Below are 57,671 nucleotides of genomic sequence, written 5' to 3'. Positions count from 1 at the left end.
GTCGACGGCGGCTGGATCCAGCTCGCGGCCTGGGACCCGCACTCGCCGCGGACCTGGCTCCATGTCGACGGCCGCTTCGAACCACACCAGCCGGAGAGCCTGCGCCTCCCGATGGTCGCCCGGTCGGAGCACTACTACGCCGGACAGCGCGATCACCTGCCGCCCGCACACGTGCTCGCGGCGTGTGAGCCAGCGCGGGTGGACATCCCGGCGCAGGCGCCGTCGCCGCAGCTGTCGTCGGAGCGGCAGTCGTCGGAGCAGTGGGCGGACATCCCGGAGCAGCCGCGACTGCCGTCACGGTGGCTCGACGCCCCCTTCCCGGACAGGCCGGACGGACCATGAGCGGCGGTTTCGGAACCGGGCTCCTGCCCGCGACCCTGGTCCTGGCGGTTGCCGTGCCCGGGGTGGCCGTCGTCCTTCTCGGCAGCCTGATGTGGTTCGGACGGATCCGCTCCGAACGGGTGACCACCACCGTTGTCGCCACCTCGTTCAGCGTGGTGACCTTCGCCTGCCTGGTGCTCGCCGCTGCGGTGGCGGTCAGTGGCGGCGAGGCCGTGGACGCGGCCGTCGGCCCCTGGTTCGGTACACCCGACCACAGCTTCACCTGGCATCTGAGCGCGGACCCGCTGTCCGCACCCTTCGCGCTCGTCGCGGCCGCCCTCGTCGGCCTGACCGGCGCGGTATCCGCCCGCTACCTGCATCGGGAGCCCGGCTTCACCCGCTTCCACCTGCTGCTGCTCCTGTTCGGCGGCGCGGTGGAACTCGTGGTCCTGGCCGGTGACCCGCCGACGCTGTACTTCGGCTGGGAACTGGTCGGACTCACCTCCGCCCTGCTCATCGCCTTCTTCGCCGAACGGCCTGCGCCGGTGCGCCACGGGCTGCGAGCCTTCCTGACCTACCGGGCCTGTGACGCCGGGCTGCTCGTCGCGGTGGTCTGGCTCGGGCACCTCGCGAGCGGCACCGCGAGTGGCGCGAGCGGTGTCGGCGGCGCGGGCGGTGGCGGCGGGCCGCAGCACCACACCCACGGCTGGGACGGTGTGCTGGCAGCCCCGGCGGTGCTCGCGCACGCGCCGGCCCTGGCCTTTCTGCTGCTCCTGGCCGTGCTGGGCAAGTCCGCGCTCGTGCCCGTCGGCGGCTGGCTCCCGCGCGCTATGGAAGGGCCGACGCCGTCCAGCGCGGTCTTCTACGGGGCGGTGTCAGTCCACCTGGGCCCCTATCTCCTGCTGCGCGCCGACCCGCTGCTCGATCACACCCCGCTCGCGCGGCTGGCACTGGTCGTCGTCGGCGCGCTCACCGCCCTGCACGCCGCGGTTGTCAGCCGGGCCCAGAGCGACGTCAAGAGTGCGCTGGCCTACGGGTCGATGACCCAGGTCGGGCTGATCGTCGCCGAGATCGGACTGGGCCTGCACACCCTTGCCCTGACGCACACCCTCGTCCACGCGACGCTGCGCTGTGCTCAGATCCTTCGTTCACCCAGCGCGCTGCGTGACAGCCAGCGCCTGGAGCAGGCACAGCGTGGTGCCCCTACATCCGCTTCCGGGCCGGGACGAAACATGGCGATCGTGCCCGCACGATGGCAGCCCCGGCTCTACCGGTACGCGTTCGAGAGGGGAGACGCAGACGTGGTGCTTCGCCAGGTCGGAGGTGCGGCCGCGCGTGCGCTGACAGCGATAGACCGCTGGCAGCGGCAGGCCGTGGAGGTGATCGGCGGAAGGTCCGAGGCCGTGGCACAACCGGGGACCGGAGCCGGGCCGGGCGCCGGCTCCGGATTCGGCCCCGCTTCCGGGTTCGTGCCTGCCGCGGCGGGCCCGCCTCGCGGCGGAGCGTCGTGGGTGCCGGCCGCGTCGACGGAGCCAGTCCACGGCGACTGGTGGCCCTGGGCGACGATGGAAACCCTGCCGACTGTCGCTACAGCCGGTGTGAACGAGGCCAGGCTCGGCCCCGAGCCCGAGCCCGAGCCCGAGCCCGAGCCCGAGCCCGAGCCCGAGCCCGACGGCGAGGCCGAGGTCAGGCTTCGTCCGGAGGCGAAGGGGGGCCCGGCTCCTGGTTCCGGCTCCGCTCCTGTTGCTGATGCGGACGCGGGTTCGGTGGACGGGGCCGACGCGGACCATCCCACGGCACCGCGGCGCACCGGCCAGCGGGCTCAGGACGGATCAGGCCCCTACGGCGCGGACACCTACGCCCCCGACCTGCCCGACCTGCCCGGCCTGACCGCGCTGCCTCGACGGATTCCCAGCCAGGCAGGTCCGGCGGCGGTCTCCCGGCCCGGGGAGCCGTTGGCCGTCCCTGAAACGACCCGGCCGTCCACACCGCCGCGGCTGCCGGTGCCGCGGCCCGCTGCCGAGGACCTCGCCCGCCAGCTTCCGAGCCCGGCCAGTTCCGCACCGGGCACCACGCCGCAGGATCACATCACCCAGGACAGCATCGACGACGGCACCGTGGACGCGGATACCGCGGAGATGCCCCTGACGTCCCTCGGCGCGGCCGGCAGGCCGACCGACGCCGGCGTCATCGAGCCCACGGATGACATCGAGCCCACGGATGACATCGAGCGCGCGGATGGCATCGCGCCCACGGATGACATCGAGGCCGGCGGTGTCGCCGAGCCGGTGGACGTCGTCGGCGAGGACCGTCCCGCGTCGCACGGCGCGCTCGCGGAGCCTGCGCTGGCAGAGCCCGCATCGGCGGATCCCGCGGCGACGGACCGTGCGGCGACGGACCGTGCAGGTGGGCCGGCGTCCGACAGCACCGGCGGTCGTGGGCCGGGCCTGCGGCCCCGGTGGCCCGACGGCCAGTCGTCGCGTCGCCTGACGGCCCGCAACGACGGGCCCGGTGGCGGTACTCGGCCGGCGCGCCACCTGGACGAGCCGCCACGGTTTCCCACCGACGTCCGTCCTGTCCGTCCCCGCTCCGGAGGGCCGTGGTGATCCTGGCGGTCACGCCGCTTCTGGTCGCGATCGGCCTGCTCGGTGGCTCGGTCGCGGTGCGCCGGAGCGCTGATCCGCGGGCTGCCCGGGCCACCGCGACCTGGTGCGTCGCCGTCGCGCTGGGCGTCATCGCCGTGGCGATGCTGGCCGAGCGGCTGGGCGCCTGGCCGGGTGGAGCCGGTGGAGTCGTGCTGCTCGCGCCGGGGAGCGGGCGGTGGATGCCGTTCGTCACCTGCCTCGCCGGGCTCGCCGCCACCGCCCTCGCTACGGTGACGTCCGACTCGCCGTGGACGTCACACTCACCGCGCACCTTCGCCCGGACGCTGCTCGTCCTGGCCTGCGGCACCGCCGCGACCGCGTCCGACGGGCCCGGCACGGCGCTTGCCTCGTGGGCGCTGTCCGCCGTGGTCGTGTGGCGTGAGCTGGTCGATGCGGCCGATCCGTCCGGGGCCGGGCCGGCGCGGGTGTTCGGGCTGCACCATCTGCTCGGGGTTGGCGCGTGTGCCGTGGGGCTGCTGCTGCCCGGGCCGCTCGGGCCGACCGCCGCGGCTGTGCTGGTCACGTTCGGCGTCGGTGTCCGGCAATGCCTGGTGCCGTTGCATCTGTGGCACGGCTGCCTCGTCGGACCCGGCTCTCCCAAAGGTTCTGGCGCGGCCGCAGGGCCTGGCTCTGCCGCACGGCGTAGCTCCGCCGCAGGGCCTGGCTCTCGCGCTCGGTACGGCTCGCCGGTCGGGTACGGCGCTCCCGCGGGTTCGGTGCCGCCCGGTCTCCTCGTCGCGTTCACGGCTGGTCCGTCCGGTCTGCTGTTGCTGCCGGAGGTCGCGCGGCTGCTGCACGGGCAGGCCTGGGCCGGCTGGGTCGTCGCCGCAAGTGGGGTGACCGCCCTGCTGGGGGCGGGTCTCGGCCTGGTGGCACACGACGTCCGTACCGCGCTCGCCCAGGTTGGGCTGGCGCTGAGCGGAGTGGTCAGCTGCGGGGCGCTGGCCGGTTCGGTGTTCGGGACGGCGGGGCACGGGCCGGCGGGTGATCCCGGTGTCGCCCTGGTGGGGGCGGTGCTGGCCTGGCAGGTCGGCGCGGTCGCGACCGGCGGCGCGGTCATGATCGCGGCCGCGACGGAGGCGCGGCGCGGCCCGATGGCGCTGATCGGCCCAGGGGGCTGTTTCGCACGGACGCCCCGGCTCGCTGTGGCCTTCCTGCTGTTCGGCCTCACCGCGGTCGGCTACCCGGCGACCGTCGGCTTCGTCTGGGAGGACCTGGTCCTCGACGGCGTCGGCACCTGGTTCGTGCTGCTCGCGGCGGTGCTCGTGCTCGCGGTCGCGGGTTCCGGCGCGACCGTCATGAAGTGGTATTTCGCGGGCTATACGGGGCGGCGAGATCATGTGGGTGAGCACGACCTGACCGTGCGCGAGTTCCGTGCGGTCACCGTCCTGCTGGTGCTGCTCCTGCTCGCTCAGATCCACCCGGCGGGGCTGCTGCCCGTGCTCTGAGCCGAGCCGGCGTACCGGGTCGCCGGCGTCCAGGCCGCGAGCATCCAGGCCGCGAGCATCCAGGTCACGGGTGCCCGGGCCCGAGTCGTTCGTGCTGGGGCGTGGGCGCGTCGCTGGGGGTGCGGGGGCGTTGCTGCGGGTTCGGGGGGTGCGGGGGTTCGGGCTGGGAGGGGCTGGGAACAGGGAAAAGGTGGATCTGAGCGCGGCACGGCGGGGTGGCCGGGTTGGCCGGCGCTGACCGGCGTCGCGGGGCGCTCCGGCGTCGTGGCGCGGTCGCGGTGAGCCCGTCCTCCTCGTCCAGGGGCAGCGACCGGCCCGCGGCCCGGTGGGCGATGCGGCTGGCGCCGCTGCTGATGCTCGTGGCGGTCGTCGTTCTGCAGCTGGCCAGCGACGGCTGGACGATCCTGGAGCTGACCGTGCTCTCCCCGTTGCTCGCGGCGACGATTTCCGGCCCGTTCCTCACCACGGTCTACGCGGCCCTGGCCTTGGCCGCCAGCGTGCTGATCGGCATCCACGACGAGTTGTTCACCGTCAACGAGGGCGGTCTGGCCGCGCAGATGGTGCGCCTGACCGGCATCGCGGTCGGCGGTGTGATGGCCGTCTTCGTCAGCCGGTACAACACGCAGCGCGAGGTGAAGCTGCAGAACGTGACCCGGGTGGCCGAGGTGGCTCAGCGGGCGGTGCTGCCCATGGCGCCGACCGCGTCAGGTGATCTGCAGCTCGCCGTCCGTTACGAGAGTGCCGCCGCCGAGGCGATGGTGGGGGGCGACCTGTACGAGGTCGTCGACAGCCCCTGGGGTACCCGGCTGCTGGTCGGGGATGTCCGCGGCAAAGGCCTGGACGCGGTGCGGATCGCCAGCCGCGTGCTGGGCTGCTTCCGGCTCGTCGCCAAGCACCGGCCCGACATCGAAACCGTGCTGACCGATCTGGACGAGGAAGTCGCCGACGTCAGCGGCTTCGACGACTTCGTCACCGCCGTCGTGCTGCAGATCCGCGACGGCCAGCTGGATCTGGTCAACGCCGGGCATCCCGACCCGTTCCTGGTACGCGGTGAGACCACGACGACGCTGACCCCGGTCGGCCGGCGATCACCGCTGGGCCTGCTGGCCGGCGACGTCGCGCTGACGTCGTTCGCGCTGGAAGCAGGCGACCGCCTGCTGCTCTACACCGACGGGATCGCCGAGGCCCGCAACGTCGAGTCGCGGGAGTTCTTCCCGCTCCCGTCGGCTGTGGGGCAGACACTGGGCCAGCACCGTCCGCTCGAGGACTGTCTCGACGACCTGGTTCGGCAGGTCCAGAACTGGACGCGCTCCGCCCTCAGCGACGACGTCGCGCTGCTCGCGGTGGAGCTGCCGGCCGCCGCGGGCCGATCCCCGGCGGATCAGCCGACCGCGGCCTGAGCCGTGGCTACTCCGGGCTGCCTCTTCGGCCTGCCTGCTTGCTCTCTTGGGCCTGCCTGCCCGCCTACCTACCTACCTGCTTGCTGCGAGCAAGAGGTGATGAATTTGGTCGTTCCGGCGACCACGATCCTCAACTCTTGCGTGGTCGCAACGGCCTCCCGAGGTGAGGCCCGACATCACCGCTCGAAGATCATGGGACTTTGGCCGTCTCGACGACCACGATCCTCAACTCTTGTCCGACAGCAAAGGCTGCAGCCCGGGGCAGGTACGCCGGGCTAGCGTGTGGTGGGCTTGCCGTCGCAGCTGTAGACGACGACCTTCGCGTCGTCGTTGTCGTCGGCGTAGGTGATCTTCATCGTGTCCGCACGGATCCAGCCGGACGTCTCGGTTCCGTCGAGCCGTGCCCACCACCAGACCTCGTTGGACTTCGTCACGACGTTGCACCACAGCCAGAACTTCCGGCCGCGGACGAAGGTGCCGAGGCTGTCGCAGCTCCCGGCCGGGCCCTCGCGAAGGTCGCCGACCTTGGTCAGGACGCCGAATCCATCACTGTTCACCCTGGTGACGGGCTTGGCGGGGCATCCAAGCGGCTGGACGGCGGGCGGTGACGTCCGCACCGCCCGGACCGGTCCGGCGCCAGCGTCGGCCGAGGTCCGCGGGTCCGGTGTCTCCTCCGGGTCTGACGTTTCCTCGGGGTCCGATGGATCCTCGGCGTCCCGGGTGGCTGCGGAGGTCGCCGGGGATACCCGGGTTTCGTCGGCCGCCGCGTTCTCCCGTGATGGTGTGACCACCAGGGCCACGGGCTCGCCGCCGCCCATGGGCTTCGACAGCACCCAGACGAACACCGCGCTGACGACGAGGAGCACGGCCATCAGGAAGGTGATGAGCCGGCGCCGACGCCGTCGCCGGAGCCGCCGGGACACCCCTGCGTCGGCGTCGGCCTCGGCGTCGCCCTCGCTTCCTCCGGCTCCGTGGTTCGAGACGTGCCCTGAGCCTCCGGAGCTGCCCGAGCCTCCGGAGTTGCCTGAACTGCCCGAGCTGCTGTCGTCCGAGCGGCCTGAGTGGCCCGAGCTGTTCGAGCTGTCCGAGTCGCCGGTGCTGCTGGCCGGACGTACCGACCGGGCCGATGCGGTCGACGCCGCCGATGGCGGCATGGCCGCGGATCCGCTCGGCCCCGCTCCCGCCCCCGCCTTTGCTCCCGCGCCGAACGCGGCGGCCGTACTCGCGGCTGCCGCTGGCCCTGGCAGGTGGGCGGGAACCCGTGCGGTCGCCGCGGCCACGTTGGTGGCGCTGTCGGGGTCCTGGGAGCTGAAGACGTCCGGCGGAGCCTGGGAACCCGCGGTGAGAGCCGCGGGGGCGCTCGCGGCCTCCAGCGCCCTGGGCACCCGAGGCGCGCACAGGGCCCGTGGCACCGGCGCCGCGTTGAGCGCCCGCGGCGCGCCGGCCGAGCCGAGGGCGCGTGGCGAGTGATGGGGCCGCGCGGTCGCTGGCACCGGAGCCGCCGGTGCGGCGGCGGAACCGGCGGGGAGGGGCGCGGAGGCGGGGTGCGGTCCCGCGATCAGATCGGTGGGGGAGGGCTCACTGGGGAACGGCGTGCCCAGGGCATCCATGGCGTCCGGAGCACCGGTCGGCGCCGACTGGAACATCGACGGAGGCGTCGCGAGCATGGTCGTCGACGGCGACGGCACCGTGGAGATCCGGTAGCGGGTGACCTCGGCCGCCACCGTCGGCGGCAGCCAGCCACCCCCGGTCTGGAGGTACAGGTCGTCGGTGATCGCCGACCGGCACAGCTCGATAACCTGGGTGGACGTCGGCCGCTCCGCGGGATCCTTGGCCAGGCAGCGGGAGAGGACCTCGCGCACGTTGTCCGGGCAGTGCTCCCAGTCGGGCTGCTGGTTCTCGATGCGGTGAAAAACTGCGGCGTCGGATCCGAACGGCGGTCGCCCCGTCAGCGCGTAATAGGCGGTCGAACCAAGCGCGAACACGTCGCCGGCGGCGTCGATCTGCTTTCCGCGAACCTGTTCCGGTGACATGAATGCGGGTGTTCCTATGCGTACACCCGTTTGGGTCATAGCGGCGGTCGAGGTTTCGATGGCCCGCGCGACACCAAAATCAATTACCCGTGGGCCGTCGTCGGCGAGGATGACGTTGCCGGGTTTCAGGTCACGGTGGATCACACCGGACCGGTGGATGGACTGCAGCGCCTCGGCCACGCCGGCGATCAGCATGAGAACGGTCGCCGAGGGCAGCGCGCCCTGCCGGACGACGGCGACCGCCAGCGACGGCGCGGCGACATAGGCGGTGGCGATCCACGGGCGCAGGGCCTCGGGATCGGCGTCGATGACGGGAACCGTGTAGGGGCCCTGCACCCGGCGTGCGATCGCGACCTCTTTCGCGAACCGGCTGCGGAAGTCGGGATCGGCCGCCAGCTCCGGGCGCGCGACCTTGAGCGCGATCGGGCGCCCCCCCGGGGTGTACGACAGGTACACCGCGCCCATGCCGCCCTCGCCGATCCTGGCCCGCAGCAGATAGCGGCTCACGCTGTGCGGATCATGCGGTGTCAGCGGGGTAAACACCGCATCGCGCACGGGTTCGATCCGACTGGCGTGCCCTGCCGGCTCGCCTGGACCCATCCCGATCGCGCTTGGCGGTGTGTTGTTCATCGTCCCCCTTCCGGGGCCGCGCCCAAATCGATACATCACATCGTCGTCGGGAACGACCAGGTCATCCGGTCATCGACAACGGCATGTCATCAGAAATGGGTTTAAAGCAGTCATCCGCATCTTATGGGCGCCTACCGGGCCAACCGCCTGTTCGTGCGGGTGGCGTAGCTCCGGTTCCACCTGCACCCACCCCCCGTCGGGGCGCCGAACCGAGCCGGTGACGGCGGGCCCGGCCGGCCAGCCACAGGCCCACGACCTGCGGGGAGTGCAGGTGTCGGGCAGCGGACAGCGGGGCCGGGGTGATCGGCCCCGGCCTGGTCAGCGGATGGGGCTTCGCGACGTCCGCCACCCCGACAGGTCGCCCGGAAGGGTGGGGCGGGGAGCAACGGCCCGGCCGGGTCAGGCGATCGGCACTGGTCCTCCGGTCAGCACTGGTCGTCTGATCGGAACCGGTCGTCTGATCGGAACCGGCCGTCGATCCTCCGGTGCCGGCGCCACCCGGATTGATCAGATCCGCGCGCGGGTGCGGCGGGCATCACGCAGGGCGGTGCCCCACCAGCTGAGCTCATCGAGCAGAACCTTCGCGGCGGCTTCCGGCTCCCGCGGGTTGATCAGTGTGCCCGAACTGTCGAACAGCTCGTAGTACCGGGGAAACGAGACGTGGTCGCGCAGCGTGTGCGCGTGCAGTTCGCCGAGCACCTGCCGCAGATGCTCGATCGCCAGCAGCCCGCCGCTGGCACCGCTGTAGCCGACGAATCCGACCGCCTTGGCCTGCCACTGCTCGTAGTACCAGTCGATCGCCGCCTTGATCGACGCGGGGTAGCTGCGGTTGTAGTCCGGCGTCACGATGACGTAGGCGTCGGCCGCGTCGAGGCGGCGGGTCAGCTCCGCCATGGCCGGCGGGCGGGTGAGGTTCGGTTGAAGAGCCGGTGGCGTCGCGGGCAGCGCGAGTGGAAGCGGGAAGTCGGCGAGGTCGATCAGATCGACGTTGTAGCTGCCATGCCGCTCCACCTGCTCCACGAACCACCGCGCCACGACGGGGCCGAACCGCCCCTCCCGCACGCTTCCGATGATCACGGCAAGATCCAGGGTCTCTTCGGACATCTGCCCGGCTCCTTCGACGAAGGCCTGTTGATCGGACGCCGGTCACGCTGCCAGCGGCCCGCCAGCGCCGGAAGGCCGCGCCGAGACTGGTACTGCCCGAGACTGGTACTGCCCGAGGCTGGCCGAGACTGGTAGTGGCAGAGCCACGATCAGCTCACCGTCTCCGGGTTACCGTTCGGATCGTGGACGGAAACGAGCTGGGCACGTTCCTGCGCGCCCGGCGGGAGGCGGTGTCCCCGGCCGAGCTCGGGCTGCCGGTCGGCCCGCGGCGCCGTACCCCCGGGCTGCGTCGTTCCGAGGTGGCCACCCTCGCCGGGGTCAGCGTCGAATACGTGACCCGGCTCGAGCAGGGGCGCGACCGGCATCCGTCCCCGGCGGTGCTGTCCACGCTGGCCGACGTCCTCGGGCTCACCCCGCGCGAGCGCGTCCATCTCTACCGGCTGAGCAAGGGCACCACGGCGGGCTTCACCTGCCGGGGCGGCGCGGCACCGACCTCCGCGCTCCGGCCGGCCCTGCGGGCGTTGCTGGAACGCCTGGAGCCCACCGTCGCCGTGGTGCTGAACCGGGTGACCGACGTTGTGGCCTGCACTGTGGCGTTCGAGCGGCTGGCCCGCCCGACCGGTCTGCTGGACGGCTGGCGCAGTCCTGGCGACCGCGAGGGTGCGGGTGCGGGTGCGGCCAGTGGTGCGGTCGCGGTCAGCGGCGTGGGTGAAGTGGGTGATGTGGGCGAGGTGCCGAACGTGGCGCGCTTCGTCTTCACCGACAGCCGGGCCCGTTCCGTGCTGCCCGACTGGAGCCGCGCCGCCGACGAGATGGTGGCAGCGATCAAGCAGGGCCCGTTCCGCGCGGACAGGTACGTAGCGGCGCTCGCCGACGAGCTCACCCTCACCGCCGGCGCCGCGTTCGGTGCCCGGATCACCGCGCTGACCGGCCTTCCCGCGGCCAGCGGCGTCGTCCGCCTGTCGCATCCCACGGCCGGCCCGCTGAACCTCGCCGTCGAGACGCTGGAGCTGCCCGCCGACGATGACCTGCGCATCCTCGTCGGCCTGCCGGCGGACGCCGTCACGGCCGCCGCGCTGGACGGGCGACCCGAGCCGTTGCGAGTGATATCTGGCGGTGCGGGGCGAAAAGTCCGTCCGGCCTGATCGGAACGATCACCGGCGGGTACGTCGTGATGCCTCGTGCGTCGGCAGGCCCATCTGTGGGTGACTGGAATGGCGCTGGCAGCATGCGTGGTTGAAATCTCCGCGCCGCGCGACGAACCGGCGTCCGATGTGATCGTAGGGTGGACCTATGGCAGCGCACTTTGATCTGGTTGTCCTCGGTGGCGGGCCCGGCGGCTACGTCGCCGCGATCCGGGCGGCGCAGCTCGGGATGTCGGTCGCCGTTGTCGAGGAGAAGTACTGGGGCGGCGTGTGCCTCAACGTCGGCTGCATCCCCTCCAAGGCGCTGCTGCGCAACGCCGAGCTGGCCCACCTCTTCGCCCACGAGGCCAAGACCTTCGGTATCTCCGGGGAGGTGAGCTTCGACTTCGGCGCCGCGTTCGACCGCAGCCGCCAGGTGGCGGAGGGCCGGGTCAAGGGCGTGCACTTCCTGATGAAGAAGAACAAGATCACGGAGTACACCGGCCGTGGCACCTTCCGCGACCCGAACACCCTTGACGTGGCGCTCTCCGGCGGCGGCAGCGACCAGGTGACCTTCGACAGCGTGATCATCGCGACCGGCTCGCGGGTGCGCCTGCTGCCCGGCGTGGAGCTGTCCGACAACGTCGTCACCTACGAGACGCAGATTCTCACCCGCGAACTCCCGCGTTCGATGGCGATCGTCGGTGCTGGGGCGATCGGTATGGAGTTCGCCTACGTCCTGCGCAACTACGGTGTCGACGTCACCATCATCGAGTTCCTCGACCGCCCGCTGCCCAACGAGGACGCCGACGTCTCCAAGGAGATCCTGCGCCAGTACAAGAAGCTGGGCGTGCCGATCCTGACGTCGACCAAGGTCGAGACGGTCAAGGACAACGGCTCGTCGGTGACGGTGGAGTACACCGGCAAGGACGGTGCCCGGGGCTCGCTCGAGGTCGACAAGGTCCTCATGTCCATCGGGTTCGCGCCGAACGTCGAGGGCTTCGGCCTGGAGAACACCGGCGTCGCCCTGACGGACCGTGGCGCGATCGCGATCGACGACCACATGCGCACCAACGTCGAGCACATCTACGCGATCGGTGACGTGACGGCGAAGCTGATGCTGGCCCACGTGGCCGAGGCGCAGGGTGTCGTCGCCGCGGAGGCCATCGGTGGCGCCGAGACCAAGACGCTCGGCGACTACCGGATGATGCCGCGCGCCACGTTCTGCCAGCCCCAGGTCGCGAGCTTCGGCCTGACCGAGGCGCAGGCGCGGGAGGAGGGGCACGACATCAAGGTCGCGAAGTTCCCCTTCACCGCGAACGGGAAGGCGCACGGTCTCGGTGACGCCAGCGGATTCGTCAAGCTCATCTCCGACACGAAGTACGGGGAGCTGCTCGGCGGCCACCTGATCGGCCCGGATGTCTCCGAACTGCTGCCGGAGCTCACGCTCGCACAGAAGTGGGATCTCACCGCGTTCGAGCTCGCGCGCAACGTGCACACCCACCCGACCCTCAGCGAGGCCCTGCAGGAGGCGATCCACGGCCTCGCCGGCCACATGATCAACCTCTGACGGTCGCGGTTGAACCGCTGGCGGGCCGGCAGGCCTGCCGGCGGTCGTCTGTCGTTGGTGCCCGGTGCCCGGTGCCCGGTGCTGGCGACGGCGGTGCCGGGGCGGGATCCGGTGTTCCGCCGCGGTGGACTACTCCGTCGTGAGCGACATCGTGTGTTCGACGAGATCGCGCAGAACCTGCGCGGTCGAGCCGGAGTCCCTGGCGTCACAGGTGACGAGCGGGACCTCCGGCCGCAGGCCCAGCGCCTCCCGGACGTCGGGAACCTCGTGCCACAGCTTGCCGTCGAAGCGGTTGATCGCGACGATGAACGGCAGCTCGGAGTCGTTCTCGAAGTAGTTCAGCGCGGTGAAGGACTCGTCCAGGCGGCGACTGTCGACGAGGATGATGGCGCCCAGCGCGCCGCGGGACAGGTCGTCCCACAGGAACCAGAAGCGTGGCTGCCCCGGCGTGCCGAAGAGATAGAGAATCAGATCCGGGTACAGCGAGATGCGGCCGAAGTCCATGGTCACGGTCGTGGTGCTCTTGGCCTCGCTCCACGACAGGTCGTCGATGTCCTCGCTGGCCTCGGTCAACCACGCCTCCGTGCTCAGCGGCGGAATCTGGGAGACCGAGCGGACGAGCGTGGTCTTGCCGGCTCCGAATCCACCGGCGATCACGATCTTGGCCGAGATGGCCGGCGGTTGGGACATGTCCTCCGGTGCAGGCGGCCTGGTGGTCGACGCCTCCGCAGGCGCAGCCGGCGGTGTGGTCGCGGGAGCCGGTGGACCTGCGGTGCCTAACCGGCCTACGGCCGGCGGTCGGTCAGGCGGGGAGCTCGCGCAGGCCACTGAGGATCCTCTCCAACACGGTGTGATCATGGTCGAAGGTGTCGGCGGTGGGATGGAGGAGGACCACTCCCTGCGCGGCGAGATCACCGACCAGGACGCGCACGACCCCCAGCGGGATCGAGAGCAGCGCGGACAGCTCGGCGATCGAGAGCCGACCCCGCGCCCGCTCGTAGAGCACCCGGGACTCGGGCATGAGGGACTCGCTGAGCGCCGGGTCGTACTGCGGAACGGAGACCATCGTCTCCATCAGCAGCGGGTGCTGCGTCCGGGTACGGCCGCCGGTGAGGGCGTACGGGCGGATCCGTCGGCTCCGCGAGCCCTGTTTCTTCTCCGGTCCCGGCGCGTTCCGCGCGCCGCCCGCGGAACTGGTCGTCATGTCGGGCGTTCCCGGCTCGTGACCTGCCCGGCTCAGCTCAGGCTCGGCATCTGGGGCGCCACCAGCACCCGACGCAGATCCGCGCGCCGCTCCGGGGTGAGCGCGTGGCCGGCGTGCAGCACGAACTGGGTCATCTCATAGGCGACCACCTTCATGTCGCAGTCCGGACCGGTCAGCACCGCGAGGCCGGCCCCGTCGTTGATGGCCATGAACAGGAAGTAGCCACCGGTCAGGCGGACGATGATCTGTTCGCAGGTGCCCTTCGAGAACAGCTGGGCGCTGTTGCGGGCAAGGCTGATCATGGCGCTGGCGATCGCCGCGAGCTGGTCGCGCTCCGCTGACGAGACGCCGTCGGAGGCGGTGAGGGACAGCCCGTCGGCGGAGAGGATCAGGGCATGGGTGACGCCATGGACCTTGCCCACGAAGTCATTGATCAACCAGCGGAAATCAAAGTCCGCCGGGCGGTGGATCTGATCCGTCACAGGTCCTTGTCCCCTCGCTGGTGCTTGTGCGCAGTCCGTTCGCCTTCGGTGAAGGCGTCGAGATCCGCGAGCAGTCTCGCGTGGTCGGCGGCCCTGCGTTCGGTGCGAGCCGCCGGTGAGTCAGAGTCGGAAGCCTTGGGCTCGTGGCCACGGGGTCCGCTGCCGTTGAGCTTGGTGCCATCGAGCTTCGTGCCGTTGAGCTTCGTGCCGTTGAGCTTGGTGCCGTTGAGCTTGGTGCCGTTGAGCCCGGTGCCGTTGATGCGGGTGTCGCCGGGTTCGTTGCCGTCCAGCTTGTTCTTGTCCGGATCGGATTCGTTCGAATCGTGCTCGTTCACGCCAGGTGCGTCTGCGCCGATCGGTAATCCGGTCGTTGTCGGGTCGGTCGTTGTCAGGTCTGTCGTCGCTGTGCCCGCATCCGCATCCGGGGGCTCGGCAGTGGTGGACTCGGCAGTGGTGGACTCGGCAGCTGTGGACTTCGCCGCCGTCCGCGGTGCTGGTGCGTCCGCTGCCGGCACGTCGGCCGCGGCGGGGAGCGCCGCGGCACCGGCCGGGGGGCTCGCCGGGTTTCGCAGGCTGCGGGATACGCGGCGAGGCAGACCGGTCGCGGTCGTCCCGTCCGTCAGAGCATGCGGGGGTGGCGGGCCGGCGGGCAGGCCTGCGCCGTCACCCGTGCTCGGGACGGGCCCGGCGGCCGTGGTGGCGTCCGAAGACGTCGGTTTCGCCGCCCCACCGAACAGCGTCGAGGGCGGTTGCCGTTGCTCCGTGCCCTGACTCGTGTTCCCTACCCCGGCTGCGCGGCGCAGGGCCGACAGTCGGAACGTGTTGCTGTGCGGTGCGGGCAGCGTGGCACCGGGAGGTTCGGGGCGACCGCGATCGGAATCGGCCTCCTCACGGCTGCGCACCGTCTGCGTGCCTGACCAGTTGCCCTCGGGGAGCTCACAGACCAGCCCGGACGGAATCAGCACCGAGGCGGTCGTACCGTGGGGCTGGCGGGAGTCCAGCCAGATCCGCAGGCCGTGCCGAATCGCCAGTCGGTGGACCACGGCCAGACCCATGTGCCGCACGGCGTCGTCATCCAGGACAGGCTCCTCGGCCAGCCGCGTGTTGAACTGTTCGAGCCGTTCCGGGGGCAGGCCGATGCCTTCGTCCTCGACCCGCAGCAGGGCGCTGCCGGTCTCGGTGAGATGGACCCCGACGCGCACCGGCGTGGTGGGCGGGGACGACTTGGTCGCGTTGTCCAACAGTTCGGCGACGACCCGCCCAAGGTCCTCGGCGGCGAACCCGATGATGCCGAGCGAGACCACCTTGCCGATCGTGACCCTGGAGAAATGGTCGATGGAGGACATCGCCGCGCGCACGACATCGACGAAAGCGGTGCTGTCGGCGGAGTCCTCGCTGGCATCGTGACCGGCGAGCACACGCAGGTTCTCGGCGTTGCGGCGCAGCCGGGCGGCGAGGTGGTCGAGTCGGTACAGCTCCGCCAGCCGGTCGGCGTCCTCCTCGGCGCTCTCCATCTCCTCGAGCTGGGAGAGCAGAAGATCGACGAGGTTGAGGTCACGAAGCGCGATGTCCGCGCAGATCGCGGAGAGCACCTCGGCGGTGGTGGACGGCTCGGATGCTGCGGGAGGCTGGGATGTCGTGGGTGGCTCGGGCGCGGAGGCCGTCGCGGCGAGTCCGGGGGAGACCGTTGTACTCGGGATCGCGCGCCGCTCGAGCCCGACAGCCCGGATCCCGGGCCGGGTCGGGGCCACCGCTGAGCCGGCGGTGGGCTCGCTGCGAGCCGCCTCGCGCGTGGGCGGGCTCGGCGCGTCCTCGAGGGCGGGCCGATCGGTGGTGCTGTCGCGGGATGCTCCCAGGAGCGCGCGTGATCGGTTGAGCAGATCTCGTGCCCGCGTCGTCATCGCGTCCCACAGCTCTCGTCGGGTCTGGGAACCAGCCGCCTCCGGTGGCCCCGTTGGGAGGCTATGCAACCAGAAAGTCTCGTTTATGTTCAACTGCGACTTTTGGCGATCATCTCCCTGATGCTCCGGTGTGTTTCCGATGTTTTCGGTTTGATTCGTCCGGGTACTCCGAAGGGTCGCGGTGCGTAAAGACGGACTCCGCCGATCCGTGTGTGCAGGTGCACGTGCAAAAGCCGTCCAGGATGGTGGGGCCCGAACGAACGGGCAGGCGAACGAGCAGGCGAACCGGTAGGCGGCCAGGTAGTGGCTGCGTCCGACGGCCTCGCATCCGACATCTCGCCTCCCGAGGTATCCGGCCCGCCGCGTGGCCCCCACGTCGCGGCACCGCGTCCGTGCCCGTCACCACCGTTGGGTGTGGTGTGGATGTCAGGTCCGACGGCCTCCTGGATACTCCGGGTGCGGATCAGGCAGGCGGACCATCTTCGCTATATCAACTCTCGAAGATGTCGAAATGCAACGGGACGATGCCGGCGAGTCCGACCGGGCGGCGGACCCCTGGGATATGAACTGTGACCACCGCGTCAACCTGGTATCGGCCGGCCGGGCGCCCCGGGTCCGCCAGGTGGATCGACGTCGCGGCTCCGGACACGGTGCCGCGGGCGCGAAGCGGTGACGGCATCTCCTGGCCGACGCTGATCTCGGCGCTGGAACACGCCGCACCAGAATGCGGCATGGATCTGGTCAGCGGGCTCACCCGGGCGACGGCCCGGAATTCGAGCTGGTCTGACCGGTGTGGCGACGGCCTTTCTCCAACGTGTAGAAAGAGCCGGACGTCAAAGGGAGATCCAGCCGTCGGCGAGCTCGGCCTGACCTCGGCAAGGAGATCCAGGTGGGTCGGTGTGATCTGGGGGATAGCGACCGTGGCGCCCGTCCGATCCTGGCTCATGGGCGGACGGGTGAGACCTGTCAGCTGGGATTCGACAAAGGTAACCAGCTCGGCGGGCCGCCAGGACGGCCAGCGTGCTTCGGCCTGCCCCCGCACCGCGCGGATGCTGGTGCTGCGGACCCCGTCCGCATCGACCAGGAGTCGAAGCACGAAACTTTCCTCACGCTGTCCCTCTCCGGTCGGCTCCCCGCCGCTTTCGGTCTGCGGTTGGGACGTCTGCGGACCCTCGGCGTGCTGTTCTCCTGCCGGGTCGTCCGTTGCGGGAAAACCGGTCTGAAGGGGGATCTCGCCTGTCCGGTTCCCCGTCGGATCGAGCTGTTCACCGGAATATCTCATGTCATTCTCGCTGACGTGTTCGGTGGGGTTGCGGGCAAAGACTCGACGCGCATTCAGGCGGGCCCTGTCGTGATATCGGAGATCGTCGGGGCCGGTAGGTGCCCGGCGTTCCCACCGCCAGACCCTGGATTTCGCGCCATCGGGGTCCTCGCGGGTTCACGCCCGCGTCCGCGCGGCACTTCGCCTCTTGTTCCGGTGTTCGCGCCGGCGGGGGCGGCCGGGAGACTGGCCGCGCAGTGGCGTGCTGTGGGCGTGTCCCGGCCGCCACCAAGGTGCTGTGGCGGCCGGGACGCGTGGTCTCCAGGCCGGTCACCGTCGCTACGGGTCGGCTACGGCTCGTAGATGTGGAGGTAGCGCGGCTCGGTGTCCGCCGCCAGCGGGAATCGACGCTCGGTGGCGACCGGGCTGACCAGGGTGAACTTGACGAACGCGCCGATCTGGTAGATGCCGGGCGGCAGGCTGCCGGCGGGTATCTCCCGCTCGGTCTCCGCCTGCGAATAGACGTGCCTCCCGAAGACCGTGGACTCCTTACGGGGCGCGATCACATACGGCGGGCGCGGTGCGTCGACTGCGTTCGCCCAGTATCGGACCTCGTAGCTGAGGAAATCCTCGAGCAGGTGGAGGTCGGGGGTCAACAACGAGAACTCGACCCACAGCTTGAACGGATCCCCCAGCTCGATGATGCTGGGCGGGCTGATTCCACTGTCATCGGCGATCTGGACGACATCGCTGATCTCGATCTTTCCCTGTGGTTCTCCGGATCGTGGCACCGCTCGATGTCCCCTCATGTCGGTTTGTCGCTCGCCGCCGGGCGAGCCGGGTATGGCACTCTGTCTAAACCGACCCAATTAATGATCTTGCTGGTCGGGCTTAAGGCTCGGCGCGTTCTGGTTAAGGGGCCGCGTCGGGGGTGCCGTCGGTCGATCACCGCTGGTCAGTGACCTGGAATCACCCGTGCCACTGCGTGGCGAGTTCTTCGTCGTCGCCGATGACGAGGTGCGCGAGGAACCAGGCAGCCTGGTCGCCGCAGGAAACAAACGGTCATCCCTGTGGCGCACCATGAGCGGCATAGGCGGCTGGACGGTTGCTCTCGTCGCCAGGCCGGCGAAAAGACCGAGTATTTCTGATCCGCAAGTGATAAAGATGTTGCCTGCTGCTCGACAGCGCTTCCGGGGGATGGGCAGCTGGGGGACGTATGCTTGCGGGCAAGATGCTGGAGCCCGTCGCGGGCCAGGACGTGGCCACACATTCGGTATTCACGGAGGCGGCGCGCGGCGGCGTTACCGTCCTTGTGGCCGCACCGGGAAGCCTGCTTACCGAGGGTTTGGCGACAGCCCTGACGGAAGTGGGGCGGCGGCCGGTCTGGCTGCGCCTCGGTGTCGAGGACCGCGACCCCGCGACCCTGCTCATGACGATGGTGGCCGCGGTGCGGCGCCAGCTACCCGGCTTCGGCGCCGCGCTGCTGGCACGGTCCGGTGCGTGGCCGGGGCCGATCTTCGGCTGGGACGGGCTCTACCAGGCCCTCGGAGCGGCGCTGGCCGACCAGCTCCCGTCGGACGCGGCGCTGGTCCTGGAGAACGCGGACCGCGTGGACCCGCACGGTCCGTCCCTGGAGCTGGCCTGCAGATATGTCCTCCCGGCACTGCCGGCGGCGACGCCGCGGGTCGTGATCGGGCACGCGACGCTGCCGGGCGCCGGTGTGCTGAAAGCCGACCGGGCGCCCACCGCTGCGCAGTTGGAGGCGCCTGATCCCGCGGTCGCCCTGCCCGCCGGTCTCGGCCGGTGGCGGTGGCGTGCCGCCACTCTGCTGCGCCGGTCCGCCGCCGTCCGCGCCGCGCTCGCCTTCGCCCAATCGTCGCTCACGGACAGCGAGATCATCCGCGTCTTGCGTGCCTCCTCGCTGCCCGAGGTACTGACAGCGGTGGCTCAGACAGCCCTGTCCCGCGTTGACGCGGGCTCGCGCCGCGCCCTGGCCCGGATCCTGCGGGTGGGCTATGCGGCGGTGGACGACCACGATCACGAACACGACCGCGTGTACGGGCAGATCCAGGGGCCCTGGTTCCAGCCACTCGTCGGCGGCTGGTCACGCATCCGGACCGTCTGGCAGGCGCCGCTGGCCGCCGCCCTCGCCGGCGATGGCCACCTGGACCGTGACACGGAGCGCGGGATCGCGCTTGGCCTGCTGCGGCGTGGTGCCGTCGAACGCGCGATTCCGATGCTTGCCGGCCTTGACGATCAACCGACCCTGGTGTGGGCACTGCGCCAGGTGGCTGACGACCTGATCGCCAGTGGTCAGTGGGGCACCCTCGGGCGTTGGCTGGACGGGCTTTCCGCCGATGCCCTGGAGGCCGAACCGGTCCTGCTGGACGCGGCCGCCCATGTCGCGTTCTCCCGAGGCCGGACAGATCTCGCCCGATGCTGGCTCGACATGACGGCAACGGCCGGGCAGCACCGGCAGAATGCACCGCACCGGCAGGAGGGGATACCCGGGCTGCCCGGGCCGTCGGGGCAGCACGGTCGTCACGGCCATCGCGGGGAGCACGGGCCGCCCGAGGCGGCCTCCCGGCGGCTCCTCGCCGCCAGCCGGCTCACCGCGATCACCGGTGATCTGGCTGGCGCGACCAGCCGTGCCGAACAGGCCGAGGCGCTCGCCCGGGTGTCCGGCGACGCGACGGTGGAGGCCGCCGCGGCCTGGCATCTGGGCGGGCTCCATGTGCTGGGCGGCGATCCGGAGACCGCGGCGGGATTCTTCCAAGCCGCCGTGAAGGCGGTGCCGACGGGCCTGGCCAGCGGATCGCCCATGGTGGCCGAGGCGGACCGGTTGGTTCGGCGGGTCGTCGACCTCCGCCGGGACAGGCGTGAGCATGCCGCGGCCGCGGCGGAGCTCGCCCGTTCGGAGGAGGCGACCATGGCGTTGCTGCGCGCGCACCTGTCCACGGCTTTCAGCGCGCCGAAGTTCGCGGAGGAACCGGGCCCGGCGGCCGGTGCCGCCGCGGCTGGCGAGGCAGGTGGCGATCCGACCGATGAGGGCGGTCAGACAGCGACCGAGTTGTCGGTGGACCTGACTGTCGTCACGCAGCGCCGTCCGGCCGACGCCGCGATGGACGGCTGCGCCCGGCCGGAGATGGTCGTCCATGTCCTGGGCCCGCTGTCGGTCGCGGTGAACGGGCGGCCGGTGGCGGGCTGGGGCTCACGGCAGCGTGCGCTGCTGGCCTACCTGGTGTTGCACCGCGCTGACACGCCTGTGCGTGAGGTCGTCATGGAGGTGTTGTGGCCGGGCGTGGATCCCGCCGCGGCACGCAACAGCCTCCAGGTCGCGGTCTCCGGCCTGCGCCGGGTGCTGCGGGAGACGACCCGAGGCCCGGTCGTGGTGTTCGAACGCGGCATCTACCGCCTTGCCCCCGACGTGGCGGTCTCGGTCGACGCGGACGTGTTCGAACACCATGTGCGGGCGGGACGGCGGCTCACCGACCTGGGACGGGGCGACGACGCGGTGGCCGAGTGGGAGGCGGCGGTCGCGCTCTACCGGGGCGACTTCCTGGCTGGCACGCGGACCGACGACTGGATGGTGCTGCCGCGGGAGCAGTTCCGCCTGACCTATCTCGAGGCCCTCGACCAGCTCAGCTCGCTGTACCTCGGTAACCGGCGTTACGCGATGTGCGCGTTGCTGTGCCGGCAGATCCTCGACCGTGACCCGTGCCGGGAGGACGCGCACCGCCGCCTGATGCGCTGCCACAGCCGGCAGGGCCAGCCCCATCTGGCGTTGCTGCAGTTCCGTACCTGCGCCGAGGTGCTGGCCCGCGAACTGCGGGTGGCCCCGGGCCCGGCGACGATCCGCCTGCAGGAGAAGATCCGCCGGCACGAGCCGATCTGAGCCGGTCTGAGCCGCGCCCGGCGGCGAGGTCAGGCCGGCTCCGGCTCGGTCACCTCCGGTTCGGCAGGGTCCGTCCCGCTGGGCTTCTCGGCCTCGGTGAGGGTGTCGAGGATCTGCTGCCCGAACTTGGCGAGCTTGTTCTCGCCGACACCACTGATGGCCGCGAGCTCCGTGAGCGAGGTCGGTGTTCGGGTGGCGATCTCGCGCAGGGTGGCGTCATGGAAGATCATGTAGGCGGGGATGCCCAGTTCCTTGGCGGTCGCCCCCCGCCAGGACCGCAGCCGTTCGAACACCGGCTGCGCCTGCGCGGAAAGCTCGACCGGCTCGGCGCGACGGGCCTTGGGCGCCGCGCCGCCTGCGCCGCCTCCGCCGGCCGCACGGGGCGCACGCTCGGGTTCGCGCCGCATCGACACGACCCGCTCCTTGCGCAGGACCTCCGCGCTCGTGTCGGTGAGCAGCAGCGTGCCGTGCTCGCCCTCCACCGCCAGCAGCCCCTGCGCCAACAGCTGGCGGACGACTCCGCGCCAGGCGGCCTCGCTGAGTTCGGTGCCGATACCGAACACGGTCAGAGTGTCGTGACTGTGCTGGCTGACCTTGGGGGTACGCCGGCCCAGCAGGATGTCGATGAGGTGGCCGGCACCGAACTTCTGCCGGCGTTCCCGCTGCAGCCGTAGCACCGCCGAAAGCAGCTTCTGCGCGGGCACGGTCGCGTCCCAGGTCTGCTGCGGGTGCAGGCAGGTGTCGCAGTTCCCGCACGGGGCCGACAACTGCTGCCCGAAGTACGACAGCAGCCCGATGCGGCGGCATTCGACCGTCTCGCACAGCGCGAGCATCGAGTCGAGGTGGTGGCTGAGGCGCCGGCGGTGCGCGGCGTCGCCCTCCGAGGCCTCGATGAGCCGCCGGAGCTGGACGACATCCTGCAGGCCGTAGGCGAGCCACGCGGTGGCGCGCTGACCATCCCGGCCCGCGCGCCCCGTCTCCTGGTAGTAGCCCTCGATCGACTTGGGCAGGTCGAGATGGGCGACGAACCGCACGTCCGGCTTGTCGATACCCATCCCGAAGGCGATGGTCGCGACCATCACCAGGCCGTCCTCCCGCAGGAACCGGGCCTGGTGCTCGGCACGGACCCGCGCGTCGAGACCGGCGTGGTAGGGCAGTGCGGTGATGCCGTTGGCGACCAGGTAGTCCGCCGTCTTCTCCACCGAGGAGCGGGACAGGCAGTAGACGATGCCCGCGTCCGCCGCGTGTTCGGTGCGCAGGAACTCCAGCAGCTGCGCCTTCGGCTCCCGCTTCGCCACCATGCGGTACTGGATGTTGGGGCGGTCGAAGTCCGCGACGAAGTGCTGGGCGTTCTCCAGCCCGAGCCGGGTGGTGATCTCCTTGTGGGTCGCCGGTGTGGCGGTGGCGGTCAGCGCGATGCGGGGCACCTCGGGCCAGCGCTGGCGCAGCTCGGACAGCAGCAGGTAGTCGGGACGGAAGTCGTGCCCCCACTGCGCGACACAGTGCGCCTCGTCGATCGCGAACAACGCGATCTCGCCCCGGTCGAGCAGCTCCGCGGTGGAACGCAGCCGTAGCCGCTCGGGGGCCAGGTAGAGCAGGTCGAGCTCCCCGTCGACGAACGCGGCCTCCACCTCGCGGCGGGCGCCGTCGTCCTGGGTGGAGTTGAGGAAGCCCGCCTGGACGCCCAGCGCGCGCAACGCGTCCACCTGGTCCTGCATGAGCGCGATCAGCGGTGAGACGACCACGCCGGTGCCCGGGCGCACCAGCGCCGGAATCTGGTAGCACAGTGACTTGCCGCCCCCCGTCGGCATCAGCACCAGCGCGTCACCACCGCCGACGACGTGCTCGATGATCTGGCGCTGACCGTCGCGGAAGGACTCGTAGCCGAAGACCCGGCGCAGCACATCGGTGGCGTCACGCGGGGTCCGAACGGATGGCAAGGTCACCGGGCCACTGTAGAAGGGGCGCCCGCGGCGGCGATGACGGGCGGGGCGTCTGTGGACAACGTGAAACGGTCTGGTCGCCCTGGTCGCCCTGGTCGCCGCACCGGTCGGCCCAGCAGGTCAGGCGGGGCAGTCAGGGATGCGCGCGCCGGGCACGGTTCCGTCCGGCGCGGGATCGGCGCTGGCGCGCCGCGGCGGGCAGGCCGCGTCGATGAGGTGGCGGGTGCGGGCGGCCGGCGGCGCACCTCGTACGGCCAGCTCGAAGACGCCCAGGCAGAAGACCGAGAGCACGACCAGGTCGACCCAGAACGGGATCACGCCCCGGCCGCCGAACTGACCGAGCCAGGAGATCAGGACCACTCCGCCGAGCCAGGGCGCGATCCACAGCGCGGCCCGCCACTCCAGCGCGGGCCACCGGTCGGCGGGCTGGGTCGCGCGGTACAGGGCGAAGACCACGAAACCGACGACGATCGCCGCCGCGAGCTTCCGGTCGTTCTCCCACCCCGACCAGTAGACGATCATGTTGGAGGCGACGAACGCCGCACGGGCCAGCACGTTCGCGGCCGGCAGCCGGTACGGCCGCGGCCGGTCCGGGTCGGTCCGGCGCAGCACGATCAGCGCGATGGGCACGAATCCGTACATGACGAACGTGGCCGAACTGATCAGCCTGACCAGCTGCTGCCAGCTCGGGAACGGCAGGAACATCAACAGGCCCACGACACAGGCGATCGCGATGGCGACGACAGGCGTCCCGTGGCGGTTCAGCCGGCGCAGGGCACTGGGCAGGGAGCCGGTCTCGCCGAGCGAATAGGCCAGCCGGGACGACGTGCCGACGTAGATGAGCGCCGTGCCGCCCGGCGAGACCACCGCGTCGATGTAGAGGAGCGCGGCCAGCCAGGTCAGGGTGAGCCCCTGCGCGAGGGTCGCGTACGGCCCGTAGTCTCCGGACCCGACCGGATGGGACCAGCCATGGAGGAGCTGCGCCGGGTCGAGCGCCCCGAGGAACGCGATCTGCAGCGCCAGGTACAGGCCGGTGCCGAGCAGGGTCGCGATGATGATGGCCCGCGGGATGTCCCGGGAGGGGTTGCGGGCCTCGCCGCCCATCTGCACCGCCTGCTCGAAGCCCTGCAACGCGAACACGACACCGGCGGGCAGCGCCGCGAAGATCCCATGCGCCCCGAACGGCGCGAAGCCCCCGCCGGCGTGGAAGTTTCCCGGCTGGAACGAGACCACGCACAGGGTCACCACGGTGAGCAGGGGAACCAGGAACTTCCAGACCACGGTGACCGCGTTCGTCGCGGCGAGGCGTCGCACCCCCAGGACGTTGATCGTGGTGAACACCAGCATGGATGCGGCGCCGATCGCGAGCCCGGTTCCGGTCAGGGTGCCGTCCTGCCTGATCAGGCCGGGAAACTCGTTGTTCAGGTACGACAGGGCGGCCTCGACCTCGATCGGAGCGAGCGCCACCGCCTGGATCCAGGCCAGCCAGCCGGCGGTGAACCCGGCGAGCGGTCCGAGGGCGAGATGGGTGTAGCGGGCGCTGCCGCCGGCCACCGGGTAGGTCGCCCCCAGCTCCGCGTGCACCAGCGCCAGGATCATCACCAGGACGCCGGCCATCATCCACGCGACGATCGCCGCGGGGCCGGCGGCCTGGGCGGCGGTGAGCGCGCCGAGCAGCCAGCCGGAGCCGATGATCGATCCGAGCGAGACGAAGGTCAGCGCGCTCAGACCCATGTGCGGGCGCAGCGCGGACGGTTCCGTGCTGCCGGATGCGGTGTTGGTCGGCGTGGTGCCGCCGGCTGGCGTGCCGGGTGCGCTGGTCCGGCCACCCGGGCTGGTCGGACGGCTCTCGTGAATGGACACCCGTCCTCCCGCCCGACGACGCCGCCGAATCGACCCGGCCTGGCTCAGACCGTGCGGTCTGGCCCGGGCCGATCACGGCTGCCCGCCGAGCGGCCCGGACCGCCAGTGTCAGCCGGATCCCGGCGGCGCGCCCGCCGGGCCTGGCTCGATCAGGGGTCCGGCCGCGCACTCTCCGCGGGCACGTCAGCCTCGACGGATGGTCACAGCGGGTATGGGGGACTGCTCCGGAACGTTGTCAGGGCGCTGGTTCCGGATGGGCGGCCAGCCAGGCCGCGGCCGCGGGGGAGAGTTCAGGACGGCTGCTCCCGGGCGGGTGCCAGATCAGCCCGCGGCGAGCCAGTGGCCGAGCGGCCACGGTGACATTCTCCGCACCGAGGGTGTAGCGATCCGAGTAGGGCCCGCGCCGCCAGCGGTACTCAACCTGACGCGCCGCCACCGCCCGCAGAATGACGGCCTCCTCCGAAGTGACCCTGACGGCCATCACTGCCTCCTCACACTCAGCTTGCCCTGACTATGCCCCCGGGCGCCGCGTTGTCAGATCGGCCTCGTCAGGTCGGTGTCGCCTCCGTCCGCTTCGTGCCACGGCGGAAGCCCGTCGCGGAGTCCCGAGCGTCGGGCTTCCGCTGGTGTTGCTGCTTCCTAGCAAGAAGTGAGGATATCGGCTGCTACAACAACCGAAACCCTCATTCCTTGCGGATTGTCAAGTGGCCAGGTGTCCCGTTTGCGGCTATTGGCGTGAATTGCTGAGCTGTGCGACGGTGCCGGATCCCAGGTGGGCCGCCGTGCGGTGGGTGATCACGGACGCCGGCGAAGCCCTGGAACAGCCGAAGGTCGGTCAGCGTGCCCATTCCTGGTGCCAGTGCGCACGCGCGGACGCGCGTTTCGTTCCTTTTCATGGCGAAGTGTGCCGGGTGGCCGGAGGGTCAGGCTGAGGAGCGGATGACCAGCTCGGTCGGGAGCACGACCGCGGACGGGTCCGCGCCGGCCCCGGAACCAGCCCCGGCGCCGTCGTTGATGCGCCGCAGCAGCAGGTGCACCATCTCCTCACCGAGCCGCTCCACTGGCTGGCGGATCGTCGTCAGCGGCGGGTCGGCGTACGGGGCGAGGGCGGTGTCGTCGAAGCCGACCACGGCGACGTCGGTGGGAATCCGTCGCCCGGCGGCCCGCAGGGCCTGCAACGCGCCCAGCGCCATCAGGTCGGAGGCCGCGAACACGGCGTCCAGCGTCGGATGCGCGGCGAGCAGCCGTTCCATGGCGGCCCGGCCACCAGCCTCGGTGAAGTCGCCGGTCGCGATCCAGTCGGCCGACCCGGGCAGGCCAGCCGCCTGCACCTCCTCGGTGTAGCCGCGCAGGCGGTCGACACCGACGCTCATGTCCTGCGGGCCGGCGATGGTCGCGATCTCGCGCCGCCCGGTCGTGACCAGGTGGCGCACCGCCCGCCGTGCGCCACCGACGTTGTCGGCGTCGACCGAGTCGACCCGGTCGTCGGTCAGCAGCCGGCCGGCCATCACCAGCGGGACCCCGGCCTTCGAGACCGAGGTGGCCAGCTCGTCGTCGCCGTGCAGCGAGATCAGCAGCACCCCGTCGACATGACCGTTGCCGACGTAGCGCAGGGCCCGGTCACGCTGCGGGTCGCCCTGGATCTGAATCAGCACCAGCTGGAGATCGGTGCTGGTCAGCGCGTGGTTCACGCCCCGCAGCATGCTGGCGAAGAACGGGTCGGCGAAGACGGTGTCCGACCGCTCGTGCATGATCAGCGCGATGGTGTCCGTCCGACGGGTGACGAGGCTGCGGGCGGCCCGGTTGGGCACGTAGCCGAGCTCGGCGATGGCGGCGTTGACGGCGTCGCGGGCCTCGGGGGAGACCCGCTCCGAATCGTTGACCACTCGGGACACCGTCGCCCGGGACACCCCGGCGAGTTCGGCGACTGCCTCCAGGGTCGGCGCCCGCCGCTGCTGCTGCACGGCGGCGGCGGGCGCGTCCGGGGCGGTGTGTTCAGCGGTCACGGATTCCCGTTCGTTTTTCCGTCGGTCGACCTGTTCGTCCCGCGGTGCTCCCGGATGAGCCGCGAGTACCACAGCCCGCTGGACTTCGGCGTACGGGTCAGCGTTTCGAAGTCGACGTGCACGACGCCGAACCGCATCCGGTACCCCTCCGCCCATTCGTAGTTGTCGAGCAGTGACCAGACGAAGTATCCCCGAACATCAACACCGTCCTGGGTCGCCTGCCGGACCACATCGAGATGACGCGCGAGATACCGCAGGCGTTCCGGGTCGTGCACGGTGCCGTCCGCCGCCACGGTGTCGGCGTATGCGGCGCCGTTCTCGTGGATGTAGAAGGGAACCCCGGGATAGTCGCCGCCGAGCCGGTGCAGCAGCGCCAGGAAGCTGCCCGGACGGACCGGCCAGCCCAGCTCGGTCACGTCGTCCGTGGTGACGACCCTGGTCACGTTGTCGGCACCGGCGAACGGTGTCGGCTTCGGCGACGGATCCGGCCCTGGCGTCACGATGTGCGGCGCGTAGTAGTTGACGCCGATCCAGTCCACCGGGGTGGAGATGCGGTCCAGGTCGCCGTCCTGGATGGGCAGCTCCGCGCCGGCGCGGGCGAAGTCCTCGATCACGTCGGTGGGGTAGGTGCCGTGCAGGATCGGGTCGAGCCAGAGGCGGATCTGCTGCCCGTCCACCAGCCGGACGGGGTCGTCCGCGCCGGCGATGTCCTCGAGGCCGGGCGGCGGCTCGGCCGGGATCAGGTTGAGGGTCACGCCGACGTCACCGGCGCCGCGCTCGCGCACCACGGCCGCACCCAGCCCGTGGGCGAGCAGCAGATGGTGCACCGAGCGGACGGCGGCGGTGGCGTCCTGGACGCCGGGCGCGTGCCGGCCGGTCAGATGGCCCTCGAACGCCGAGCACCACGGCTCGTTGAGCGTCGACCAGTGCCGGACCCGGTCCCCGAGCGCGCCGACGACATGCTCGGCGTAGTCGACGAAGCGCAGGGCCGTGTCCCGGTTCGGCCAGCCGCCGGCGTCCTGCAACGGCTGCGGCAGATCCCAGTGGTAGAGCGTCACCCACGGGTCGATGCCCGCGGCGAGCAGCTCGTCGACGAGCCGGTCGTAGAAGGCCAGCCCACGCGGGTTGACCGGGCCCGAACCGGTCGGGACGACCCGCGGCCACGCGACGGAGAACCGGTAGGCGCTCAGCCCCAGCCGGGCCATCAGCGCGACATCCTCGGGATACCGGTGGAAGTGGTCGGTGGCGACATCCCCGTTCTCGCCGCCCCGGACCTTGCCCGGGGTGCGGGCGAAGACGTCCCAGATCGACGGCCCCCGCCCGTCCTCGTCGTAGGCGCCCTCGATCTGGTACGAGGCCGTGGCGGCGCCCCAGACGAAGCCCGCCGGCAGGCCGGCGGCGATCCGCGTCGCCAGCTGGTCTGCGGTCGCCAGTTGGTCCGCCGTCGCCGGGTCTGCCGTCCGAACAGGGGTGTGGGTCATCGGATTTGCGCCGTGGATACTCCGACCTTCAGGCCGGAGAGGAAACGGCGCCCCACGCTGGAACGCATGAGCGAATCCCTTCTAGGAGTTGGAATCCCCCGCCTTCAGGCGGGGGAGGACGTCAACCCTTGACCGCGCCTTCCATGATTCCGCCGATGATCTGGCGGCCGAACAGGGCGAATATGACCAGTACGGGAATCGTGCCGAGGGCGGTGCCGGCCAGCACCAGGGTGTTGTCCCGGTAGTGACCGGACGCCAGCGTGCTCAGCGCGACCTGCACGGTCGGGTTCTCGGCGTTGAGCACGATCAGCGGCCACATGAAGTCGTTCCACGCCTGCATGAACGTGAGCAGGCCGAGAACGGCCATTGCCGGGCGCAGCGCCGGCAGCGCCACATGCCAGTAGAGCCGCAGCGTCCCGCAGCCGTCCATGCGGCCGGCTTCCAGCAGTTCGTCCGGCACCGCCTGGATGACGCTCTGCCGCATGAAGACGACCCCGAAAGCGGTCACCGCGGTGGGCAGGACGACGGAGATCAGCCGGTTCCCCCAGCCCAGTTCCTGCATCTCGATATAGAGCGGGATGATGCCGAGCTGGACCGGCACCATCATGGTGGAGACCACCACGAGCAGCAGAGCGTTGCGACCGCGGAAGTTCAGCTTGGCGAACGCGAAACCGGCCAGCGAACAGAACAGAAGAGTGCTCAGGGTGATGGACCCGGCGACGATGACCGAGTTCATCAGAGCCTTGCCGAAGTTGACCGTGTCGAAGACCCGGGCGGCGTTTTCGAAGAAGTGCCCGCCGGGTAGGAACGGCGGTGGCAGCTGGCCGACCACGTCGTTGGTCCGGGACGGGATCATGAAGGTCCAGTACACCGGGAACGCGGAGATGATGACGACCGCGAACAGGAGCGGATAGCGCAGCGGGCCGGAACCCTCGCCGGAACCGCGGGTGGAACGGCGGGTTGAAACGCGGGTGGGGCCGGTCACCGGGACCCCCCTGTCAGTCGGGACGTGCCACGGGTCACGAAGTAGGCGCCCGCGGCCAGCGCCATGGTCACCAGGAACATCACCCAGGCGATGGCGGAGCCGTAACCGAAGTTGTGCAGCCGGAAGCTCTCCTCGTAGAGCAGCAGCGCCAGGGTCTGGAACTGGTGGCTGTTGCCGCCGGAGACACTGCCCGGCGAGTTGTCGAACAACAGCGGCTCGGTGAACAGCTGTATCTGCCCGATCACGGAGATGAGTGCCGTGAACGCGATGGTCGGGCGCAGCGCCGGCAGGGTGATGTGCCACAGCTGGCGCCAGGTGCTGGCTCCGTCCATGGCGGCGGCTTCGAAATGCTCCTTGGGGATCGCCTGCATCGCGCCGAGGTAGATCAGCGCGTTGTAGCCGGTCCACCGCCAGATGACCATCGACGCGATGGCGATCTTGGACGTCCACTCGCCGGCCTGCCAGTTGATCGGGTCCAGGCCGACCGTGTCCAGCAGCCAGCTGATGAGGCCGAACTGGCGGCCGAAGATCTGGCTGAACACGATGGTCACCGCGACGATCGAGGTGATGTTCGGCAGCAGGACGCCCATCCGGAACAGCGTGCGTGCCCGCAGCCGGGTGTTCAGGATGTGCGCGAGGATCAGCGCGAACGCCAGCTGGGGAACCGACGACATCGCCATCAGCAGGAAGGTGTTGCCGACCGCGTTCCAGAAGAACTCGTCCGAGAACAGGTCGGTGTAGTTCCCCAGGCCGATGAACTTCGCGGCACCGGGGCGGAGCATGTCCCGGTCCGTGAGCGAGATCCACGCGGTGTAGAGCATCGGGAACAGCCCGAAGGCTGTGAAGATGACGAAGAACGGGGCGATGAGCCAGTAGGGGACCGTCGCGCGCCCGATGCGCCGGAACGTGGTGTGCGGCTTCCGCCGCCGCCGGGGCGTCTCCCGCGCGGCTGCCGCGGTTTCCGCCGCGGTCTCCGCCGGGTGCGCGGGGGTCGCGATCGTCATAGGGAGCTCCCTCCTTTCCGCTGACAGGACCCACGGGCTGTTCGCCGTCCCGAACGACACCGACTGGGACGGTGCCGTTCGGAACGGTGCTGTTAGAGGTGGTGCTGGTCGGGCTGACGGTCGGCGGGTTTCAGGTCTCAGCGGGCGGCGCGTTCCGCCTCGTCGACCGATTCGGAGAAGGCCTTGTCGGCGGCCTGGTTCTCCTGCTCGATGCGCTGGATTCCGTGTTCCATCGCCTGGCGGATGGCCCCGTGCTTCGAGCCCTGGTACTGCGGCTCCAGGCTGATCGCGGACTCGCCGAAGATCTTCCCGGTGGGGGCGTCATCGAAGAACGGGTTGGTGAAGGACTGCACCGCCGAGTCCTTGATCGAGGTGACGCTGGACGGGAAGTTGCCCGTCTCCTTGAAGATCCGGGTCTGCTGCTCGGGTGCGGTCAGGAAGGAGACCAGCTCGTAGGCCAGGTCCTTGTGGTCGCTCTGCGCCGGAATGGTCAGCCAGGAGCCGCCCCAGTTGCCGCTGCCCCCGGGAATCTCGGCGATGTTCCACTTCCCGGCCGTCTCCGGCGCGTTCTCCTTGATGTAGCCCTGCATCCAGGCCGGGCAGGTGATCGTCGCGAAGGTGCCTTCCTTCATCGCCGTGACCCACTCGTCCTCGAAGGCGACCAGGCCAGCGGACAGACCGTCCGAGATGGCCTTCGCGGTCGCGTCGAAAGCGGTCTTGACCTTGGGGTTCGACCCGACGATCACATCGGACGTCCCGGTGGCGTAGTAGCTTTCGTCGAGCTGGAAGATCTGCGCGTTGTAGATGTTGGTGCCGGCGTCGAAGAACTTCACCCCGGTGTTCTTCGCCGCGAAGTCACGGCCGGTCTTGAAGTAGGCGTCCCAGGTCGGCCAGAGCGCGCTGACCGCCGCCGGGTCGCTGGGCAGGCCGGCGGCCTCGAGCAGGTCGGTGCGATAGCACATCGCGAGCCCACCGACGTCGGTGCCGAGACCGATCTGGGTCCTGCCGTCAGCGGACAGCGACGCCGACCACTTGAACGCGGGGTAGTCGGACTCCCGATCACTCGCGCCCAGGTCGTTCAGGTTGACGAACTGCTCCGGCGTCGCCTTCAGCTGCGCGATGAACCCCTCGTCGACCGCCTCGACGTCGGCGGCGCCGGAGCCGGCCGCCAGGTGGTTCACCAGGTTGTTGTGATGGTCGTTGTACTCGCTGACGGTCTCGACGATCTCGACGTCGGGGTGGCTGGCCTCGAACTCCCTGTACAGGTCCGTGTACCCGAAGACGCCGAACGTGTTGATGGTGAGCTTGGTCTTCCCTCCGTCGTCGCCTCCGCAGGCGCTGGTGGTGGATAAGACCATGGCCAGGACGGCCGTCCCGGCCATGGCCATAAGGCGGCCCTGCCGTGCCCTCATGAAGCCCTCCCTCTGGCTTCACACTCACCGCACTGATCGCGTGTGAGCGCTCTCATGGCTTCGAAACTGTGGGCCCCGGTTACGTCGCTGTCAAGTATTGGTCACTGGTGGATGTACATAAAACTTTCTGTGTCCGCATGACTACTTGAAGGAGTTGGTGTCGAGTGTCGCCGAAGCTCTGGACGGGCCAGACCGCTCGTGCGAATCTGGGGCCTCGGTGCGTCGACAAGGGCGTCGGAACCTCCCTCTCCGAACGTCCACCACGGCCGGTCGCGCGCCGTGGCCGCGCTGCGTCCTGCGTCGGCCGTGCCCTGCGCGGGCTGTGTCCAGCGCGTGGGTTTGTGTCCTGTGCGGGCAGCGCTGAGCGTCAGCGTCCAAGGGAAGAGGGAGCCCCATGTCCACGATCGAGTTGCGTGACGTCACCCTGACCTACGACGACCGGCCGACCCTGGAATCGCTCAACCTCGTGGTCGAGGACGGGGAGTTCCTGGTCCTCATCGGTCCGTCCGGCAGCGGGAAGACGACCGCGTTGCGGATCGTCGCCGGTCTGCTCGCGCCGACCGCCGGTCAGGTCCTCGTCGGCGGTAGGGACGTCACCGACGTCCCGCCGGCGGACCGTGATCTCGCGATGGTCTTCCAGAACTACGCCCTCTACCCGAACATGACCGTGCGGCGGAACATGGAGTTCGCCCTGCGGCTGGCCAAGGTCGACCGCGCCGAACGCGACCGGCGGGTCACCGCCGCGGCCGAGATCCTCGGGCTCACCGACCTGCTCGACCGGCGTCCGAAGGCACTGTCCGGCGGCCAGCGCCAGCGCGTCGCGATGGGGCGCGCGATCGTCCGCCAGCCCCGCGCCTTCCTGATGGACGAACCGCTGTCGAACCTCGACGCCAAGCTGCGGGTACGCGTCCGCGGCGAGATCGCCCGCCTGCAGCGCTCACTGGGCACGACGACGCTCTACGTCACCCACGACCAGACCGAGGCGATGACGATGGCGGACCGCATCGCGGTGCTGCACGACGGGCGCCTGCAGCAGCTCGGCACACCGGACGAGCTGTTCAGCCACCCGGCGAACGTCTTCGTCGCCACGTTCATCGGCAGCCCGCCGACGAACCTCGTCCCGGGGCTGCTGTCGGAGTCGCCCGGCACCGGCTCGCTCGAGCTGCGGGTCGGCGACCAGACCGTGGAGGTTCCGGCCGCCATCCGTGCGGGCCTGGCCGCGCCGACGGGTACCGAGGTGACCATCGGCGTGCGGCCGCACGACGTCCAGACCGAGCCCCCGGCCGACCCGGCGTTGATCTTCGACGTCGAGGTCGACCTGATCGAACGCCTCGGCACCGAGACCCTCGCCCACGGGGCGGTGCCGTCGGGCCCGCCGACCAGCCCGGAGACCTGCCGTTTCACCGCCGCGCTGGACCCGCGGACGCCCGTCACCAGCGGCGGCAAGCTTCGGCTCTACGCCGCCGTCGACCGCCTGCACCTGTTCGACTCGGCCACCGGTGAGACCCTGCGGCGGCGGGCGCTGCTGGCGGCTGCCTGAAATCGCACACAGCGCGGTTCTGTCGCACAATGGCGCCAATAAAGATCATTAGCTCGTCGTGCGGGTGGCGTTCACCCTCCAGAAACGCGACTTGCCTCCCGAGCGCGGTGGCCCGGCAGGGCGAGTCCGAAGCGTGAAGGATGTTGGTCGTTCCGACAACCGGAATCCTTCACGTTTGCGGATTGCCCGGCACCCCTGGACCCCTTTTGTCGTTATTGAGGTCAATTGTCTGCGCTGTGCGGCGGGGTGGGATCCCCCGCTGGGTGGCCATGCGGCGGGTGGCCGTGCGGCGGGCGGTGGGCGGCCATGCGGCGGGCGGGTACGGACCGCCAGGCCGATGTCAGTGGCCCCAAGTCCACCGCTCCTCGGGATTTTTTCGCGCTGCCTGACGACCAAGATCCTTCGATCTTCTGTCTGGTGGCGGTCGGGGGATGGGGTTATCCACAATGTCGGCGTGCGGATTCGTTTTCCACAGCTTCGGGGATGATGGGCGCGATCGGGAATTCTCGGTGATTGTGGAGTGGTGTCACCGACGTCAGTAGAAGCGTCCCCGCTCCCGTGGCAGGTGGTTGCCGAGGAGCAGGATGGTGTCATCACGGTCGCGGTGGCACTCGCGGGTGGAATGACCCGGGCCGAACTGCGCTGGCGGGTGTCGTCCGGCCGATGGCAACAACCGTTCGCGGGCGTGGCCATCACCCACTCCGGCCCGGTGACCGAACGGCAGCGGGAGTGGTGCGCGCTGGCGGTCGCCGGCCCCGGCGCGGCGCTGGCCGGGGCGACGGCCGCCGCTCCCGACGGCCTGCGTGGCCATGCGTCGACCGTTGTCCACGTGCTCGTCCCGACCCACCGACCACGTGTCACCAGGCCTGGCATCGCCATCCGTCGGGCGGCCCACCTCGGCGAACAGGACGTCCATCCGACCAGGGCGCCCCGGCGAACCCGGCTGCCACGCTCGGTTGTCGACATGGCGAGCTGGGCCGCGAGGGACGACGACGCCCGCGCCGTGCTGGCCAGCGCAGTCGGGCAGCGGCTCGTCACGGTCGAGCAGCTCCGTCCGGCCCTGGAACAGCGGTCGACGCTGCGGCGGCGAGCACTCATCCGTGACACGCTCGACGATCTGGCCGACGGTGCCCACTCGGTCGCCGAGATCGTCTACCGGCGTATCGAGCGGCGCTACGGCCTGCCGGCCGCGCAACGGCAGGCCACCGTCAACCTCGACGGCCGCCGGTATCTCGACGTCTGGTACGAGCCGTGGCGGGTCTGGGTGGAGATCGATGGCGCCGCCCATCGGGAACCCCGCCAGTGGTGGGACGATCTCGCCCGGCAGAACCTGGGCGTCCTCGACGACCGGCTCGTGCTCAGGTTCCCGACCTGGTTACTCCGCCTGGATCCCGAGCACGTGGCCGCGCAGGTACGGCTCGCTCTCCACCAACGCGGCTGGACCCCTGATCCCGATGAGACGAGCCCGAAGATCTGAGGCCTTTCGTCGCGCTGGAGCGTGTAGCAAAACCCCGAGGTGCGGTGGACTCGGGGTCACTGGAGGAGCGGTGGACTTGGGGCCACTGACATCGGCCTGGCGGTCCGTACCCGCCCGCCGCATGGCCGCCCACCGCCCGCCGCACGGCCACCCGCCGCATGGCCACCCGCCGCACGGCCACCCGCCGCACGGCCACCCGCCGCATGGCCACCCGCCGCATGGCCACCCAGCGGGGGATCCCACCCCGCCGCACAGCGCAGGCAATTGACCTCAATAACGGCAAAAGGGGTCCAGGGGTGCCGGGCAATCCGCAAACGTGAAGGATTCCGGTTGTCGGAACGACCAACATCCTTCACGCTTCGGACTCGCCCTGCCGGGCCACCGCGCTCGGGAGGCAAGTCGCGTTTCTGGAGGGTGAACGCCACCCGCACGACGAGCTAATGATCTTTATTGGCGCCATTGCGCGGCAGGCTCGCTGGCGACCGAAATTCTCAATTCCCCGCAAGTCCCGTGAAGCCGAGCGGCCGGGCTGAGGGGCTGAGAAGTAGAGAGGCGGAGGGGTTTGGACGGACGCCGAGGTCAGTGCCTGTGGTGCGCGGTGGTGGCCTCGGGATGCTCGCGGAGCCAGGCGATACCCGCGCGGCCCTCGTCGTCGACGGGGGTGTAGACGATCACTCGCGTTCCGGGCTGGTACGAAAGCTCGAGGTTCGTGGAGCGGGTCGCGATGTCCGGGATTCCCGGATATCGGAAGATCTTGTTGCACGGCCGTGGCGGGACCACGTCGTGACTGGCCCAGAGCCGAGCGAAATCGGGGCTCGCCGCGCTCAGCCGGTGGACGAACTCCTGCCATCCGGGTTCGCCGAGATGCTGGCTGTATCGATACCGGAAGATTCCCGCATGCTCCGCGGCCAGCTCCGCGCTGTGCACGATGGGCCTGCACGCGGGCGGGGCGGTGAACGTGAACCAGACGGAATTGCGCTCGTCCACTGGCGCGTTCACAAGGCACGGGGCCATCAGTGCGAAGGTGGAGTTGAAGCCGAGGACGTCGGACCGGGCGTTGACCAGCGCCGCCGGCAACGGGTCGAGGCTGTCGAGGATCGTGCGGATGTCCGGCGGAATGCCGGTGGCCTCCTCGTCCGGCCCGGGATGCGGTTGTGGCGTGTCGGCCAGCCGGTAGAGGTGCTCGCGCTCGGCCGAGCCGAGGCGCAGCGTGCGGGCCACCGCGTCGAGTACCTGGGGGCTCGCGTTGATGGGCCGCCCCTGCTCCAGCCAGGTGTACCAGGTGACGCCGACCCCCGCGAGCTGGGCGACCTCCTCCCGCCGCAGCCCCGGGGTGCGACGGCGGGGCCCCGGCGGCATGCCGACGTCATCGGGTGTGATGCGTTCGCGTCGGCTGCGCAGGAAGAGGGCGAGATCGGAACGCCGCCGCCCGGCCCGCGGCCTGATCGGGGTCACCGCTGCCACGGGGGTCACTGCTGCCGGGGCCGCTGGAGGCGGCGGAGCAGCCGGCGCCGGCCGGGGACTGGGCTGGGCCATCGTCACGGTTCCAGAGTGCCGGGCCCGCGCCAGGTGTGCCAGGTGCTGGCAGTACCAGTATCACGGGGCTCTCGTTACCGGTATCCGAACACATCCAGGCTGTTCCGCATGGTCAATGCACTACGGATACCCGCCACCGAGAACCGGCGCGGGCCAGCCGTGCCTCACCGGTCCGGGCATGCGCTGCTCGCCGTCCTTCTCCTCGGCCAGTTCATGTCCGTGCTCGACAACAGCATCGTGAACGTCGCCCTGCCGACGTTGCGGGCGGACCTGGACGTCTCCGGAGCCGGGCTGCAGCTGGTGGTCGCGGGCTACGCTGTGGCCTACTCGGTGCTGCTGATCACCGGTGCCCGGCTCGGTGGAGTGCTCGGCCATCGCCGGGCCTTCCACCTGGGCCTGGTCAGTTTCACCCTGACGTCGTTGGCGTGCGGTCTCGCACCGGGCACGACGTCACTGATCGTCTTCCGCTTCCTGCAGGGTGCCAGCGCGGCCCTGATGACGCCGCAGACCATGAGCCTGATCCAGCGGAACTTCACCGGTGAGGCACGGCTGCGCGCGCTGGGCTTCTTCTCCGCGATGATCGCCGGCGGTGTCGTCGCCGGGCAGGTGGCGGGCGGCCTGCTGGTCAGCCTGGATCTGTTCGGCGCCGGCTGGCGGACGGTCTTCCTGGTGAACGTGCCCGTCGGCCTGGCGCTGATGGTCGCCGGCCCGCGAGTCATCCCGCCGGATGAGCCGGAGGGCGACGTCGACCTCGACCTGCTCGGCCTCGTCGTACTCGGCGCGGCCGTCCTGCTCTTCGTGATGCCGCTGATCCTGGGGCACGAGGCGGGCTGGCCGGCCTGGACCTGGGCCTGCCTGGCCGCGAGCGTCGTGGTGTTCGCGCTCTTCGTGTGGGTGGAGCGTGGCCTTGCCGCCCGCGACCGACGTCCGCTGCTGTCGGTGCGCATGCTGCGCGCTCCCGGGCTTCGCCCCGCCGCGGCCATGCTGCTGCTGGCGCCCGCGACGTGGGCCGGCTTCCTGTTCACGACCACGCTGCACCTGCAGGGCGACCTCGGGATGAGCGCGCTGAAGTCGGGTCTGGCGTTCGTCCCGTGCGTCGTGGCGTTCGGGGCGGTCGGGCTCAGCTGGCAGCGGGTCCCGGCGCGGTGGCACGCGAACCTGATTCCGGCCGGGTTCGCCGTCGCCGCCGTGGCCTACCTGTTCGTCGGCCCGCTCGCCGGTGGCGGCGTGGGCTACGAGCTGCTGACCGCGCTGATCGGGTTCGGGCTGGGAGTCATGTCGATCATCATGTCGGTGGCGCTCGAGGGGGTGGCACTCTCCGACGCGGCCGACGCGAGTGGGCTGCTGCTGACCCTGATGCAGCTCGGGCAGGTCGTCGGCGTGGCCGGCGTCGGGACGGTGTTCCTCACCGCAGTGGGCGACGGTGGCTCGACCCGCCACGCGGAGTACGGCACGGGCCGGGTCCTGGCCGCCGTCGCGCTGGTCGCGGTCGTCTCCGCGTTGCTGCTGGTGCGGGACCGCCGCCGCGGCCGGGTAGGCCAGGCGCCGGTGCCCCTTCGCCCGTGAGACGCGAAGGCGCCCGCCCCCGGTGAGGGGGACGGGCGCCTTCGCACGCACTGCCCTGCTGCGAGTGGGTGTTACTCGACGTCCATCAGCGTTACGGGACGTCCACCACGGGGCTGCCGGGGCGGCAGCGGTCGGGAAGCGGCTCGGAGCCACATCCGGTCAGGATCCGGATGATCTGCGGGTCGTGGTCGCTGGCCTGGTCGGAGAACTCGGCGTTGATGTGCACCACACCGTAGGAGTAGCCCTTGATGGTCGGGCTGATCAGGATGTGGTCCAGCGTCTGCGAGTTGCCGTCGAACACGTAGCTGTACCGCTCGTTCACGGGCAGGTCGTTGATCAGCGGCTTGAGCAGCGCACCGTTGTCGGTCAGCGTCGCCAGGGTCGGGCTGAACTGGTAGTCGTTGATGTCACCGAGCACGACCACGCGAGCGGTGTTGCCGCTCTTGGCGGCCAGGTCGGCGACGAAGTTGCGGACCTCGGTCGCCTGGCTGGTCCGCTGGGTCTCGGAGCTGCGGGCCGGCGGCTGCACCGCGGCGGTGAGCGGGTAGTCGCCGCCCTTGCTGTTGAAGTGGTTGGCGACGACGAACAGCTGCTTGTCCCCGTCGTACAGGAACTCGCCGACCAGCGGCTTGCGGCTGGTGCTCCACGCGGAGCTCGTCGGGTTGATGCGGCCCGGCGACGCCGACAGGTAGATCTGGTTGCTGGTCGGGCGCACCTTGAGCACGCTCACGGCCGTGTTCGCGTCGCCGCCGGCGCGGTCGACGAAGGTCGTCCGGGCCGGGTTGAACAGGAACACCTGGCGGATGTTGCCACCCGGGGCGCCGCCGTCCGTGCCGTCGTTCGGGTTGATCGAACGCCAGTCGTAGGTCGGGCCGCCGGCGGCCACGATCGCCGCGATGAACTTGGCGACGGTCTGGTCGGCGGCGACGACGCCGTCGTTGACCGTGCCGTTGTTGTCCTGGATCTCCTCCAGGGCGAGGATGTCGGGCTTGCCGAGGTTCACGACGACGGCCTCGGCCAGCCGCGCGAACTTGGCGTCGGAGTCACCGGCGGTGAGGTTCTCGACGTTGTAGGTGGCGATCGACAGGTCGCCGGTCTTCTTCGGCGGGGTGACCTTCTGCCGCTTGAGGCCGCCGTCGGTGATGGTGCCGAGGGTGGTGGTCTGGATGACGTACCCGCCGAACGACTGGTAGTCGACGACGCCGACCGAACCGGCCGCGAGGGTGGAGCCGACGTTCGCGGCGGGGGCGCCGTCCAGGGCCTGCAGCATCAGTCGGCCGCTGTTGGGGTCGTCGTAGGAGACGTACGCCGAACCGCCGCGCGGGGTCTGGTTCTGGGTCGGCTTCAGGGTGACCCACAGCTCGCCGAACTCGGTGTCCACCGGGCTGATGAGGCGGGTGTCCTGGGCGACGGTGACCCGCATGCCCTCGTGGACCTCCAGCCAGTCGAGCACGTAGGAGCTCGGCTCAAGCGGCTGGGCCTCGAGGGAGCCCGTCTTGGTGAAGGTGTCGGGGAAGCTGACGGGGATCGGCGCGGGAAGCGCGTTGCCGCTGCTCAGCTTGCTGGTGGCGATCGGTCCGCCGAGCTCGGTGAGCGCCTGCGCGCCGGCGGCGGGGCGGTACTCGGTGACCCGGCCGGTGGTCAGCACCGAGTCGCCGATGGCGACGGCGGGTGAGGTGCTGCCCGTGAAGACGAAGATGCCTTCGCTGGTCAGCGGGTCGGCGTCGGCCGTCGGGTCCTGCATCCAGTAGCCGCGGGAGCTGCCGGTGGTGCGGACGGCGGTCACGATGCCGGGCACGTTGGTGACGCTCTGGCCGACGATCGGGGAGATCCGGCCGCTGCCCTGGATGTCGTGGATTCGGGTGCTGCCGGGGGTCGGGCCGGTCGGTCCGCCGTCCGGGTCGTCGGTGGCGGTCACGGTGGTGCCGGCCGTGTTGGTGGCCTTCGGCACGCCCGAGGTGAAGTCGACCGAGTTGTTGTCGGTGTCGACCAGGGAGCCACTGCGGGCGCCCGCGGTGGTGTTGGTCAGCCCGGGCGCGGCGAGGGTCTCGACGTTGGCGGTGGCGCCGTAGCCGACGAGGTCCTTGACGTTCGGCGCGGTGGAGCAGGAGATGCCGCAGCCGACCAGCGGGATGGTGTTCGTGACCAGGGCGACGACGCCGGAGGTCGCCGACATCGGGATGCTGCCCGTCGCGTCGGGGGTCGGCAGGCTGAGCGTGCCGGCTGCGCCGGCGGCCTGCTGGACCAGATACCGGCCGCCGGCCGGGATCGAGCCGTGCAGGGCGGTCATCTGGAAGACGGCACCCGCCGCCGAGGCGTACTGGACGGACCAGCCCTCGACGCTGATCGGGCTCGCCGTGAGGTTCGCAAGTTCGATGAAGTCGTTCTTGATGGTCGCGCCCGAGTTGCCGCCTCCGCCGTAGACGGCGGAGACGACGACGTCGGCCGAGAGCGCGTTCGCGGGACTGGGAAGGGCCGTCAGGGTGGCCGCGACCATAGCCGGCAGGCTCGCCGCCGTGATCAGGCGGCGTGCGCTGAGTTTTGCCACAGGTGTTCTGCTCCTCAGGGAAGATTCTCCCCAGGAGCATGGTGGCCTTCGTGACCTGGTGGAAGTGCGGTTTTAGGCGAACTGCCGCGATCGTCCTAGATGTTCCCCTTTTCTTTCCGGAGCGTTTCGCTGCTGGTGGGGAACGGTGTCGGCCCGGTGGGGATGCCGGCGGTATCCGCAGGGCTCTCGGCGGTGGGATTCCGCGTGCTCGGCTCCGGGTGCTCCAACTGCGGGTGCTCCAACTGCGGGTGCTTCAGCTTCGGGTGATCGAGGCCAGCCAGGCGGAGACGCCCATCGTGTCGAACGTGATCTCGAGGGTGGCCGGTTCCACCGCGTCGACCTGCCAGCCGTCGGCGAAGCTGCTCCGGATCTCGTCCTGGCTGATCCGGCGGGGGCCGATGTCACCGGGAACCTGGTCGCTGAAGCACAGCATGTAGTAGTGGCCACCTGGGTGGATGACGGAGTGCAGGGCCCGGACGAAGGCCTTGCGGTCCTCGTCCGTCAGCACGTGGAACAGCCCGCAGTCGAGCACCGTGTCGAACCGCTCCCGCAGTTCGGCCAGCCGCAGCGCGTCCTCGACCCGGAACCGGGCGCGCAGGCCCCGCTCGGCGGCCTTGGCCTTGGCTCGCTCGATCGCGAGCGCGGAGGTGTCGACGCCGACCACGTCGAGCCCGAGGCCGGCGGCGAGCAGGGCGTGCTCACCGGTGCCACATCCGACGTCGAGGACTCGCCCGCGCAGTTGGCCAGCGTCCGCGAGCGCCTGGAAGGCGGCCTGGGGGCGGCCGATGTCCCACGGTGGGGTGCCCTGATAGAAGACGTCGAAGTCAGCGGGATGCCGTGGCCCGAGCGGTGGCAGGGCCCCGTCCGAACCTTCGAGGATGCTCATCCCTCGCGGACCTCCTTCGCGTCACCGATCGGCCGTGACCCGATCGTTACGTTGGGTGCCGGGACTGTCGAGGCTACGCGGGCGGGGGTCGCGCGAGCCGCCGGATCGCCGTTCTGGGCCGGTTGGCGGCGCATCGGACGGCCGGACACCACCAGGCTCAACGGGGTGCGGCGGGCGAGGGCGACCAGGGCTGTCGACGCGGCCAGCGCGACCACCATGATGATCAGCGTGGACAGGGGCACGGGAAGCCTGTCGCGGAGCGAGTCGACGAGCGTGTCCACGAAGATCGGATGAACGAGGTAGACACCGAAGGACAACTCGGAGCCGACCCGCAGCAGCCGGTCCGGCGGCGATGCGGCGATCCGCCGGGCATCCCACAGCTGGCCGGCGGTGAAAAGACCGACCACGATCGCCGTGCCCCACACGATCATCACCGGCTGGAACACCGACGAGGCGAACGCGGGCGGGCGGCCGCTGCGCACGACGGCGGCGTACCACCCGGTGGCCGCCCCGGCGCCGCCCAGCACGATCAGCGCGACGAGCCCCCGGTGCCGGCCCGTCCAGGCCCGCACGGCGTCCAGCCGCATGGCCGCCACCGCACCCAGCACGACCCAGAACTGGTATGTCGGCAGCAGCGCGTGGCAGTTCTCACGCAACCAGCCGAGAATTCCGTGCCGCGGCGGGCCGTACTGGATCTCCTGCAGGATGCCGAACTGCAGCACGGCACTGCCGGCCAGCACCCAGCCCAACGCGCGGCGGGCGTGGCGGACGAGCGCGAGCAACAGCGGCAACACCAGGTAGACCTGCAGGGAGACCAGCAGGAAGTAGAGGTGGTAATGCGCGTCGCCGCTGATCAGTAGCTGGCTGAACTCGCCGAGGCCGGCGCGGAAGCCGTCCGTCTCCGCCCGGCTGACCACCGCCGACGCGCCGTACACCGCCGTCCACACGGCATAGGGCACGCCGACCAGCAGCAGCCGCCGCAACCAGAAACGGCGCAGACCCGCGCCGCGCGGCGGCCGCGACGCGTAGCTGTGGACGAGCACGAAGCCGGTGAGGACGAAGAACGCCTCCCGGGTGAAGTGCAGCAGCATCAGGGCCGCGTTGCCCGAATAGCTGCCGTTGTCGACGGTCCCGCCGGTCGCGTGCACGCCGATCACCGCGATGAAGGTCAGCACGCGGACGACATCGGCCTCGTGGACGTGACGGCCGCCGCCGGCCGGAGCACTGTCCGACCTGCTGCCTGCCGTGCTGCCTGCCGTGCTGCCTGCAGTGCCGCTAAAGGTGCTGTTCAGGGTGCCGCCGGGAGCATGCTCCGCGGGGCTGGGCGCGAGTGTCACGCCACGCCGCGGCCGTCACCGGCCGCGTGGCCGCGGTCGGGCTCGGGGAGGTCGAGCAGGTGGCGCAGCACCTTGCCGGTCGGCCCGACCGGCAGGTCGTCGACGACCTCGATCCGGACGGGGCGCTTGTGCCGTTCCAGCCGCGTGGCGCACCGGCTGGACAGGTCGGCCAGCAGCTCGCGGGTCGATGCGACCTCGTCGGCGCCGTTCCGCGTCGGCGCCACGGTCCGTCCTGTGGCCCGCCCCGAGGCGCTGTCGGCGGTGTGATCGGGCGCGGCGGTGCGGTCGGCGAGCACGACCTGGGCGACGGGTATCCGGCCCAGGACGGCGTGCGGCAGCCCGAAGACCACGGCTGAGGTGACCCGGGGGTCCGCGAGCAGCACCTCCTCCACCTCGCGGGGGAAGATCTTCTCCCCACCCCGGTTGATGACGTCGTCGCGACGGCCGGCCAGGTAGAGATAGCCGTCCTCGTCGAGCCGGCCGAGATCGCCGGTGTCGAGCCAGCCGCCCGCGCGGAACCGGTCGTTGCCGGCCTCGGTCGCGTAGGCGGAGATCACCCCGCCGCCGCGGATCTGCACCTGACCGGTCGTCCCGCACGGGCAGTGGCGCCCCTGCCGGTCGACGATCCGGATCTGCGTCCCGACGGCGCGGCCGACCGACCCTGGACGTCGCCGGCCGTCGAGCGGGTTCGCCGCGATCTGGCTCGCCGCCTCGGTCATGCCGTAGGTCTCGATCACGGGCAGCCCGGTGGAGGTCTCGAACGCCCCCAGCACGGCGACCGGCAACGGGGCGGAAGCGGACCGGACGAACCGCACCGTCCGGGTCTGTGCGGCGCTCGGGGCCGGCTGCCGCGCCAGAACGGCCAGAATCGCCGGGACCGCGTTGATCCAGGTGACGGCGTGGTTCTGGATCAGGTTCCAGAAGCCCTGCCGGTGGAAGCGTGCGTCGAGCACCAGTTCGCCGCCGGCGACCAGGGTGGCGAGCAGGCCGACGACCTCCGCGTTCACATGAACCAGGGGGAGCGGGTTGTAGCCGATGTCGGCAGGCGTCAACCGGTGATGACGGGCGATCTCGGTCGCGACGTGGAGGAGACGACCGCCGTCCAGGAACACCTGTTTGGGCGTGCCGGTGGTCCCGGAGCTGGCCAGCAGGACACCGCCCGTACCCGGGAGCGCGGCGACGGAGGCCAGGCGGCCCGAGCCGGATTCCGTTCGGCCGGGCGCCGTGACCCCGGACTCCGCTCGACTGGGTGTCGTGACCCCGGATGCCGTGACGATCAGGTCGGGCTCGAGGCCGGCCAGCCGTTCGGTCAGGTCCGGGGCCCCGGCCGGCACCGGAGCGGCACACCGGTCGCCGGCGACGATGGCCAGATAGGCGACGGCGAAGTCCATCGGGTCCGCCACCACCAGGGCGATGCGGCTGCCCGGGCCGGCACCGTGCTGGTCGAACACGTGCCACCATCGGCGGACGGAGTCGGCCAGCTGTCGGTAGGTGACCTGGCGCCCGGTGCGCGCGGCGTGCAGGTAAACGCGGTCCGCGCCGTTTCGTGCGCGTTCGTCGATCCAGTTGATCAGGGGCCGGATGCCGGCCTGGTCATCCGCGGCCCCGGGGTCGTCGCCGGCTGTCCCATCCGTGCGCCTCGTCATTGCCCAGACCATTCTGATTCTTTCTGTGGGCCCACTGTGCTCGTCCTGTGGGCGCCATATGAAGGTCGGGATAAACCTGTCAGATTCTGTGTGACTGTCTTCTCGTGGCTGGTGTCATGCGCTACACGTGGCCGGCCTGAATGCTTCCTTCAGGGTTTCTTAATCTCCCGGGGCGAAGGTCTGGCTCGACGGACCGGCGAAGGAGGAACCATGTCTCGGACCGCGCTTGCACTTCCCTCGCGGCAGGTGAGACCTCGTACCCGAGGCATCACGATGGTGATTGACAACGGTCTTCCGACTGGCTACTTCCAGGATGCGGTGGCCAGCGCCGCGGACCTGGTCGACCTGGTCAAGTTCGGCTGGGGGACGTCCGTCGTCACCGCCGACCTCGACCGCAAGACCGAGACACTGCGATCGCTCGGAATAGGTTACTTCTTCGGTGGGACGCTGTTCGAGAAGCATGTCATGCAGAACCGCTTCGAGGACTTCCGGGAGTTCTGCCACGTCCACTCCTGTAGTCATGTCGAGGTCTCGAACGGAACGATCGACCTGTCCAACCAGGAGAAGTGCGCTTTCATCCGGAAGCTGGCCGGCGATTTCACCGTGCTGAGCGAGGTGGGTTTCAAGGACGGTGAGCGCTCCGAACGGCTCTCCCCGTCGCGCTGGATCGACTGTATTCACGCGGATCTGGACGCAGGTGCGGAGCTTGTCATCGCAGAGGCCCGGGAAAGTGGAAGCAGCGGGATCTGCCGGCCGGACGGCCGGCTGCGTTTCGGGCTGATCGAGGACATTCTCGACGCGGGGTTCCCGGTCGATCGTCTCCTCTTCGAGGCGCCGACCAGGACCCTGCAGACCTATTTCGTGCGCCGGGTCGGGACGGAGGTCAACCTCGGCAACATCGCGCCGGCCGAGGTGATCGCCCTGGAGACGCTGCGGCTGGGGCTGCGCTCCGACACGATGCTCGACGTCGGCGCGGGGGCCTGACACTCATGCGTGACAGCGGCGACACCTTCCACCTCGCCATTCCGGTCTACGACCTGGCCGAGGCCGTCGAGTTCTACGTCGGCCGGCTCGGCTGCAAGCTGGCCCGGCGCTATCCCGACCGGATCACCCTGGACTTCTTCGGCGACCAGGTGGTCTGCCATCTGGTCGAGCGGCCGGCCGCGGCGGCGCCCCCCGGGCTGTACCCACGCCATTTCGGCGTGACGTTCCGCCAGGCCGCCGACTTCGAGCGGCTGCTGCGCCTGGTCGAGCTCCGCGGGATTCCCGTGTTCGGGCCCACGAGCATCCGCTTCGAAGGCCTCGCGGAGGAGCACCAGACGCTCGTGCTGCGCGACCCCGCGGACAACCTGCTGGAGTTCAAGCACTACCTGGACCCGCGGATGATGTACTGACCGCCGCCAGGCACGGGCGGGTCAGCACCACCTCGGCCCGGTTGCGGCCGCCTCGCTTCGCGCGGTAGAGCGCCGCGTCGGCACATTCGACGAATCCCGCGAGGTCGTCCCGCGAGGTGGGAACGAGCGCCGTCGTGCCGATGCTCACCGTCACCACCCGGGTGGCGACCCGCGGGTGCGGCTCGGCCAGCGCCTCGACGGCCGCGCAGATGTGCCGGGCCAGCCGGGCGGCGCCGGCGGCATCGGTGTCGGGCATGACGACGGCGAACTCCTCGCCGCCGTAGCGTGCGGCGATCAGTGGATCCTGCAGGCTCCCGGCGACACAGCGGGCGACCAGTCGCAGGCAGTGGTCCCCGGCGCCGTGCCCGAAATGATCATTGTAAAGCTTGAAATGGTCGATGTCGACCATCGCGAGGGCGATGGGGGTCCCGCGCCGCCGGGCCTGGCGCCATTCGTGGTCGAGGATCTCGTCCAGCCGCCGGCGGTTCGCGAGCCCCGTCAACGGGTCGGTCACCGACAGCTGCTTCAGCTGCCGGTTCGCGGCGGCGAGCTGCTGGGTGCGCTGCTCCACCTTGCGTTCGAGCGACGCGTACATGAGTGCGTTGTCGAGCGAGACCGCCAGCTGGCCGGCGACGAGCATGATCCCTTCGAGGCGGTCCGCGGAGAAGGCATGACTGATCATGCGGTTCTCCAGCAGCAGCATCGCCCGGAGCCGGCCGCGGGTCGAGATGGGTACGGCGAGCAGCGAGCAACGGTCCTGCGGGCAGAAGCACGGGTCGCGGCGGAACCGGTCGTCGGTCGCGACGTCGGTGACGACAACCGGCTCACCGGTCCGTTCCGCGTACCAGACGACGGACGGTGGCAGGAGATGGCGCTGGCCCGCCTCCCGCAGGGAGATCGCCGGACCGGCGTCGGTGGTCACCGTCCAGGCCTCCCGCTCCTCGTCACGCAGCAGCAGGTGGACGTCGGTCGCCCCGGTCATCTCCGAGAGGATCCCCACGACCGCGGCCCGCAGGCCCGCCACGCTCGTCTCCGAGCTGAGCGCCCGGGACGCGGCGACGATGCCCCGCAGGTCGATGGTGCCCGTCGTGACGAGCGAGCGCCCGCCCGCCCGCTTCCGCGGGCCCCCGACGAGCAGTTCCTCTGCCGGCGGCCCGGACCGCAGGCCTGGGCTGCCCCAGTCGAGCTGGTTGACCTTCGCGGTGGCGCCCCAGCCCGCGTAGACCCGGCGGGTTCCGACCAGGAGCAGCCGACCCGCGACCTCCAGCCCGTGACCCAGGTAGAAACGGGCAGCCTCCTCCAGGATCAGCGCGAGGTGCCAGGGCCGGGACCGCGAGATGGCCTCCCTGTGCGCCGCGTCGAACATGTAGGAGGCGCGCTGGAAGTCGCCGATGGCCCAGGCCTGTTCCGCCTGCGCCAGATACAGCACGTGCAGGAAGTTGACCGGAGCGTCGGCCGCCCGGCCGGACAGCCAGACGATCATCTCGTCCAGTTCCTCGCGCGGATCCCCGGCTGGCGCGTCCCCAGCCGGCGGATTCCCCGTCGGCGGGTCCTGGGCCGGCGCGTTCTCGGCCGGCGGATTCCCCGCCAGCGGGCGATCGGTGCTCGGCTGCCGGTGCCCCGATCGGATCTGCTGGGCCAGCATCAGCACCCGCAGCAGACGAGCAGCAACGATCATGTAGCTCGCCTCGAACGGGGCGAGCAGCGGTTCCACGGCGGCGAGATGCCGGGCCAGGTCGGCCGGGCGGTCGAAGACGGCGGCGAGGATCGCGTTGGTGATGTGGAAGTGCACGACGGCCACCGAGTTGCCCGCCATCAGGGCGAGCTCGGCCGTCTCATCGGTGTGGACGTCCTCGGTCTCGCCGCGCAGCGCCGCCACGAGCCGGCGGAAGACCCGCGCGGACTCCTCGGCCCGCTGGTTACCGGTCCGCGTCGCCAGCTTCATCGCCGCCTCCGCCTCGGCCGCGATGAGGTCGAGTGAGGGCGCACAGTCCAGCAGGTTGAACAGCAGGCAGTGATGTGCCCAGCAGGCACCCTGGAAGTCGCCGCTTTGGACGAGCTCGTCCAGCGCCCGCCGGGTCGCGGAGAGGTTGTGCTCGAGGGGCTCGAACCAGTGGCCGCAGGTGATCAGGTAATGGAACTCCGCCAGCCAGACCTCGGGCTCGTAGCCCCGCGCATGGCCCACGGCGAGCAGGCGACGCAGGATGCGGTGCCCGGCGCGGTAGTCGGCCCGGCGGGTGATCGTCGTGATCGCGATCTGGCTCGCCGGCCCCAGCAGGGCGCGGCTCGGGCCGTCCTGGGCCCAGATCGCCAGGGTCCGCACGGTCAGCCAGGCGAGCATCATGTGGTCGCTGAAGAACGCCGCCGGCGAGAGCCCGTTGATCACATTGACGGCACTGCGCCGCACCTCGTCGACCAGCTCCGCGCGCCGCAGATCATCGGTGTCGCTCGTGGTGTCGATCCACCGGTAGGCGGCGTCGAGCCCGCTGTCGATCTCCGCGTCCAGCTGCTCGTGGTCCGGGACGGTCATCCCGAGCCGTCTCAGCTGCTCGACGCCGAGCCCGATCGCCTCGGTCGCACGCGCGCGATCGGTGAGGCTGCGAATCTGGATCACGGTCGGGGCCGTGCGCTGGAGCGGATCGGTGCACAGGCGGTCGATGATCTGGAAGACCTCGTCGGCCTCGTCGAGCAGGCCGAGGTCGCGCAGCGCCGCGTGCCGCTCGATGTGCACGGCGAGCAGCGCGTCGACCTCGGACGGATCGAGCAGCGTCGCGGCGGCGGCCGTGTACCTCTCCACCTGGGCGTGGTTGGACAGCACCTTCGCCTCGCCCGCGGCCCTTCGCAGCAGCGCCGCCGCTCGCCGCCGCTCCGCCGGGTCGTGGATGGCGCCGAGGACCGGCAGGTACTGCTCCGCCGCCGCGGAGAGATACTCCGCGTCCCTGCGCTGTGGATGCGGGTCGTCCGGGTCCTCGCCATGGCCGGCAAGATTGCGGGCCAGCCGCAGGCGCGTCGCGTCCTGCGACTGCCGGGTGAGCCCGACCAGCGCCGTCTGGCGGGTCCGGTCGTCCTGGAACCGCACCGAATGGCGGCCGCCGTCCACGGTCTCGGGCACCAGCACGCCGATCTCGATCGCCAGGGCGAGCCGTCGTTCCACCTCGTCCGTCGGCAGTGCGGTGGCGGCGGCCAGCAGATCCAGATCGACGTGGGCGCCCAGGCAGGCCACCATCGCGAGCAGGTCGACGGTGACACCCGGCAGCGCGGCGACCCGGGCCGTCAGCAGTTCGGCGAAGTCGATCCGATGCAGCCGGCGGCGCAGTGCCTCCGGATCCCACTGCCAGCCACCCGGACGGAGGTCCAGGAGCTCCTCGCGGCGCAGGGTGGTGAGGAGATCGAGGGTGTCGCGCGGATTTCCCCGGGTCGCCGGTGCCAGCATGCGTGCCAGTTCGGCCGCCGGTCCCGTCGCGACGTGCAGGACGTCCGCTATCAGCGCTGCCTGGGCTGCCGGTGTGAGGTTCTCCAGCCGCAGCTGGCGCGGCCCGTGCGGCTGGCCGAGCCAGTGACCGAGCGGTCCCGCCAGCGGAGTGGTCGCGCCGACCTCGCTGGCACGGTAGGCACCGACCAGCAGCAGCCCGTCCACCTCCGCGCTTCCACCGAAGATCGGTTCGAGGATGCCCAGCGGGGTTCGGTTGGCCCACTGCAGATTGTCCACGAAGCAGACCACCGGGCGTTCCGTCGACGCGACCGCACGCAGGATCTCGACGCCGGTGTGCGCCGCGCGGGCCCGCCTCGTCATCAGGTCACCCGGCGCGGCCTGGACGTCCAGCAGAACCCCCAGCTCCGGCACCGCGGCGGCGGCCAGGCCCACGTTGCGGCCCAGACCGCGACGTAGCCGGTCCCGATACCCGACCAGGCGTTCCTCGGGCTCCGCCAGCAGCAGCCGACCGAGGGCCCGGATCGCGCGGAGAAAGCCGCTGTGTGCCTGGTCGAGGCGGTGCTGGTCGAACGCCCCGGCCACGAACCAGCCGCCGTGACCGGCCGCGATCACCCTCAGCTCGTCGACCAGGGCCGTCTTGCCGACCCCGGCCTCGCCCTCGACGAGGACCGAACGCGGTTGGCCGGCCATGACCGCCAGGAACGCGCCACGCAGTTCGTCGATCTGCTGATTGCGGCCGACGAGCCTTGACGACGTCAGCTGACGGTCCCACCGGTCGCGGGCTCCGGGGCGGGCCGGCGGCGTGCCGCGACGGATCAGGGCGAGATCATGTGCGAGCCCCTCGGCGCTCTGGTAGCGGTCATCGGGCTCCTTCTCGAGCAGGTGCGCGATGACCTGCGCCAGCGCACGGGGCACTGCCGGGTTTCGTTCCGACGCCGGTACCGGCACCCGGGCGAGGTGGTCGTGGATGATGCGCAGCGGGTCGTCCGCCCCGAAGGGCGGCGCTCCCGCCGCCAGCTCGTACAGGGTCGCGCCGACGGCGTACAGGTCGGCGCGGTGGTCGATGGGACGGCTGGTCCGGCCGGTCTGCTCCGGCGCCAGGTACGGGACCGTGCCGATGATCGCGGCGTGGTGGGTGAACTCGCTGCGCATCGACGTGAGCGTGGTGGCGAGCGCGAAGTCGATCAGGCACACGTCCCCGTCCGGGGTGGCCACGACGTTCGCCGGGCTGATGTCCCGGTGCACGACACCGCGGTGGTGCATGCCCGCGACCGCCCGGGCCAGCGCTTCGGCGACGGCGAGCAGCAGGTCCGGCCCGAGTGGCGTGCGCCAGCCCGAGAGCGCCGTGCCGTTGATGTCCTCCAGCAGGATTGATCCCGAGCTTTCCTTGATGTCCGTCTCGTGCTCGACGTCCGCTTTGTGTTCGACGTCCGGCGCGGCGGCGAGTTGGACCACGCCCTGGACACCGGCCAGGCGCTGGAGGATCTTCGCTTCATGCCGCAGCCGCCGCCCGGCACCCCGGCCCAGCGCCTCCTTCCGGATCAGCGGACCGGTCGGGCCCGCAACCCTGGTGACCCGGGTGCGCTCGGTCTCCGCGAGCACCACGGGAAGGAGCGGCGAGGGCGTCGGTGACATGGGCGGATCCCGGCCCGGCGACCTGGGTCGGGCCGCCTGCTCCAGCCGTTGCACGTCGCGCGAGACCTGGCCCACGCTGCAAGTCTTCCCCGACCGCGTCGTCGGTATCGAGTTGATCAGCGACCGCCCGTCGCGCGGTCGTTCTGCCCCGGATCGCGCCCCAGACCGCGCCCGGATCGCGCCCCGGATCGCGCCCCAGACCGCGCCCGGATCGCGCCCCGGATCGCGCCCAGGACCGTGCTCCGGGGCGGCGGGACGAGGTGGTGCCGAGGCCGGTCCTAGGCGTTCGCGGCGCGTGGTTTCGGGCCGGTGGCCCGCATGTTCACCAGCCTGCCCAGCAGGTCGAACCAGAAGGGCGCGCCGGCCGTCAGCGCGAAACAGGCGATCGCGATACCGGCGATCTTCAGCAGCCACCCGCCGACCGAGGTCGGCACCTCCCGCGGGTCGTCGCGCCGGTCGGACGCATCGACCCAACCGACCGGGATGGACAGCCCGGATGCGTCGCGTACCGCCTCGATGCTGCGCTCCGCGGCCTCACCCACCGTCGCGTCACCATCCGCGGTCACGTCGGTGCCCGTGGTTGTTCCGCTGCCGGTGGCCACGTCGTCGCCGGCCGTGCCCACCTCGGCGACGGCGGCGGCCACCGCGGCCTGCCGTACGGTCCCGTCCTGCCAGAGCGCCCGGGTGATCGCGATGGCGTCCAGGTTGAACGCGGCCGACAGCAGGATCGCGTAAGCGAGCAGGAACGCGGTGATGTGCCGCTTGTACCAGCCCGAGAGGCGGTCCATCGCGTCGTCGTACCAGCGCGCCAGATCGGCGATGATCTTCTCGCGGTCGCCGCCGGCCTTGACGATCGCGGCGGTCAACGCCGTCCGGGCGGGGGAGGGCGGCAGCGCGGCGAGGCTTTCCTCCAGCGAGGCGACGGCGCCGGTCCGGACGGCGGCGACGAGGGCGGCGGCCACCACCCGCCCGGTCGGGTGCTCCGCGGGCATGGCCTGGTGCAGGGCCGTGGCGGTCTGCTCGTCGAGCACCCGGCGCGCGGCGTCATACGCGCGCTGGTAGGCCGCCCGGATCTCGGCCGGGATCTCCGCGGGCAGGTTCTCCGGCCGGAGCTGGTGCAGCATGACCCGTGCGGGTGGGTCCACGAGATCGAGCAGGGCCTGCGCGAACGCGGTCGATGGCAGGTAGGACGGCAGCCGCAGCCGCCGGGCCCGGCGGATCGACGCCCAGAACCCGCTGACCGGGGGATGGTCGGCGACGTTCACCGGCAGCGCGTCCCTGCCGGTGGCTCGCAGGACCCGCAGCGGCCCGTCGAGGAGCTCGGCGGTGACATCGGGTCCATCCGCCGGGCCACCGGCCTGGCGGATTCCGCCGAGGAGCCGACGGAGCTCGGCTTCGAGCCGCAGCCCCCGGTAGCGGAACAGGGCGAGGACGGTCTCGTTGATCCGCGAGATCGCCAGGCTGAACGCGGCGAAGATCAACGCCAGCCCGACCAGCACGTCAAGAGCCGATGAGTCCGGCATGCCCCCGCTTCCAGTCTCCTCGGCGCCCGGTGGCCCCTACCAGTTCCGTGGGAGTTCCCGCACCGGGCGATCCGACCTGAACGGCGTATTTCTACACCCCAACCGCACGTATTACGCAAAACCGCACGTCAGAAGGGTCCGGCAACGACGGCTTCGACGGGTCGCGGTGATGGGGGGTGCCGGTCGTTCTGCAGCGCGCAGCGAAATCCCGGGCTTCGAACCTCTGGTCGCTGCTGGTGCCGAGCAAGACAGCTGATGGAGTGCGAACCGCACCCGCGCGGCCACCCGTCGATGATCGCGCACCGCCGCACAGCGCCAGCAGTTCGCCTCAAGAGAGACAAAAGGGGCATAAATACACCCGGCAACCCGCAAGAAGTGAGGATTTTGGTCGTCGGAACGACCAAAATCGTTCACTCTTGCGACTCGCCAAACCGGGCTACCGGGAGACCGGGCTCTCGGAGTCCGGCCGCATTCGTGGGGTGCGAACGTCCTCGCCTACCCGACCAGCGATCCTGATCGGCGCCCAGCTGCGACCGGCTCCAGAGCAGCCAAGATCCTCAGATCTTCGAGCTGAGGCTTCGAGCTTCCACTGCTGCCGAGCCCCACCCCGCGGCCGGAGCGCGGGGCTCGAAGTGGCGCGGATCGATCAGAACGCGAGGAACAGGATCTGCTCCCGGGAGTACTCATGGCCCGGGTGCTTCTCGGCGAGATGGGCCTGGGTCTTCTCCACGAGGTCGTCGTCGTCCTCACCCTCGATGAATTCGCCACACGGGCAGCTGAGACGTCGTGCCACGGTTCCTCCTCCGCTCCGTGGTGGACGTCCTGTGCCGCCCACCGACAGGTTCGAAGCCATCTTTGCCGTCGGAATCGTCCCGTGCACGTGTTGGCGTGAACGGCCGTACGGCTGGTGGCGGTTTGCTCACAGCGCCGTGGATCACGGCCTGGCGCGTGGCTTGATTCTGCCCTCCGGCAGCGGCGGGGCGGGCAGCCAGGCGGGGCCGCCGATGTACCCCTCGACCCGGCCGAACCGGTCGGACTGGTTCTGCCAGGCCTCGCGGTAGGCGGCGATCTCCTCGTGGCTGCGCCCGATGAAGTTCCACCACATGACGATGTCTTCGTCGAAGGGCGCCCCACCGATCAGCACGACCCGTGCCGGGTCGTTGCCGGGGTTGTCCAGCGTCAGGCTCGCCGCACCCGACGCGAGGTACCCCAGCTCGCCGGCCGCGACCCGCTGCCCGGCGGTGTCCGGAGGACCCGCGCCCGCGTCGGCGCCCGCGGTCACCTCGACGTCACCGGTGTCCACCAGGACGCCGTGCTCGTAGCCGGGACCGACGGGCAGCGTCAGCCGGGTTCCCGGTGCGAGCACGAGCTCGGCGCCGAGCAGCGGCGAGAACGTGCGTACCGGTGACCGCTCGCCGGCGAGCTCGCCCAGGAAGACCCGAGCCGTCGCGCCGTCGAGGTCCACGACCGGCGGAACGTGGTGCTGGAAGTCGCGGGGGGCGTCGCGGTGAGCGTCGGGCAGTGCGACCCAGAGCTGCACCCCGTGCAGGATCGTCGTCCCCGGGGCGGTCACCTCGGAGTGGCAGATGCCGTGCCCGCCCGTCATCAGGTTCACCTCGCCGGGGCGGACGAACGCATGGGTTCCCAGGCTGTCGCGGTGCTCCAGGACTCCGGCGAACAGCCAGCTCACCGTCTGCAGCCCGGTGTGCGGATGCGGCGGCACATCCATGCCGCCGCCCGCTGAGACGTCATGCGGACCATAGTGGTCGACAAAGCACCAGGCGCCGATCATCGAGCGGTTGTGGCGGGGCAGGGTGCGCCGCACCGTCATCGCGTCGGCTCCGCCGAGCGGGACGTCGTGCGGGGAGATGATCTCGACGACCTGCCCCGAGCGTTCGTCGGCCCGGCACCGGATCTCGGCGGAAACCGTTTCCACATTGCTCACAGCGCACCGTCACCCCTGGTCGGCCAGCATCTGAACTGCACAACCTATTGCGACGATGCCCGTGTTCCACCAGTTCCGGTGCCGGACCCGAGATCGGAAGCATCCCGGACGCGGGTGCCGGCGCCCATGCCTCCCGCGCGCACCTGTGCCTACTCGAACGCGGCCGCGGCCTCCCGCATCACCCGGACCAGCGTCTCGAGATCGTCCGGACCCGGCTCGCCGGACGTGTAGGTCACGCTGCGCAGGTGGCCGGTGTAACGGAACGTCCGGTGCCGCTCGTGGACGGGCCAGGAGACCGGGGAGCGGCGGTCCACGCCGACGCTGATCCCCTGGAACGGCGCCATGCCGATCAGCTGGTGGACGCTGGCGAGCCGCCCCGTCTCGACTCCGTCGACGAGGACCCGCCACTCCCAGCGCAGGCCCGCCTGCGCCGCCACCGCGATGCGAACGGCATGCACGCCTTCGTCCAGCGGCCCGGCGTCCACCTCGTGCAGCGTGCCGTACTCGTTGTAGGCGAGGTGGAGCCGGCCGTTCTCCACGTAGACGCTGTAACCGCCGCCCTGGTCACCGTGCGAGACGAGGACACCCGCGTCGTCCGCGGCGTGCCAGGTCAGGTCGATGTCGATGTCGAAGGACCGGAACGTGATCAGTTTGGCGGACCGGTACCGCTCAAGCTCCGGCGTGCCGGCCAGCAGGATGACCGGGCGGCGCAGGCGCTCCTCGGCCGGGTTGCGGATGGCCAGGCCGCCGCTCGCGTCGGTGAGCGGGAAGACGCCGTTGCGCCAGGCGGCGTCCTCCCAGGCGGCGGCCAGCGCCGCGACGACATCGGGGTGCTCGGCGGAGATGTCGTCGATCTCGGTCGGATCCTCGGCCAGGTTGTACAACGCCCATTCACCGTCGTCGTACGGTGTGCCGAACCGGTGCAGGGTGACGAGCTTCCAGCCATCCCGGTAGTAACTGCGGTTACCGGTCATCTCACAGTACTGTTCACTGTGGGTGCTGGTCGTGCTCTGGTCGGTCAGGACGGGCACGAAACTGACCCCGTCGAGTTCCTGGACGACCTGCCCGTGGCGCTGTTCGGGCCGTTTCACGCCGGCCAGCTCGAGCAGCGTGGGCGCGATGTCGGTGACGTACTGGTACTGCGCCCGGATGCCGTCGTCCGCCCCGGTCCGGCGCAGGCCGGCCGGCCAGGAAAGCACGAAGGGAACCCGCACCCCGCCGGCGTGGGTCTGGCCCTTGTAAAGCCGGAACGGGGTGTTCGACGCCATTCCCCAGCCGCGGGGATAGTGCACCAGGCTCTGTGGCCCGCCGATGAGGTCGATCTCGCGCTCGACGTCGGGATTCCAGTCGGCGGGAAGCAGCGGGTAGTGAACGAAACGGCTGAAGTAGCTGCGGGTGCCCTCCGGGCCGCCTTCGCCGGTTCCGCCGTTGTCCGAGGTGAAAAGGATGATGGTGTTGTCCAGCTCCCCGAGGGCTTCCAGGGTGTCCACCAGGCGGCCGAGGTTCTGGTCGACATTGTCGACCATCGCGGCGTACACCTCCATGTACCGGGCGTACAGGCGCTGTTCTTCCGGGGAGAGGTCAGCCCAGGCGCCGACCTCGAATCCGGCCTCGAAGTTGCGGCGTGGCAGTCGGGTGCCCGGCGGGAACATGCCGGCGTCGAGCTGCCGGCCGAACCGGCTCTCCCGTAGTTCGTCCCAGCCGTCGGCGTACCGGCCGCGGTGCCGTTCGAGATCCTCCGCCTTCGCCTGCAACGGGCCGTGCACCGCGTTGTGCGCGAGGTAGAGGAAGAAAGGCTTGTCCGGGTCGTGCGCCCGCAGCGACTTCACCATCGAGATCGCCTCGTCGGTGATCGCGTCGGTGTAGTAGTAGTCGTCCGGCAGCTCGTCGATGTCGAGCGGGCTGTTGTCCCGGACCAGCTGATGCGGGTGGAACAGGCTGGTCAGCCCTTCGAGGACGCCGTAGTAGCGCTCGAAGCCCTTCTGCAACGGCCAGTTGCGCCGGTCGTCGGCGGCGTTCGAGGCGGAATCCCTCGTCAGGTGCCACTTGCCGACCGCGTAGGTGGCATACCCGCCGTCGTGGAGAATCTCTGCCAGGGTGGGGATGTCGTCGGCGATCTCCATGCCGTAGCCCGGGAAGCCGGGGTCGGCGTTCGCAACCAGCGAATAGCCCACACGGTGCGGATTCAGGCCGGTGAGCAGGGCGGCTCGGGCCGGCGAGCACAGCGGCATGGTGTGGTAGTTCGTCAGCCGCACCCCGCGGTCGGCGAGCCGGTCCAGCACGGGTGTGGGAATCTCCGAGCCGAACGGGCCGATGTCGCTGTAGCCCAGATCGTCGACGAGCACCACGACGATGTTGGGTGCCCCGGGTGCGGGTGTCTCCCGCGGTGCCCAGGCCGGCTCCGACTGGCCCATCGTGCGTCCGATCCGGCCCGGGAAGTTGGCATACGGATCGCGGCGCCGCGGCGTGCCGACCGGCGTTGCCGCAGGCGTGCCCGCGTCCGCGGGCTGCAGGCCCGTGTCCGTGCCCGCTTCCGCATTCGTGGACTGCGCGCCCGGCCTGGCGTTCTCTCCCGGGGCCTGATCGGTCATACGGCTGTTCCTCGTTTCGTCGGGTATGCAGTCTGCGATGCAATGCGATGCGGGCGGAAAATGGCGCGCCAGATCTCCGCGTGACGTGAGGTGCCCGCCCGCGCAGGAAAACGCCTACTTAGCTGAGAAAGAAGACCCGCACTGGGCGGAGTGGTATCGCCGAAATATCGGCGCGCATTGATCGAGTCGGTGTCAGTGGCGACACAGACAGCTGGTGACGTGAACATGCTCCACCGTGCACCGCGCGGACAACGTCACCCCGATCACGTTTACCACTATCTTGGTAGACAAGTGGCCTGTCAAGCGGGCTGCCTGATCCGAGGAAGGGAGGGTCGGCCTATCGCCTGTGGTAGTCGATGGGTTACTCGGCCGCTTCTCGGGGCTCTGTTGCGCGCTCTCCACCCCCACCGCCATGATCCTCGGGCTGCCTGGCGGTGGCGGTAGCTCGAGGTCGCCCGTCGGGGGTCATGCGGCGCCGCGCCGCGCCAAGCGATTCGCCGCAAGAGGGGCAAAAGGGGCACGGGCCAGCCTGGCAACCCGCAAGAAGTGAGGATTTTGGTCGCTTGTCTTCAGGGGGTCATCGCACAGGCTTCTGCGTAGACCTGTGATGGTGTCTTCCAACCCAGGGTCTGTCGAGGTCGGGCGTTGAGCTGAGCGGCGACGCGAGCGAGGTCGTCGGGGGTATGGACGGACAGGTCGGTGCCCTTGGGGAAGTACTGGCGGAGCAGACCGTTGGTGTTCTCGTTGCTACCGCGTTGCCAGGGGCTGTGGGGATCGCAGAAGTAGACCGGGATCCCGGTCGCGACGGTGAACCGGGCATGCCGCATCATCTCGACGCCCTGGTCCCAGGTCACCGAACGGCGTAGCCGCTCGGGGATCCCGGCCGCGGCCTCGCTGAGCGC

At 70.6% G+C, this 57,671-nt stretch carries 39 protein-coding genes (1 of these 39 running past the window's edge); 12 read left to right on the top strand and 27 right to left on the bottom strand.

Going from position 1 to position 57,671, the window contains the following annotated elements; translation table 11 throughout:
* The 4 genes from AWX74_RS26995 to AWX74_RS26980 form a co-directional block, all read left to right on the top strand.
* Positions 1-342, top strand: partial view of a DUF2309 domain-containing protein gene (locus AWX74_RS26995; protein ID WP_091282760.1) — the end only. Its footprint begins 3,015 nt before the window's first position; only the last 342 of its 3,357 coding nucleotides appear in the window; its start codon lies off the left edge, out of view; the stop codon is at positions 340-342.
* Positions 339-2,927 carry a proton-conducting transporter transmembrane domain-containing protein gene (locus AWX74_RS26990; protein WP_091282757.1) on the top strand — a complete coding sequence of 863 codons (2,589 nt, stop codon included), beginning with the start codon at positions 339-341 and terminating at the stop codon, positions 2,925-2,927. The genes AWX74_RS26995 and AWX74_RS26990 overlap by 4 nt, the downstream gene beginning before the upstream one ends.
* On the top strand, positions 2,924-4,414 hold the full coding sequence (locus AWX74_RS26985) for a proton-conducting transporter transmembrane domain-containing protein (protein ID WP_091282856.1): 1,491 nt from the start codon (positions 2,924-2,926) through the stop codon (positions 4,412-4,414). Before AWX74_RS26990 ends, AWX74_RS26985 begins: the two co-directional genes overlap by 4 nt.
* A gap of 332 nt (positions 4,415-4,746) precedes the next feature.
* Positions 4,747-5,814 (top strand): PP2C family protein-serine/threonine phosphatase, encoded by a 1,068-nt coding sequence (locus AWX74_RS26980; protein WP_091282854.1) that lies wholly within the window; start codon positions 4,747-4,749, stop codon positions 5,812-5,814.
* 275 nt (positions 5,815-6,089) lie between these two features.
* Here AWX74_RS26980 and AWX74_RS26975 read toward each other — a convergent pair whose 3' ends face one another.
* Together AWX74_RS26975 and AWX74_RS26970 are read right to left on the bottom strand one after the other, a co-directional pair.
* A complete protein-coding gene (locus AWX74_RS26975) occupies positions 6,090-8,477 on the bottom strand; it encodes a serine/threonine-protein kinase (protein ID WP_091282756.1) in 2,388 nt (795 codons plus the stop codon).
* Between the two features lie 507 nt (positions 8,478-8,984).
* On the bottom strand, positions 8,985-9,581 hold the full coding sequence (locus AWX74_RS26970) for an NADPH-dependent FMN reductase (RefSeq protein WP_006544039.1): 597 nt from the start codon (positions 9,579-9,581) through the stop codon (positions 8,985-8,987).
* A gap of 182 nt (positions 9,582-9,763) precedes the next feature.
* On the opposite strand from AWX74_RS26970, the gene AWX74_RS26965 reads away from it, so the two are divergent.
* Positions 9,764-10,726 (top strand): helix-turn-helix domain-containing protein, encoded by a 963-nt coding sequence (locus AWX74_RS26965; RefSeq protein WP_091282755.1) that lies wholly within the window; start codon positions 9,764-9,766, stop codon positions 10,724-10,726.
* A 148-nt stretch (positions 10,727-10,874) separates the two neighbouring features.
* Positions 10,875-12,275, top strand: a complete 1,401-nt coding sequence (gene lpdA / locus AWX74_RS26960; protein WP_091282754.1) for a dihydrolipoyl dehydrogenase — start codon at positions 10,875-10,877, stop codon at positions 12,273-12,275.
* Between the two features lie 129 nt (positions 12,276-12,404).
* Here lpdA and AWX74_RS26955 read toward each other — a convergent pair whose 3' ends face one another.
* From AWX74_RS26955 to AWX74_RS26930, 6 genes are all read right to left on the bottom strand, one after another.
* The gene (locus AWX74_RS26955) at positions 12,405-12,965 is read right to left on the bottom strand and encodes a GTP-binding protein (RefSeq protein WP_091282752.1); all 561 of its coding nucleotides are present in this window, start codon (positions 12,963-12,965) and stop codon (positions 12,405-12,407) included.
* A gap of 112 nt (positions 12,966-13,077) precedes the next feature.
* Positions 13,078-13,479, bottom strand: coding sequence for a DUF742 domain-containing protein (locus AWX74_RS26950; protein ID WP_091282750.1), 402 nt, complete (start codon positions 13,477-13,479; stop codon positions 13,078-13,080).
* A gap of 32 nt (positions 13,480-13,511) precedes the next feature.
* Positions 13,512-13,961: a roadblock/LC7 domain-containing protein gene (locus AWX74_RS26945; protein WP_006544034.1), complete on the bottom strand. Its 450-nt coding sequence runs from the start codon at positions 13,959-13,961 to the stop codon at positions 13,512-13,514.
* A complete protein-coding gene (locus tag AWX74_RS26940; protein ID WP_207550423.1) occupies positions 13,958-15,862 on the bottom strand; it encodes a sensor histidine kinase in 1,905 nt (634 codons plus the stop codon). Before AWX74_RS26940 ends, AWX74_RS26945 begins: the two co-directional genes overlap by 4 nt.
* Positions 15,863-16,352: 490 nt before the next feature.
* Positions 16,353-16,958, bottom strand: a complete 606-nt coding sequence (locus AWX74_RS26935) for a hypothetical protein (protein ID WP_091282748.1) — start codon at positions 16,956-16,958, stop codon at positions 16,353-16,355.
* 515 nt (positions 16,959-17,473) lie between these two features.
* A complete protein-coding gene (locus AWX74_RS26930; RefSeq protein ID WP_091282746.1) occupies positions 17,474-17,914 on the bottom strand; it encodes a hypothetical protein in 441 nt (146 codons plus the stop codon).
* Between the two features lie 554 nt (positions 17,915-18,468).
* On the opposite strand from AWX74_RS26930, the gene AWX74_RS26925 reads away from it, so the two are divergent.
* Positions 18,469-21,018, top strand: a complete 2,550-nt coding sequence (locus tag AWX74_RS26925) for an AfsR/SARP family transcriptional regulator (protein WP_242666437.1) — start codon at positions 18,469-18,471, stop codon at positions 21,016-21,018.
* Positions 21,019-21,047: 29 nt separating this feature from the next.
* Here AWX74_RS26925 and recQ read toward each other — a convergent pair whose 3' ends face one another.
* The 8 genes from recQ to AWX74_RS26885 all read right to left on the bottom strand — a co-directional run bounded on the left by recQ (position 21,048) and on the right by AWX74_RS26885 (position 31,712).
* On the bottom strand, positions 21,048-22,964 hold the full coding sequence (gene recQ / locus AWX74_RS26920; RefSeq protein WP_242666436.1) for a DNA helicase RecQ: 1,917 nt from the start codon (positions 22,962-22,964) through the stop codon (positions 21,048-21,050).
* A 117-nt stretch (positions 22,965-23,081) separates the two neighbouring features.
* Entirely contained in the window at positions 23,082-24,824 is a 1,743-nt protein-coding gene (locus AWX74_RS26915) for an APC family permease (RefSeq protein WP_091282741.1), read from the bottom strand.
* 235 nt (positions 24,825-25,059) lie between these two features.
* Positions 25,060-25,305: a hypothetical protein gene (locus AWX74_RS26910; protein ID WP_091282739.1), complete on the bottom strand. Its 246-nt coding sequence runs from the start codon at positions 25,303-25,305 to the stop codon at positions 25,060-25,062.
* A 442-nt stretch (positions 25,306-25,747) separates the two neighbouring features.
* Positions 25,748-26,830, bottom strand: a complete 1,083-nt coding sequence (locus AWX74_RS26905; RefSeq protein WP_091282737.1) for a LacI family DNA-binding transcriptional regulator — start codon at positions 26,828-26,830, stop codon at positions 25,748-25,750.
* Positions 26,827-28,311, bottom strand: a complete 1,485-nt coding sequence (locus AWX74_RS26900; protein WP_091282735.1) for a GH1 family beta-glucosidase — start codon at positions 28,309-28,311, stop codon at positions 26,827-26,829. Before AWX74_RS26900 ends, AWX74_RS26905 begins: the two co-directional genes overlap by 4 nt.
* 121 nt (positions 28,312-28,432) lie before the next feature.
* Entirely contained in the window at positions 28,433-29,296 is an 864-nt protein-coding gene (locus AWX74_RS26895; RefSeq protein ID WP_091282732.1) for a carbohydrate ABC transporter permease, read from the bottom strand.
* Complete coding sequence (locus AWX74_RS26890; protein WP_091282729.1) at positions 29,293-30,300, bottom strand: carbohydrate ABC transporter permease; 1,008 nt, start codon at positions 30,298-30,300, stop codon at positions 29,293-29,295. The genes AWX74_RS26895 and AWX74_RS26890 overlap by 4 nt, the downstream gene beginning before the upstream one ends.
* Before the next feature lie 137 nt (positions 30,301-30,437).
* Positions 30,438-31,712: an ABC transporter substrate-binding protein gene (locus AWX74_RS26885; protein ID WP_193209726.1), complete on the bottom strand. Its 1,275-nt coding sequence runs from the start codon at positions 31,710-31,712 to the stop codon at positions 30,438-30,440.
* A gap of 394 nt (positions 31,713-32,106) precedes the next feature.
* Between AWX74_RS26885 and AWX74_RS26880 the strand changes: the two genes are divergently transcribed.
* Together AWX74_RS26880 and AWX74_RS26875 are read left to right on the top strand one after the other, a co-directional pair.
* Positions 32,107-33,252 carry an ABC transporter ATP-binding protein gene (locus tag AWX74_RS26880; RefSeq protein WP_091282726.1) on the top strand — a complete coding sequence of 382 codons (1,146 nt, stop codon included), beginning with the start codon at positions 32,107-32,109 and terminating at the stop codon, positions 33,250-33,252.
* 565 nt (positions 33,253-33,817) lie between these two features.
* A complete protein-coding gene (locus AWX74_RS26875; protein WP_242666435.1) occupies positions 33,818-34,729 on the top strand; it encodes a hypothetical protein in 912 nt (303 codons plus the stop codon).
* A 579-nt stretch (positions 34,730-35,308) separates the two neighbouring features.
* On the opposite strand, the gene AWX74_RS26865 is transcribed toward AWX74_RS26875, so the two are convergent.
* Positions 35,309-36,265, bottom strand: coding sequence for a helix-turn-helix transcriptional regulator (locus AWX74_RS26865; RefSeq protein ID WP_091282718.1), 957 nt, complete (start codon positions 36,263-36,265; stop codon positions 35,309-35,311).
* A gap of 108 nt (positions 36,266-36,373) precedes the next feature.
* On the opposite strand from AWX74_RS26865, the gene AWX74_RS26860 reads away from it, so the two are divergent.
* Positions 36,374-37,831: an MFS transporter gene (locus AWX74_RS26860; RefSeq protein ID WP_091282716.1), complete on the top strand. Its 1,458-nt coding sequence runs from the start codon at positions 36,374-36,376 to the stop codon at positions 37,829-37,831.
* A 91-nt stretch (positions 37,832-37,922) separates the two neighbouring features.
* Here the strand turns inward: AWX74_RS26860 and AWX74_RS26855 are convergent, their stop codons facing one another.
* The 4 genes from AWX74_RS26855 to AWX74_RS26840 all read right to left on the bottom strand — a co-directional run bounded on the left by AWX74_RS26855 (position 37,923) and on the right by AWX74_RS26840 (position 44,248).
* Entirely contained in the window at positions 37,923-40,379 is a 2,457-nt protein-coding gene (locus AWX74_RS26855; protein WP_242666433.1) for an endonuclease/exonuclease/phosphatase family protein, read from the bottom strand.
* A gap of 253 nt (positions 40,380-40,632) precedes the next feature.
* Entirely contained in the window at positions 40,633-41,265 is a 633-nt protein-coding gene (locus AWX74_RS26850) for a class I SAM-dependent methyltransferase (protein WP_091282713.1), read from the bottom strand.
* A complete protein-coding gene (locus tag AWX74_RS26845) occupies positions 41,262-42,602 on the bottom strand; it encodes an acyltransferase (protein ID WP_091282711.1) in 1,341 nt (446 codons plus the stop codon). The genes AWX74_RS26850 and AWX74_RS26845 overlap by 4 nt, the downstream gene beginning before the upstream one ends.
* On the bottom strand, positions 42,599-44,248 hold the full coding sequence (locus AWX74_RS26840; RefSeq protein ID WP_165615795.1) for an AMP-binding protein: 1,650 nt from the start codon (positions 44,246-44,248) through the stop codon (positions 42,599-42,601). The genes AWX74_RS26845 and AWX74_RS26840 overlap by 4 nt, the downstream gene beginning before the upstream one ends.
* Positions 44,249-44,458: 210 nt before the next feature.
* On the opposite strand from AWX74_RS26840, the gene AWX74_RS26835 reads away from it, so the two are divergent.
* Together AWX74_RS26835 and AWX74_RS26830 are read left to right on the top strand one after the other, a co-directional pair.
* Positions 44,459-45,232: a phosphosulfolactate synthase gene (locus AWX74_RS26835; protein ID WP_091282708.1), complete on the top strand. Its 774-nt coding sequence runs from the start codon at positions 44,459-44,461 to the stop codon at positions 45,230-45,232.
* A gap of 5 nt (positions 45,233-45,237) precedes the next feature.
* Positions 45,238-45,642, top strand: coding sequence for a VOC family protein (locus AWX74_RS26830; RefSeq protein WP_091282706.1), 405 nt, complete (start codon positions 45,238-45,240; stop codon positions 45,640-45,642).
* On the opposite strand, the gene AWX74_RS26825 is transcribed toward AWX74_RS26830, so the two are convergent.
* The 6 genes from AWX74_RS26825 to AWX74_RS26800 form a co-directional block, all read right to left on the bottom strand.
* The gene (locus AWX74_RS26825; RefSeq protein WP_091282703.1) at positions 45,608-50,710 is read right to left on the bottom strand and encodes a diguanylate cyclase; all 5,103 of its coding nucleotides are present in this window, start codon (positions 50,708-50,710) and stop codon (positions 45,608-45,610) included. The two genes, AWX74_RS26830 and AWX74_RS26825, sit on opposite strands and share 35 nt — an antisense overlap.
* Positions 50,711-50,988: 278 nt before the next feature.
* Positions 50,989-52,233: a hypothetical protein gene (locus tag AWX74_RS26820; protein ID WP_091282700.1), complete on the bottom strand. Its 1,245-nt coding sequence runs from the start codon at positions 52,231-52,233 to the stop codon at positions 50,989-50,991.
* A 646-nt stretch (positions 52,234-52,879) separates the two neighbouring features.
* Entirely contained in the window at positions 52,880-53,026 is a 147-nt protein-coding gene (locus AWX74_RS26815) for a hypothetical protein (protein WP_006538181.1), read from the bottom strand.
* A 141-nt stretch (positions 53,027-53,167) separates the two neighbouring features.
* Positions 53,168-54,178 carry a pirin family protein gene (locus AWX74_RS26810; protein WP_091282697.1) on the bottom strand — a complete coding sequence of 337 codons (1,011 nt, stop codon included), beginning with the start codon at positions 54,176-54,178 and terminating at the stop codon, positions 53,168-53,170.
* Positions 54,179-54,327: 149 nt separating this feature from the next.
* Positions 54,328-56,769 (bottom strand): arylsulfatase, encoded by a 2,442-nt coding sequence (locus tag AWX74_RS26805; protein ID WP_207550422.1) that lies wholly within the window; start codon positions 56,767-56,769, stop codon positions 54,328-54,330.
* Between the two features lie 569 nt (positions 56,770-57,338).
* Positions 57,339-57,671: IS30 family transposase (locus AWX74_RS26800; protein ID WP_114476425.1), on the bottom strand; the 333-nt coding region annotated here is incomplete at its 5' end.

Source organism: Parafrankia irregularis, assembly GCF_001536285.1.
GTDB classification, from domain to species: Bacteria; Actinomycetota; Actinomycetes; order Frankiales; family Frankiaceae; genus Parafrankia; species Parafrankia irregularis.
Note: the sequence above shows the minus strand (reverse complement) of the source record. Positions and strands in the feature narration are given on the sequence as shown.

Excerpts from the sequence above, each read along its gene's own strand:
- AWX74_RS26860 (WP_091282716.1), top strand. The coding sequence starts at position 36,374 with ATGGTCAATGCACTACGGATACCCGCCACCGAGAACCGGCGCGGGCCA.
- AWX74_RS26820 (WP_091282700.1), bottom strand. The coding sequence starts at position 52,233 with ATGCCGGACTCATCGGCTCTTGACGTGCTGGTCGGGCTGGCGTTGATC.
- AWX74_RS26865 (WP_091282718.1), bottom strand. The coding sequence starts at position 36,265 with ATGGCCCAGCCCAGTCCCCGGCCGGCGCCGGCTGCTCCGCCGCCTCCA.
- AWX74_RS26970 (WP_006544039.1), bottom strand. The coding sequence starts at position 9,581 with ATGTCCGAAGAGACCCTGGATCTTGCCGTGATCATCGGAAGCGTGCGG.
- AWX74_RS26910 (WP_091282739.1), bottom strand. The coding sequence starts at position 25,305 with ATGGCCGTCAGGGTCACTTCGGAGGAGGCCGTCATTCTGCGGGCGGTG.
- AWX74_RS26830 (WP_091282706.1), top strand. The coding sequence starts at position 45,238 with ATGCGTGACAGCGGCGACACCTTCCACCTCGCCATTCCGGTCTACGAC.
- AWX74_RS26980 (WP_091282854.1), top strand. The coding sequence starts at position 4,747 with ATGCGGCTGGCGCCGCTGCTGATGCTCGTGGCGGTCGTCGTTCTGCAG.
- AWX74_RS26975 (WP_091282756.1), bottom strand. The coding sequence starts at position 8,477 with ATGAACAACACACCGCCAAGCGCGATCGGGATGGGTCCAGGCGAGCCG.
- AWX74_RS26990 (WP_091282757.1), top strand. The coding sequence starts at position 339 with ATGAGCGGCGGTTTCGGAACCGGGCTCCTGCCCGCGACCCTGGTCCTG.
- AWX74_RS26840 (WP_165615795.1), bottom strand. The coding sequence starts at position 44,248 with ATGACGAGGCGCACGGATGGGACAGCCGGCGACGACCCCGGGGCCGCG.
- AWX74_RS26835 (WP_091282708.1), top strand. The coding sequence starts at position 44,459 with ATGTCTCGGACCGCGCTTGCACTTCCCTCGCGGCAGGTGAGACCTCGT.
- AWX74_RS26850 (WP_091282713.1), bottom strand. The coding sequence starts at position 41,265 with ATGAGCATCCTCGAAGGTTCGGACGGGGCCCTGCCACCGCTCGGGCCA.
- AWX74_RS26885 (WP_193209726.1), bottom strand. The coding sequence starts at position 31,712 with ATGAGGGCACGGCAGGGCCGCCTTATGGCCATGGCCGGGACGGCCGTC.
- AWX74_RS26805 (WP_207550422.1), bottom strand. The coding sequence starts at position 56,769 with ATGACCGATCAGGCCCCGGGAGAGAACGCCAGGCCGGGCGCGCAGTCC.
- lpdA (WP_091282754.1), top strand. The coding sequence starts at position 10,875 with ATGGCAGCGCACTTTGATCTGGTTGTCCTCGGTGGCGGGCCCGGCGGC.
- AWX74_RS26825 (WP_091282703.1), bottom strand. The coding sequence starts at position 50,710 with ATGTCACCGACGCCCTCGCCGCTCCTTCCCGTGGTGCTCGCGGAGACC.
- AWX74_RS26890 (WP_091282729.1), bottom strand. The coding sequence starts at position 30,300 with ATGACGATCGCGACCCCCGCGCACCCGGCGGAGACCGCGGCGGAAACC.
- AWX74_RS26950 (WP_091282750.1), bottom strand. The coding sequence starts at position 13,479 with ATGACGACCAGTTCCGCGGGCGGCGCGCGGAACGCGCCGGGACCGGAG.
- AWX74_RS26940 (WP_207550423.1), bottom strand. The coding sequence starts at position 15,862 with ATGACGACGCGGGCACGAGATCTGCTCAACCGATCACGCGCGCTCCTG.
- AWX74_RS26900 (WP_091282735.1), bottom strand. The coding sequence starts at position 28,311 with ATGACCCACACCCCTGTTCGGACGGCAGACCCGGCGACGGCGGACCAA.
- AWX74_RS26955 (WP_091282752.1), bottom strand. The coding sequence starts at position 12,965 with ATGTCCCAACCGCCGGCCATCTCGGCCAAGATCGTGATCGCCGGTGGA.
- AWX74_RS26880 (WP_091282726.1), top strand. The coding sequence starts at position 32,107 with ATGTCCACGATCGAGTTGCGTGACGTCACCCTGACCTACGACGACCGG.